Genomic DNA, 43,469 nt, shown 5'->3' on the forward strand with positions numbered 1-43,469 from the left:
TATAATATCATTTTTTGAGCTTTGTAAATTGAATGTATAAATATGCTTTTGATTTTCTTTTCTTTTTGTAATCATTTCCCTGCCCCCTTTGTTTCCATGAACATATTGTTTTCTTTATTATATACAAAAACTTGAGATTTTTTTTGTCGAATAATTGATATATTTTTGACAAATGATTATCTTTCAAGAATAAAATCAATAAAAAGCTTGTTTTTGTTTTTATTTTTCCTTTATAATAAAATAATTCAATAAAAATATATGTAAAATTTAACATGAGAGGTTATTTATGAATATTCAATGGTATCCGGGGCATATGGCAAAAGCTACAAGACTAATAAAGGAAGATTTAAAGAATGTAGATATTGTTGTAAAATTACTGGATTCAAGAGCTGTTATAAGAAGTGAAAATAATGATTTTAATAAAATATTAAATCAGAAAAAATTTATAAGAGTATATAACAAATGTGACTTGGCTGATGAAAAGGAAACTATAGAGTGGCAAAATTATTTTAAAGAAAAGGGTGAGGATGTTTTCTTTATAGATTCTATGAGTAGAAAAGGAATAAATGAAGTTTTATCTTACTTAAATAATATTAAATCAACATTTAGAGCAAATAGAGAAGTAAGAGCCATGGTAGTGGGGATTCCAAATGTGGGTAAGTCGATGTTTATTAATTCAATAACAAAAAAATCCAACGCAAAGACAGGGAATAGACCTGGGGTGACACTTTCAAAACAATGGATAAAGGTAAAAGGAGAAGTTTATCTATTGGATACACCGGGAGTTCTTCCTCCAAAATTTGAAAATTTGGAAGATGGGGTGTGTCTTGCTTCTATTGGTTCTGTAAAAGATACAATTTTGGATAGAGAAGAATTATGTCTTAAACTTATTGAATTTTTAGTTGAAAGATATCCAGATAAATTAAAAGAAAGATACAAACTTGAAAGTGTTGAAAAAATGCCTATAGAAGTTTATGAAGATATAGGTAAAAAAAGAGGCTTCTTATTAAAAGGCGGGGAAATTGATTATTTAAGAACTGCCGTTACGGTTTTAGATGAATTTAAAAACGGTCTTATTGGTAAAATTTCTTTTGACAGGGTTTGTGATTTATAGGAGTAAAAAATGATAGATGTTAAAAATACAAAAGTCAGTGAATTAAGAAAAATCATAAATGAGATAAATGTTGAAGAATATGAAGAATATATTGAATTATTCAAATCTGATGGAAGAAGAGAAGTTGAAAAGTTTGCTTTAAGGCTTCAAAAAAAATTAGATCAATATAATAAAGAGTTACAAAGACTTGAAAATATTAAAGAGTACGAAAATAGTCTTTATGATAAAGGTTATAAGCTTATTGCCGGTATAGACGAAGTTGGTAGAGGCCCTTTAGCTGGACCTGTTGTTACTGCTGCCGTTATTCTTCCAAAAGACAGCAAAATAATGTATATGAATGATTCAAAAGCCTTAAGCTCGCAAAAGAGAGAAGAAATAGCTTTAAAGATAAAAGAAGAAGCAATAAGTTATGCTTATGGAATAGTTGATAATAATGAAATAGATAGAATTAATATTTTAAATGCAACTAAAAAAGCTATGCTTGAAGCTGTAAATAAATTAAGTGAAAAACCGGATATGATTTTAATAGATGCTGTTCATTTAGATACTAATATAAAACAGAAGTCTTTTATAAAAGGGGATGCAAATATTTATTCGATATCAGCTGCAAGCATTATTGCAAAAGTTCATAGGGATCATATGATGGATGAATATGCAAAGGAATATCCGGAATATGGCTTTGAAAAGAATAAAGGTTATGGAACTTTTGACCATGTTGAAGCCATAAGAAATATTGGTCTTTGTCCTATTCATAGAAAAACTTTTACCGAAAATATAATAGACAGCAGGGTAAAACAAGGCAGAAATTATGAAAAAGTTGTTATGAATTATTTGGTTAAACATGGATACAGTATTTTAAATAAAAATTATAAATGTAAATATGGTGAAATTGATATAATAGTTAGAAAAGATAATTTAATTGCTTTTGTAGAAGTAAAAGGACGTCATAAAAATATTATAGCACCTAAAAGTTATGTGGATGAAGAAAAAAGAAAAAGAATAATAGACAGTGCAAAACAATATTTAAAAGAAAAGAGTTTAAATGATAAGTTTAAAATTCGTTTTGATGTAGTAGAAATAACTGATAAATCAAGAGGAACTTTTGATGTTAAAGTTATAGAAGATGCATTTAGAGAAAATAAATAGTATATTATTGTCTGAAAACTTAATACTTTTCAAAATATTTAGAATATTATTGAAAAGTATTTTTTTTTAGTGTAATATGGTAATAGTATATAATTTAGGAGGACATTTTTATGGAATCGATTTTGCTCGATAGAATAAGAAAGTTAAATGAGATATTAAAACTTACAGCCGTTGAAGTAGTATCTTTTGAAGAGTTAACAAATGAGTTGAGTAAAATTTTGAAGGTAAATGTATACATATCCGAAAATGACGGAACAATTCTTGCTTATTCAACAAGTGACAGGTTTAAATGTGACTTGACTTACTATCCTAATGAAGAAGCTCATTTTCCTCAAAATTTTACAGAGAAATTACTTTCTTATACAGACACAGTAGAAAATATATATGAAGAAAGTCCTATTTGTACTTTTGGAAGCCAAGGACCTTGTGTTTATAAAGATAGATATATGACTATAGTACCAATAAACGGTTTAGGAGAAAGAATCGGAACGTTATTATTCAGCAAATATGGCGGAAAGTTTGATGATGATGAGATTATATTATGTGAATATTCTGCTGCCATAGTTGTTATGGAACTTTTAAGATATATTCAAGATCAAAGGAAGAAAAGCAGTGCTGATATAGCGGCTGCGAAAATGGCCCTTTCAACTTTATCATACTCTGAAGTTGAAGCCGTAAAAATGATTTTTAAAGAAGTTGAAAACGAAGGACTCGTTGTTGCAAGCAAAATTGCCACAGAAGCTCAAATTACAAGATCTGTTGTTTCAAATGCACTTAGAAAGCTTGAAAGTGCAGGTATCATAGAAACAAGATCTCTTGGTATGAAAGGAACGTTTATAAAAATAGTTAATCAAGAATTAAGAGCTCAATTAAATCAATAAGACACTCCTTCGAGTGTCTTATTTTATACAAATAATGATGTTATTTTTACTATAACCCATGCTATGAATTCTCCACCTCCGCTTAATGCCGATACTGACTGTGAACCTGTTTCTACCAAACCACTTGCTTGTCCGACAGAAGTAAATAAAGGAGCTAAGTCTGTAGCTATATATAGCATTCCTATAATGACAATTATGCCTATAACCAAAGATCTAAAAGAATTTCTTCTTGCCGCCAATACAGCAGGTGCCATAAAATATGTAAGAGAAGGTAAATCAGTAAAAGGAAGCAATTTGTTTCCCGGTAAAATTACCGCCAATATTAGCGTTATCGGAACCATTACCATTGCAATTGTGATTATTTCTTTGTCTCCTAAAAGTATTGCCATATCCATACCTATATTAACTTTTCTGCCTGGGAATTTTTTGCTCATGAATGACTGTGCAGCATTTGAAAGAGGGCTTAGTCCTTCCATTAAAATTTTTACCATTCTAGGTAATAAGAACATTACAGCTCCCATGCCTACTCCTGACATTAAAGCAGCTTCCCATCCTTGACCGGAAATCAGAGTCAATATAAATCCGAGTATAAAACCTAAGAATATCGGTTCGCCTAGGAAAGAAATTTTAGGGTTTAGTTTAGTCAAACTGAAATGGACTTTATTTATTCCTGGTATTTTTTCTATTAATTTATCAATACCCATGCATATATATAACACTACGGGGAAAGATTGAGTTGTTATGGTTACACCAGGATATCCCAAAAAATCTTTTATCCTTTCTGCATGTTTGTCTGCGAGTAAAAGTACTATTCCTCCATATAAGCCTCCGGCAATACATCCCATTACGAAATTACCTGTAAGAGCATATACTAAAGCTCCTCCCATAATAAAATGCCAGAAATTCCAAAGGTCAACATTTAATGTATCTGTTAATTTAAAAATCATCATTAATATATTTATTGCAATTAAAATTACGAAAAGAGCAACAACTAAACTTCCGTTGCTGAATGCTATGCCTGAAGATACAGGCCATCCCATATCATATGTATCAAGTGCTAAATGCCAATTTTTTTGTAAGCCTTCAATTATAGGTGTTAAATACGTTCCCATTGTCCCCGTAACCAAATTTATACCTATAAATCCTACACCAACCGTAAGCCCGGCTCTTAAAGCTTTAATTGGTTTCATTTTTACTATAATTCCTATTATAAATATTATTATAGGCATCATTACAGATGCGCCTAAATCTAATATTGTTTGAATTATTTCCATGTTTTTTCTCCTTTTTATTTTCTTTGTTTTAAAGTTTCTGCAATTTTTTCATAAAGTTGTTCTGTGTTTAGGTTCATTAAAATCGGTACTGCATCAAAAGTCGGAATTTCTTTTGTTTCTACACTGTCAATCGGAGTTGTATGAATGATTATATCCGGAGGATTGTTTTGTATAAGTCCGCCGGCTTCCGAAACGTTGGCTTCCTGTATGTTTACGTCATTTATTCCGAGCTCTTCAAGACCGTCTTTTAAACGCTGCGCTACTAGTGTTGATGTTGCGATTCCGCTGCCGCAGATAGATAGAATATTGTACATTTCTTTACTCCTTTCTTATAAATATTTTTTTATGGCTGCAAGAATTTCATCTTTTGTTGCTGCCGTTGAAAGCATATTCATTGATTCTTTGTCCTGTGTTATAGAAATTACGTTTGAAAGCAAAGGTAATTGCTTTTTCCCGTCCGTAAAAACAAGTCCGAAAACGTACTTTACCTGTACGGTTTCTTTTGGATTAGCCATTTCTTTAAAAGGGACGGATTCTTTTAATTGAAAAACGATTATACACGGTTTTATTACATGCTTGGGATCTGTATGTGGTATTGCAATTGACCACGGTTTTATAGGAAGACCTGTAGGACTCAATTCTTCTCTTTCTAAAAGGGCTTCTACATAACTTTTTTTTACATATCCTTTTTTATAAAGTATATTACCTATTTGAGTTAAAATATCTTGGTAATTTTTTCCTTTTACATTAAGATAAATATTTTTTTCGTCAATCATTTTTTGTTCCTTTCTTAAATGAATTTTTGTGTACTACATATAAATTCTTTATACGTTTTTGAATTTATAAGAATATCAATATTGTTTTTATCTTTTGTTAAATTATTTATAAATTTGAAAAAGTTTCGTATAAATGTTTTTTCATCTTTTTTTATAGCTAAAACAAATATCATTTTTACTTTAAAATCTCCCCATATAATCGATTGCGGGGTAGTTATAACTCCAATTTTTGTTTCGTTGGAACATGCTCTTATGGGATGGGGGATTGCTATAATTCCGTCTATCACGGTATTGGATAGTTTTTCTCTTTCGATAAGTTTGTTTAAAAAATCATTTTGTACATATCCCTTAAGATACATTGCATTTGAAATTAAAGATAAAGCGTCATTTTTAGTTTTTATATTTAAATTTGGGAAGAACAAATCTTTTTCAAATTTGTTTAAAATATTGCTGTTGTCGTTTGAATTTTGAGATTTTAAATAAATTTTTTCATTTGCCGTTTCTTCAATTAATTCCGCAAGTTTTTGTTGTTCTTCATTTGATAAAACCAAGCCTATTTGCATATACTTTATATTTTTTTTGTCAATTAACTCTTTTTCGACCTTACATGTTGATAAAATCAAATCAGATTCTTCCTGTAAGGCTTCTTGTATTTTATAAACGGGATAATGTCCTATAATTTCTATGTTTGATGAAAATATATTTTTTAGATTTGATATTAATAAATTTGTATAACTTGTTTTTAAATGCGATATTATTATTGTTTTTACTCCGCTTTCACCGTAATGAAGTTTCATTCTTTCGATTGCAGCCGCTATATGAGCGGCTATATAACTTAATTCACTTTCATTTAATGTTATGTTTAAAACTTTTTTAAATATTTCATATATGTGTAAAGAGAGTTCGAATATGAATGTATATTGTTTTTTTATTATTTCCAATATAGGACTTTCCGCTAATTGCTGATATTTTACTCTGTTAATTAAAGCTTGAATATGAAAAGCAAGTCCCGTAAACAATTCATCATCGGTACTTAAATCCAAATTATAGTCATTTTTTATGTTTAGTATTAAAGATTCCACTATTTCTATTATTTGTTTTGAGCATTCTTTTTTTGTTTCACCTGTACTTTTTTCCGTCGGATTAAGTAAATTGACAAATGATAATTTTATTGCTATCTGACATATTTCATTTTGTTTGTATTCGTTTGTTTCGATTTCTTTTCCTATAGTTTTTTCATAAATGTCATTTGATGCTTCATAAAGTTTGTCGTTTTCCTGTTTTTGCTTATCATTTATTGAAATTATTTTTTTGTTTAAATTAAGGCGTATCTGTGCAATAATGATGTATACTGATATATCTGCTATTGCGCTGTCATCTAAATTTAAAGAATACTTTATTGCAATGGATTCTATTATTTTTTTTGTTTCTTCAAAATCGTTGTTTGTGAAAAAATCGTTTGTAATAAATAAGTTTTGTTTTTTTGCATCGTATTTTAGCATTATTATTTCATTTAAAAGAAATCTCAGAGTTGTTTCATTTCCGATAAGTTCTATTCTGCTTTTTTTTCTTCTGATATCGATTGAAGGATAAATGCTTTTTATCATTTTTTTCATGTTTTGAATTTCTGTTTCAAGAGTTGTTCTGCTTATATACAATTTTTCTTCAAGTTCAAATAAATCGACACTGTTTTTTGAGCATAAAAGTATTGTAATTATTTCATAAACTCTTTCATCTTTTTGTTTTTTATATCCTTCATATTGTGAAAGGATGTTATTTAATAATTCTTTATTTTTAGATTCAAGTTTATATCCTTTTCCTCGTTTGGAAATAATCTGACAATTATATTGTTCTAAAATGTAATTTAAAATGCCTATATCATTTCTTACGGTTCTGTCGGAAATTCCCAAGAATGTCGATAACTTTGTTCCCGATACATATTCTTCTGTTATTAAAAGGTATTTAAGCATTTTTCTTTGTCTTGGCGAACAGTAGAAAAGATTCATTAGAAATACCTCCTTTCTCTTATCTTTAATTTGAAAAGTTTTGTTAATTTCTTTTGTTGTAAATTCATTATACAGAATGCTCCTTTTTATTATCAAACTTATAATTTCCGTTTACTTGCGGAAGAAAATAGATTTTTTATTATTTTATTTTTAAATTGGGAAAAACCTTTGTTTAAATTTATATTTTTAATTTATTAATGTGCATTAATAAAAATTATATAAAGATATTGTGAAATATTTTTGTTAATTGCCGTATGTATACGGAAATATTTGGTTTGTATTTTACTTTTATGTTGTTTTATACTTTCTGCAGATTTAATAATACGGAGGTGAATTTTTATGAAAGCAGCAGTACTTAATAAAGCTGAAGATTTGAAAATTATTGATTTGGAAATGCCAAAAGCAAGAGACGGTGAAATTATTATGAAAGTAAAAAGTGCCTTAACTTGCGGTACGGATGTTAAAACATTCAGAAGAGGGCATCCTACAATTCCTTTTGGAGGAAATAAAGTGGCGTTTGGGCATGAAGGAAGCGGGATTGTATATGAAGTAGGAAGTGGGGTGTCAAATTTTAAGGTAGGAGATAGAATAGCTGCACATAACACAGCTCCTTGTCATTCTTGTTATTCATGCAGGGTAGGAGATTATAGTATGTGTGATGATTTAAAACAAATACGAGGAACATGGGCGGAATATGTAAGAATACCTGCCGAAATTGTTAAAGAAAATGTTTTTAAAATTCCAGATGATATGTCACATAAGCAGGCAGCACTGTTAGAACCTCTTTCATGTGCTGTTTATGGTGTTGATTTATCAGATATTAAACTCGGAGATACAGTAGTAGTAAACGGATGTGGTCCGATAGGTTTAATGATGTTAAAATGTGCGAAGTTGAAAGGAGCTACAGTTATAGCCTGTGATTTTACGGATTTAAGACTTGAAACCGCTAAAAAACTCGGAGCCGATATGATTGTAGATTTGAAAAAAGTTGATGATCAAGTCGAAGCGGTAAGAGACCTCACTCCTTATTCAAGAGGCGTTGATGTTGCAATAGAAGCAACCGGAGTTCCCGAAGTATGGGAGAAAAATATGTTAATGGCAAGAAAAGGCGGTATGGTTATGGAGTTTGGCGGATGCAAACCTGGTACAACCATAACAGTAGATACTAAATTACTTCATTATTCTCAGCTTACAATTAAGGGGGTTTATCATACTACACCTAAACATGTAGGAATGGCTTTTGAACTTATTAAAAGAGGAGAATTTCCTGAAGATTTAATGATAAACAAAAGCTTTAAACTAGATAATGCTTTGGAGGCATTATTGTCCCACGCAAACGGAGAAGTCATAAAGAATGAAATTAAAATAGATTAGGAGTTTTTAAATATGATTAAATATAAAGAAATAAGAGAACAAGTTTTAAATGCAGCATTGAGGTCTAATGAGCTTGGTTTGATTCACGGTACATCCGGAAATATTTCCGTTCGTGATAAGGAAGATAATGTTGTGGCAATTACACCGAGTAATATCGCATATGAAACAATGAAAGTTGAAGACATTGCGATTGTGGATATAAATGGCAAGTGGATAGACGGAAATTTTAAACCTTCAAGTGAAACGCCTATGCATACTGCAGTTTTAAGACGTAGAGATGATATAAATGCAGTAGTTCATACACATTCAAAATATGCAACTGTTATGTCTATGAGATGCAAGCAACTTCCTAGAGCAACTGTTCCTTCAAATATGTATTATCCAATAGTTTGCACTACCGAATTTTTTCCTCCTGGAAGTGAAAGGTTGGCCCAAACAGCAGTTGACGCAATAGGTATGGATAATGATGTTACTCTCTTAAAAAATCACGGACTTTTGGCAACTGGATGTGATATTGATTCGGCAATGACTTGTGCAATTTATACTGAAGAATGTGCAGAAATTTCATATTTGGCATCTATTGTCGGATTTGATGATTTTATCAGTGAAGAAGATGCTTTGTATATAAGAAATATTGCAAAAGGAGGAAATGCTGTATAGCATTTATATACTATGAATAATTTTGAATATTATGCCCCTACAAAAGTCGTTTTCGGTAAAAATGAATTTGAAAATTTAGGAAAAGAAGTTGCCATATATGGTAAAAAAGCTTTGCTTGTGGAGCAAAACGGACCTTTGGATGATATGGGTGTATTTAAAAAAGCAATTAAAATAATGAAAGATTCTAATATTGCAGTATTTGAATTAAAGGGTATTGAAAGCAATCCAAAACTTTCTAAGATAGAAGAGGGAATAAAAATTGCAAAGGACAAGCAAATAGACGTTATTGTTGCAGTAGGAGGCGGAAGTACGATTGATACCGCAAAAGCCATAGGTTTTGGGGTAAAAAGTGATGGTGATATATGGGATTATTTTAGTTTGAAAAAGACCATAATCGATACTCTTCCTGTGATTGCGGTTTCTACAATTTCTGCAACGGGAGCAGAAACCTCTATGCATTGTGTGGTTACAAACGATAGAGATTCAGACAATAAAAATTGGTTAAAATGGGCTTTGCATGATGTGCATTTGTTTCCCAAAACAGCCATCATAGATCCTATTCTGTTATCTTCGGTTCCCAAAAGATTGACTGCTGCAGGTATGGCAGATACAATATCTCATATTATTGAAGGGTATTTTGACGGTGCTCCGAACAATCCTATATCAGACAGGATAGGAGAAGGTATTGTATGTACGGTTTTGGAAAATGACAATGTTTTGGATAACTTGTCAGATTTAGATGCAAGAGCAAATATTGCTTGGGCATCTACTTTGGCAATGAGTGGACTTCAGGATTGCGGTCGCTATAATGAGGGATTTCCGGCTCATTGGATTCAACATGCCGTCGGAGCAATGACTGATTCTTCGCACGGTGAGGGGCTTGCTGTTATTAATCCTTCATGGTTGTTTATGCAAAATGAGAAAAATCCTGAAAAGTTTGTTCAATTTACAAAAAGAGTTTTTAACATTGAACAGGGAACAATTTCAGATGAAGAGTATGGTAAAAAAGGTATTGAGCTTTTAAAAGAGCGTTTTGTTTCCTGGGGATTACCTTCGAATTTATCGGAACTTGGAGTAAAAGAAGAAATGATTGATGAAATTGTGGATAAAGTTATGACCAGCAAAGAAACATATGAATTTAATCGAAATGAAGTAAAAAAAGTTTTATTAAATTGTTTATATTAATTTAATATAATATTCTCCTTTAAAATTTTAAGACGCCCAAAGGCGTCTTTTTGATTCGTTCAAAATAAAAACATGTATTATATTATGTTTTAAATTAAATATATTTTGCAATAATAGTATTTATAGCTTTGTTGACTTTTAAATACATATATATTAGTATTAGTTAATAAAGAAAAAGAGGTTTTAAATGTATAATTTAGGAAAAAACGAATGTAAGAAAATTATATTGTTAATAACTTATGCAATACTGTTTTATTATTTTGTAACAAATTTTAGCAGTGTGTTAGGTGTGTTAAGTACAACTTTAGGAATTTTATCGCCTTTTATAATAGGTTTTGCTTTAGCATTTATACTAAATAAACCTTTTGTGTTTTTTAGGGATAAAGTTCTTGGGAAACTAGCAGATAAAAATAAGAAAAAAGAAAGACTGGGGCTTAGAGCCGGAATTGCAATATTATTGGTATATTTATTGGTTATCATATTTTTAGTATTAATATTTTCTTTTGTTCTTCCACAGTTTGTAAAAAGTATTTCAGGGCTTATAAATTATATCCCTCAGTATTCAAAAGAGTTATTTAATACAATTGATAATATGGTAGATAAAGTAATAATAAATGAAACGATGCTAAAGACTATTGAGAAAACAAGTACTTCGATTGCTTCAACTATGAAAACTGTTCTTTCTAATGCGGTACCTGCAATTGTTTCTTTTATTTCAAATTTTGCATCTAACGTTATAAATATTGTTATTGCTGTTATAGTATCTATATATTTATTATTTGATAAAGATCATTTGAAATATCAATATAGAGTTATTGTAAGAGCCTTTTTAAGTGAAAAAAATGCAAATAGAGTATTACGCATTACAGAACTTACATCTAAAACTTTTTCCGATTTTATAGGAGGACAAATTATAGATGCAATTATAATAGGAGTTTTATGCTCAATAGGTCTTGCGATATTAAATATTCCTTATGCATTGTTAATTGGTACTATAGTTGGGTTTACCAATATAATTCCATATTTTGGACCTTGGATAGGTTCGATTCCAAGTGTGTTTATTTTGTTTATGGTAAAACCTATGTATGCGATTATATTTATAATATTTGTTGTTATATTGCAGCAAGTTGATGCAAATATTATATATCCTAATGTTGTAGGAAGTTCTGTTGGTCTCGGAGCGTTATTTGTAACTTTTTCAATTATTGTAGGTGGAGGTTTGTTTGGGCTTGTTGGAATGATTTTAGGGGTTCCTACATTTGCTGTAATATATACATTGGTTAAAGAAAAGGCGTATAAAAATTTAAAGAAAAAGAATATTACAAAAGTATAGTAAACCTTGACAAATACAGGCTAAAAGATATAAAATAATATTTTAGAAAAGATAAAGGAGATGCACGATATGTTTACAATGATAAATCCCCCTATAAATGAACTTTTAGATAAAGTAGATAATAAATATGTTCTTGCAATGCTTGTTGCAAAAAGAGCAAGAGAACTTTATGAAGGAGACGAACAACTTGTCGACGAACATTTTGTAAATCTTATTACAACAGCAGTTGAAGAAGTATATGAAGATAAGATTGGATACTATTTAATTGAAGAAGGAGATAGAAAATATAGAGTACACAAGAGTGTTGATTTAAATGAAATGTTAAACAATTCTTTATAATTAATACAGGACTAACTTATGATAGCAAATGTTTTGATTGATACCTTAGGTGTGGTAGGAGATAAAATATACGATTATAAAATACCAGATAATTTAATAAAAGATATTGAAATAGGCAAGAGGGTTCTTGTCTATTTTGGTAGAGGTAAGAATTTAATTCCTGCTTTGGTTATAGGTATAAATGAAAATAGTGAATATGAAGAAAACAAAATAAAAGACATAGTAGAAGTTTTGGATGAAGAAGTAATTGTTCATCAGTATTTAATTGATTTGATTAAATATATGAGGGACAATTATTTTTGTACCTATATTGATGCATTAAGATGTGTTCTTCCGTCTTTGGAACAAGTTAAAAGAAAAGAAACTTATTCCTTAATTGAAAATGATAAACAAATAGATGAAAAATATGGGTTAATTATAGAGCTAATAAAAAAGAGAAACTCCCTTGCAAGTTTCGATTATTTAAAGTCAAAACTTAATTTATCCAAAAGTGAATTAAAAGAAGAAATATCATATTTGGTTAAAAAGGATATTATTTCAAAACAAGTATCATATTATATTCAAGAAGAAAAGAGACAAGAAGTTGTTTCTTTAAGCGGAAAATATGAAAATATTGAAGATTATTTGAAAAAAATAAGAGCAAACGCCATAAAGCAAATTAGTGTAATAAAAGCTCTTGAAAAAGGAGAGCTTTATTATGAGAAGTTAACTAAGCTTACAGGTGCAAACAGAAGCATTATAACAAAATTATCTGAAATGGAATTAGTTAGGACTTATTTTATAGATAAAGATGATGAATTTGATTTAAGTCTAAAAGAAGAACATAAAGATGTTATTTTAAATGAAGAACAACAAGGAGTATTAGATTCATATTTTAATGAAAAAAATACAAATAAATTTCTTCTTCATGGAGTTACTGGAAGCGGTAAGACTGAAGTATATATAAAAATGTTTAAAGATCAGATAAATAAAGGGAAACAGTGTTTATTTCTTGTTCCTGAAATTGCTCTTACTCCTCAAATGATGAGAAATATATATTATAGATTTAATGGTGAAGTTGCAATTATGCATTCAAAACTTTCCATGTCAAAAAGAATTAAAGAGTGGGACAGGGTACGAAGCGGGAAAGCAAAAATTGTTTTAGGGGCAAGAAGTGCGTTGTTTATGCCTTTTAAAGATCTTGGACTTATGGTTATCGATGAAGAACATGAAAATACTTATAAGTCATCTCACACTCCAAGATACGATACAATAGATCTTGCAAATTTTATTTCTGATAAAACAGGTGCAAAACTTGTTCTTGGAAGTGCTACTCCAAGCATAGAAAGTTACTATAAGGCTTTTAGAGGAGAATATAGACTTCTTGAGATGAAGAAAAGAGCTAACGGAAAAGATTTTCCTAAAGTTCATATTGTAGATATGACTGATGAAATGAGAAACGGAAATAGATCTCCAATCAGCCGTTTGTTGAAAAAAGAAATAGAATTAAGATTGAAAAAAGGAGAACAAAGTATTCTTTTTATGAATAGACGTGGATTTTCTACATATGTATTTTGTAGAAAATGCGGATACATAGAACAGTGTCCAAACTGTGATGTGTCACTTACCTATCATGCAAATACAAATTCTTTAAAATGTCATTATTGTGGATATGAAAAAAGTTCTCCAAATATTTGCCCTGAATGTGGAAGTGATAAAATAAAAAGAGCGGGGACAGGAACGCAGAAAATAGAGTCTCATGTAAGAACTATGTTCCCGGATGTAAAAATTTTAAGAATGGATTTTGATACAACCAGAAAAGCAGGAAGCATGGAAAAAATACTTTCTGATTTTAGAAATAATAAGGCAGATATATTGATAGGAACGCAAATGGTTGTTAAAGGTCATGATTTTGCAAATGTGACTTTGGTTGGTATACTTCTTGCAGATACTGCACTTAATTTCCCTGATATAAATTCACCTCAAAGGACATTTCAGCTTTGCACTCAAGCCTCAGGAAGAGCAGGAAGAGCAAGTAAAGAGGGAAGCGTAGTAATGCAGACTTATTCTCCTAAGAATAAAACATTGGTATATTCTTCAATGCACGATTATAAAAAATTCTATGCATATGATATTGATTATAGAAAAAAGATGAATTACCCTCCTTTTTCTGAAATTCTGGGAATATTTATTGCAAATGAGTCGGAAGCAAAAAGTAATGAAGATATAAATTTCGTATATAATAAAATAAAAGAACTTTTAAAAGAAAAACAAAGAGAAGACGTAAAGCTTTATCAGCCTATGGAAGCTTTTATACATAAATTAAAAAATAAATATATTATGCATATACTTTTAAGGTATAATGTAGATGATGAAATAAAAAAAGATATTAGAAAAATTTTTAGTGAAGTAAATAAGGAAATATCTTCAACAATATTTGCTGAGATAAATCCTGTTGCTTTGTTATAGGAGGAATATATGGCACTTAGAACAATAAGAACAAAAGAAGATGAAATTTTAAGAAAGAAAAGTAAAGAAGTAAAAAAAATTACTCCAAGAACTCTTGAACTTATAGATGATATGCTTGAAACAATGTATGATGCAGAAGGTGTTGGTCTTGCTGCCGTTCAAGTGGGAGTTCTTAGAAGAGTTGTAGTTATAGATATTGGAGAAGGTCCTGTTGTACTTATAAATCCTGAAATTATAGATAAAAGCGAAAAAGAATACCTTGAAATTGAAGGATGTCTAAGTGTTCCGGGAGAACAAGGTTTTGTATTTAGACCAGAAGAAGTTACCGTTAAAGCTTTAGATAGAGATGGAAAAGAACAAATTATTGAAAGCAAAGAAAGATTTTTCTCTAAAGCAATTTGTCATGAACTTGAGCATTTAGATGGAATATTATATACAGATCATCTTGTTGAACCAAGTGAAGAACAAATGAAAGAAATTATAAGACAAAGAAAAATTGAGCAAGAGGACGAAGAATAATGAGAGTAGTATATATGGGAACTCCAGAGGTTGCTGTTAAACCTTTGGAAAAACTTATTGAAAGTAATCATGAAGTTTTACTTACAGTTACACAGCCTGATAAGAAAAATTCAAGAAGAGGAAACAAGGTTATATTTTCTCCTGTTAAACAATGTGCTATTGATAACAATATAGAAGTATTTCAACCTCAAAGAGTAAGTGATGAAGAAAATTATGAATATATAAAATCATTTAATCCTGATGTTATTGTTGTTTGTGCTTATGGACAAATTGTAAAGAAAAATATACTTACACTAGCAAAATATGGAGCAATAAATATTCATGCATCATTGCTTCCTCATTTGAGAGGAGCTGCTCCTCTCCATAGAGCAATTATGCAAGGGGATAAAGTAACAGGTGTTACAATTATGCAAATGGATGAAGGTCTTGATACAGGAGATATGCTTTTAAAAGGTGAAATAGAAATTGATAATAAAATGAATGTAGGAATTTTACATGATAAAGTTGCTTTGCTCGGAAGTGAACTTATAGTTGAAGCTTTAGATAAAATAGAAAAAGGCGAAATTAATCCTGAAAAACAAGATGACAGTAAATCTAGTTATGCAAATAAAATTTTAAAAGAAGATTGTCACATAAATTTTGATAATAATGTAGAAGATATATATAATATGATAAGAGGATTGAATCCTTTCCCTCTTTCATATGTAAACTTAGATGAGAAAAACATTAAAATATATGAAAGTATCATTAAAAAAGAGGAAATAAACGAAAAATGTGGTACAATTCTTTCATATAGTAAAAAAGATAAAGCGATTTTGGTTGCTGCCAAAGATGGTATTGTCGGTATAAAAGAGCTTAAAATGCAAGGTAAAAAGAAAATGGACGCGGCAAGCTTTTATAACGGCAACAGGGATATCATAGGCAAAATTTTTGAATAAAATAAAAAGGAGATAAATATATGTTTTTTAGTTATTATTATGGAGGATATTTTATAATTTTAATTCCTGCTATTATTCTTTCACTTTATGCAAGTATAAAAGTAAATTCAACTTTTAGCAAGTATTCAAAAGTTCGTAATAGCAGTGGGCTTACAGGATATGACTGTGCAAGAAGAATCCTTGATATGAATGGTTTAAGTTATATTCCAATTGAAAGAGTTTCAGGAAATTTAACTGACCATTATGATCCTGGTAAGAAGGTTTTAAGACTGTCTGAAAGTGTTTATGATGTGGCTACAATATCGGCAATAAGTGTTGCTGCTCACGAATGTGGTCATGCAATTCAACATCAACAAGAGTATGCGCCTTTAAGCATGAGAAATGCTATATTCCCTGTTGTTAATATAGCTTCATATGCTTCATGGGTATTTATTTTACTTGGAATAGTGCTTAGTTCATTCTCATTCCTTGTTCCATTGGGTATAGTTTTATTTGCAGCAACTGTTGTATTCCAACTAATTACATTACCGGTTGAATTTGATGCAAGTAACAGAGCTGTAAAAATATTATCTCAAACCGGAATGGTATTTGGTGGAGAAGCTAAGGCTGCAAAAAAAGTTTTAAGTGCTGCTGCTCTTACTTATGTTGCTGCTGCTTTATCTGCAGTTTTACAACTTCTTAGATTAGTTTTAATTTTTGGTGACAACAGATAAAAATAAAATAAAGGAAATAAATTTATGGCGAAGAACATTAAAATCTCACCTTCAAGAGTGAGTGCGTATAAAGTATTAAATGAAGTATTTTTAACCGGTGCATTTAGCAATATTTCTCTAACAAAACATTTAAGAGCAATAAATATTGAAGCTGACAGAAGACTTTGCACAAATATAGTTCATGGTGTAATAAAAAAATTTAATAAACTTGAATATATTTTGTCAAAGTTTTCAAAAATGCCCGTAAATGAACTTGATGAAAGAGTTAAGATAAGTATTTATATAGGTTTATATCAAATAGTATACCTTGATAAAATTCCAGAATATGCCCTTGTAAATGATAGTGTTAATTTAGTTAAAATGTTCGTAGGTAAAAAAGCTTCCGGCTTTGTAAACGGGATTTTAAGAAATGCTTTAAGAAAAAAATATGAATTAAAAGAAATAACTTTTAGTGATTATTATGATATAATGAATTATGAATATGGATTTAAAAGAGCTTTGGTTGAGAAGCTCTTATTGTCATATAGTAAAGAAGAACTTCTTTCGTATGCAAAATTTTCTATGTTACCTCCAAGTCTATCTCTTAGAGTAAATAATTTAAAAACAACAAGAGATGAACTTATTGAAAGATTTAATATAAAAGGTTTTGAAACAAGAAAAACTTTTGTTCCTGAAGGGGTTGAAATTACATCTTCTCTTAATGTTACGTTAACAGAAGAGTATAGAAAAGGACTTTTTTCTATTCAAGATAGTGCAGGAATGCTTGTTTCATATGCATTAGATGCAAAAGAAGGTATGAGTGTTCTTGATATGTGTTCTGCTCCTGGCGGTAAAAGTATGCATACAGCAGAAAAAATGAACAATAAAGGAAGTATTATATCTTGTGACATATATAAAAAGAAACTTGAAATAATGGATTTTAGAGCAAAACAGCTTGGTATAGATATAATAAAAGTAAGAAAACAAGACGGAACAAATTTCTGTGAAGAGTATGTTGATAGCTTTGATAGAATAATTTGTGACGTGCCTTGTTCTGGGCTTGGAGTAATTAGAAGAAAGCCGGAAATTCTAAAATATTATTCAAATGAAAAAATAGATGAATTAAAAAATATACAATATTCAATTTTATCAAATGCGGTAAAATATTTAAAAAAAGACGGAATTTTGGTTTATTCGACTTGTACTATAAATAAAGAAGAAAATGAAGATATATTAAACAAAGTTTTATCTGAAAATGAAAACTTGGTTTTAGATTCCATAAATCTGCCTTTTGAATTTGAATATGATAAAGAAATGGCAAAAAAAGGAATATTAAACGTACAAGGAGATAAAAATAATACAGATAGTTTCTTTATTTCAAAAATAAAAAGAATTTAATGGGGATATGATGAAGAATTTATTTGGACTAACGTTAGAAGATTTGGAAAAAATAGTCATAGATGAATTTAAGGAACCTAAATTTAGAGCAAAGCAAATTTTTAAATGGCTTTATTCTTCTTATGTGAAAAATATCGATGAAATGACAAATTTATCCTTAAGTTTAAGAGATAAGTTAAAAAGTAAATATTATATTTCTCATTTACAACTTGAAAAGAAATTTGTTGAAAAGGGAAGTAATACAACAAAATTTTTATTAAAAACCGAAGATGATATTTTAATTGAAAGTGTACTTTTAACTTATGAGGCAGGCTCGACTCTTTGTGTTTCTACTCAGGCAGGTTGCAGGATGGGATGTGTTTTTTGTGAGTCAGGTAAATGCGGATTACTTAGGAATCTTACAAAAGGTGAGATTTTAAATGAAATTTATCTTGTAAACGAGATTGAAGATATAAAGGTATCAAATATTGTTTTGATGGGAAGCGGAGAACCTCTCGATAATTATGATGAGGTTATTGGTTTTTTAAAACTTGTAATGGATAAAGATACACTAAATATGTCAAAAAGAAGTATTACTTTATCTACTTGTGGTTTAAAAGATAAGATTTATCTTTTGGCAGATAGCGGATTAGATATTAATCTTGCTTTATCTCTTCATGCTCCTTTTCATGAAATGAGAGAAAGTATGATGCCTGTGGAAAAAGCAAATAATATCGATGATGTTTTACAGGCAACTTTTTATTATAGATTTAAAACCGGAAGAAGAATAACATATGAATATTGCTTAATAGAGGGAAAAAATGATACAATAGAGTGTATCAATAGACTTTATGAATTATTTAAAGATACTGATGGACTTATAAATGTAATAGGGGTAAATGATAATTCCAAAGAAACGGTAAATGACAAATATATTCATATATTTGTAAATAAACTTAGAAAAAAGGGAATAAACGTTACGCTTAGAAGAAGACTAGGAAGCAGTATAAATGCTGCTTGTGGACAGCTTAGAAGCAGATATTTAAATAAAGAGGTATAAAGATGAAATTAGTTGGAACCAGTGATGTTGGTATGCTTAGAGAAATTAATCAAGACAGTTTTTTAATGCTTGAAAATAAAGAAAAAGAAATTATTGCATTTGGCGTTGCTGATGGTCTTGGAGGACATAATGCCGGAGAACTTGCAAGTGCTCTTTGTATGGATATTTTAAGAGAGTATTTTAATATTTCTAATAAATTTTATGAAGAAATGAAAAAGGAAGTAAAAGGCATTATTGAATATGCAAATAAAAGAATCTTGGATTTTGCTAATGAAAACAAAGAAGCAGCAGGTATGGGGACTACTCTTACTTTGTGTATATATCATGAGGGAGAATGTTTTATAGTTCATATTGGCGATTCAAGATGCTATAAAATAAATAAAGATGAAATAAAACAAATTACGGTTGATCATTCTTTGGTTTCACATATGGTTGCAAGCGGAGAAATTACAAAAGAAGAAGCAGAGCATCATCCAAACAGGAACATAATTACAAATGCTCTTGGTACACAAGAAGAGTTCTTTATTGATACTTATGTTGAAAAGTTAAAAAAAGGTGATATTATTCTTATTTGTTCCGATGGTCTAAGCGAACATGTTGAAAATGAAGAAATAAAAGAAATAGTAAATAGTAATGATTTGGATACAGCAAAACATTTACTTGTGGATAAAGCAAATGAAAACGGCGGAAGTGACAATATAACTGTAGTATTGTTTGACGGAGGATTAGAATAATGATGATAGGAAGAGTTTTAAACGACAGATATGAAATAGTTCAATTTGTCGGACAAGGGGGAATGGCTAAGGTTTACTTAGGTTTTGATAAAGTTTTAAACAGAGATGTAGCCATAAAGGTTCTTCAAGAGGAGTTTACGGATAATGAACAATTCCTTAATAAATTTAAAAGAGAAGCCCAAGCTGCAGGAAAATTATCTCATCCTCATATCGTAAATATTTACGATACGGGTATTGATAACAATATTTATTATATTGTTATGGAATATGTTGATGGCGGAACTTTAAAAGATTATATTAACGCAAAAGGAAAACTTAGCTATAGAGAAAGTATCAATTATGCATTGGCTATTGCATCTGCACTTAGTCAGGCACATAAAAATAACATTATTCACAGAGATGTAAAACCTCAAAATATATTACTAACCAGAGCAAAAAGACTTCCAAAAGTTGCTGATTTTGGTATAGCACGTGCCATAACATCATCAACAATGACAATGGTAGATGAAACAATGGGAAGTGTTCATTATCTTTCTCCTGAACAGGCAAGGGGAGGATATCTTGATGCAAGATCAGATTTGTATTCTCTTGGAATTTTATTATATGAAATGGTAACAGGTAAATTGCCTTTCGATTCTGATTCTCCTGTTGCTGTTGCTTTAATGCAAATACAAGAAGATATAGTACCTCTTAGAGATATAGATCCCGAAGCTCCAAAAGGTCTTGAAGTTATTATTCAAAATCTTACTGCCAAATCTCCAAATGACAGATATCAAGATGCTGCAAGTTTAATAGAAGATTTGAAAAAAGTAAGAAGTGATTTTAATGCTCATATAAACAGAATAGGAATGGATGATACATCACCTACAGAGAGAATTCCTATTATCAGAGATGAAGAAATAGAGCAAGTTCCTAAAAGGGTTCCTCTTGAAAATACTGATGACTATGATAAATTAAGAGAAGATGAAGTAGAAAAAGATAAAAAAGATAAGAAAAAGAAAAAGGATAAAGAAGGAAAAGCAAATTGGTTTAAAAAACTTCCTTTAAAAATGAAAATTCTTACAGGAGTTTTAGCTGTTATGCTTATTGCTGGTATAGTATTTGCAGGAACAAGAATTTTTGCAAAGGAAATTACAGTTCCGAGTGTTGTAAATATGACACAGGCTGAAGCTATTGCAACTCTTGAAAAGGCAGGGTTAAAAGTAGATACTCCAAAGATGCAAAGTTCTACGGAAGTTGAAGCAGGTATGGTTATTTCTCAGTCTCCTACCGCAAATACTGTAATAAAATCTTATCAAAAAGTTACTATTGTAGTTTCAAGTGGACCAAAAGATGTTGAAATTCCTAATGTTGTAGGTATGCAGCAAGAAGAAGCCGAAGCTGCCATTACGGCCCTTGAACTTGAAGTCAAAGTTGTAAGTAAATATAATGATGATGTTGAAAAAGGTGAAGTTTATAAACAAGAACCAGCTGCAAAAGAAAGCATAAAGCAAGGCGAAACCGTTACTATTTATGTTAGTAAAGGTGTAAGTAAAGTTACAATGGAAGATTTAAGTGGTTTATCTTTAAGTGAAGCTAAAAGTAAAATCACATCTCTTGGTTTAGTTGTTGGGGATATAGAATATGATACAAGTGAAAAATATGGAAAAGATGTAGTAATCAGTTCTTCACCAAGTCAATATGAAGAAGTAACAAAAGGTTCAAGTGTTGATCTTGTTGTAAGTAAAGGTTTAATTCAAACTAAAACAATGGCAATAGATATCGGTGAATTCTGTAATAGTACAGGTAAAAAAGTTAAGGTTGATATTGTTTATGTAGATCCAGATGGAAATACATCAACAGCTTACAGCGGAACAGTAAAAGATACTGATATTATAAGGGTAACTTTTAAAGGATATGGAGTTGGATATTTTAAAGTATATATTAACGGAAGCGAAAAAGGTAATGGAGGAATAGTTACTTTCTAATATGCTAAAAGGAAAAATTTTAAAAGGAGTAGGCAGTTTTTATACTGTCTACTCTTATAACGATAATAAGGAATATACACTTAAAGCCAGAGGGGTATTTAGAAAACAAAAAATAACTCCGGTTGTTGGAGATGAAGTTTTATTTTCTGCCATGAATACCGAGGACGGAAGCATTGAAAAAATAGAAAAAAGAAGAAACGAACTTATTAGACCAAGTATTTCAAATGTAGATAATATTGTTATTGTGTGTGCATTAAAGCAGCCTGACATAAGTTTTTTTTTATTGGATAAAATGCTTATTAATGCTTATAACGAAAATGTTGAAATATATATTTGTTTTAATAAATGTGATCTTTGTACAAAAGAAGAAATAGAAGAAATAAAAAATATATATAAAAATTCAGGTTTTAATTTAATATTTACAAGTAATATTACAAAGGAAGGCATAGAGGAAATTAAACCGATACTTAAAAATAAAACTACTGTTTTTATGGGAGTATCGGGAGCAGGTAAATCTTCTATGATTAATTCCTTATATGATAATTATAAACTTGAAACATCACATGTCAGCAGGAAAATAAAAAGAGGGAGACATACAACAAGACATAGTGAACTTTTCATGGAAAATGAAAATACATTTGTTGCGGATACTCCCGGATTTTCATCTCTTGAAGTTTTTGATGTAAAAAAGGAAGATTTATATCATTATTATAATGAGTTTATTGAATATATAGATTGTAAATTTCCTAATTGTGTTCATATAAACGAACCTGTGTGTGGCGTTAAGGATGCAGTTAAAGATGGAAAAATCAATATTACAAGATATAATACATATAAACAAATTTTTGAAGAAATTAAATCAAAGGAAAATAAATATTAATGAAATTTTTAATGGTCAGCGGCGGAGAAGTCAGCGATTATAATTTTTTGAAAAATGAAATAGATAAGTTTGCACCTGATTATATAGTTGCAATAGATAAAGGTGCAAATCATCTTAGTAAAATAGGAATAAAAGCAGATGTCTTAATAGGGGATCTCGACAGCATAGATATTAATTTAAAAGAAAAATATAAAGATAAAATTTTAAAACTACCTGTTGAAAAAGATGATACCGATACGGCTGTTGCTCTTGATTATGCTATGGATAATGGAGCAAAAGAAATTAAAATATATGCATCGGTTGGTTCTAGATTTGATCATACATATGCTAATGTCTTATTATTAAAAAGAGCCCTTGATAAAAATATAAAATGTACTTTAATAAACGAACAAAATAAGATTAGTTTACATAATAAAAGTTTTAGTATAAAAGAAATGGTTGGAAGTACAGCATCATTTTTTGCATTTGACAAACCTGTTACTTTAACTTTAAATGGATTTTATTATCCTTTAGATAAATATCTTATGAAAAAATATGATCCTTTAGGAGTAAGCAATAAAGTAACAAGTAATAATGCAGAAGTTATATTTGAAGAAGGAGAGCTTCTTAGTATTATTGCAAGGGATAAATAAGGGAAAAAATAAAAAAATATATAAAAATGTTTAAAAAATATACAAATAGGTTTGCATTTAGTTAAAATCTTTGTTATAATACTATGTACTGTGAATAAGTAAGAAATTATGTTTTAGATATAGGAGGAATATATTATGCCTAAAGAATGTTATGTATGCGGTAAAAAGATTACAAGCGGTAACCAAGTAAGTCACTCAAACATTCATACAAAAAGAACTTGGAAACCTAACTTAAAAAAAGTAAGAATCGTAGAAGATAATACAACAAAAAATGTACAAGTTTGTACAAGATGTTTACGTTCAGGTAAAGTAGAAAGAGCGTAAGTTTAATTTAATATACGATAAATAAAGATAGTTTTTAACTATCTTTTTTTATTACCTTCCTATATTATGAAAATTATCTTTGAACATATGGAAAAAACAATAAATTACACCTGCAATTATTAATGCATACCAAATCCATTTAGGGAAAACTAAAATAAGTAAAATAAATATGATACAGGCAAGAAGACAATCGATAATTAATCTGTCGTTGTGGCAATTCATTTTTACTCCTCCTTTGTTTATACTATATAGTATTAAAGGATTTAAAAATATGTGAATAATTAAATAAAAAAAGCCCTGGTGTAAGGGCTTATATTTTAATAGCTATTTTCTATTTCTTTTATTTTGTCATATAGATAGTCGTTAAGAGGTGTTTCTATATTATGTTTTTTACCTAATTTTTTTATAGTTCCAGCAAAAAGCTCGACTTCTGTTTTTCTTTTTGCTTTTGTATCTTGACGAAGGGATGGTGCATTGTCTGGGCTTAATGTATCCATTAAAGCCATCCAATCATTTATTTCTATATCTGTAAGTTCTATTCCTTCCGCTTTTGCGACCTTTTGAACTTCTTTCATAACATTTATAACCATTTCTCTTGGTTTGCCTTGTTTTTGAATTCCTCCGTATGTTGTTTCATATACTGCAACTACTTGGTTTACAGCATCGTTTAACATAAGTTTGCTCCAAAGGTTATGTAAAATGTTATCAGGTATTTCGTATGGAAGATTTGAATTTATAAACAGTTCCTCTACTTTTTTTACATCTTCTGTTATTATATTGTCTTTGTTTCCATAGCATATTGTTCCAACTTTTGAAAAAGAAACATTGTTATTTTCTTTTTGAGCATCCATTCCGTGTACTTCGCAGTATAAAAGATGTTTTTCTCCGTAATGTTCTTTTATAATATTTTCACTTTCTATTCCATTCATTACAGATAAGAAAATGGTATCATCTTTAACAAAATTTTTAACGGATTTTATAGCTTCATCCATTCCGGTAAATTTAACTGCGAATATTATAAGATCCGCTTTTTGCTCATTTTCTTTATCACATACAAAGTTAAAATTATATTTTTCTCCATTAATAATATAATCCATATTCTTATATTTTTTTACCCTGTCTTCATCAGCGATAAAATATACTTCATCTTTAAGATAATCTTGTAAATATGATGCATACATTAACCCTAAAGCACCTGCACCTATTATAAATACATTTTTTATTTGCATATAATTCACTCCTTATCTTTTATATTTTATCATAAAAGATGGATTTGTCTAAGATATATTAAAACTTTACAAGGTATAAAAACACAGGTATAATTAAATTAATTTAAAGTGACGGAGAAAATATGAAAAAAAGAAATTTTAAAAAGAATTTACCATACATTATACCCATATGTATTTTAGTATTATTTGTTGTATTTAAGCTTTTTACAATGGATATTTCCTTTGGAGAAATAAAATGTAATTTAAGTGATAATCCGAATATTGTAAGTTTATTAAAGGAAGCAAAAAGCAAAGAAAAAACGCTTCAAATAAATGGAGCAATAGGGGATACTTCTTACTGTTATGAATATGAAAGCAGTGATATTACAGGATATGAAAACAGTGACTTAAATTTAAAAAGTTTTGATGAATACAATAATAATTTAAAAGAAACTTTGGGATGTGAAAATATTGTATCATTTGAATACAGTGAAAATATAAAATTAAACGGAACTCCTAAGTTAGTATTTTATAATTTAAAAGAAGGCAATTATTCTTTATTTGAAATAAGAGAAGGTAATATTTATTATTTGAGCGATACAGTTACAAATAAAAATGAAGTATCTTTTGATGTATCCAATACTTCTTACGTTTATGTTTTGGCAAGTGGAGTAGATGATGATACTATTTCAAAATTAAAAAATGATAAACTTGAAATAAAAACTTCTTCAGATGAAGAAAAGACAAAACTTATTGCTGCAACAGAAAAAAAAGGCGAAGAAGAAAATAATCAAAATAAGAAAGAATATTACTTTAATTTAACTATTGAATGTAAGGAAGCAGTAGAAAATATTGATTTAATAAAAGAAGAAAAAAGAAAGTATATTCCATCAAACGGATATATATTTGGACCTAAAAAGGTTGTTTTTTATGAAGGAGAAAATCTCTATGAAGTTCTTTTCAGAGAGTTAAAAAAAGCAGGAATTCCTTTTGATGCGAGTGGGTATAGTGAGTATTCTACGGCATATGTAAAGGGAATAAATAATCTATATGAATTTGACCTTGGGGCATCTTCAGGTTGGGTTTATTATGTAAATGGAAAGCAGCCTAATTATGGTTGTTCTGATTATATTCTAAAAAGTGGTGATGAGGTCGTTTGGAAATATATTAAAGGAAGGTAAAATATGAATAACAGGGGGATGTTTGTAAGTTATAGCTCATATGTAAATATTCTATATTTTATAGGTGTAATGGTTATAAATATGTTTTTTATGCACCCTGTTATTTTATTTATTTCTTTTGTTTCTTCATTAACCTATAGCCTTTATTTAAACGGAATGAAAAGCTTAAAATTTGATTTGTTTGTTTTATTTCCTCTTTTATTATTTATCATTCTTGTAAATCCTTTGGTTAATCATCAAGGCACTACGATACTTTTTTATATAAATAATCAAATGATAACAAAAGAATCAATTTTATATGGAATATTTGCCGGAATGATGATAATAAATATGTTTTTGTATTTTTCATCTTTTAACAAAATTATGACAGGGGATAAAATAATGTCTGTCTTAAAGTTTGTTTCAAGAAAGTTATCTTTAATTTTTGTAATGACTTTAAGATTTGTTCCAAGATACAAAAACGAATTTAATAAAATTAAGGTGTCTCAACAGTGTTTAAATGAAGGGCTTAATGATGGTAATTTCTTTGACAGAATAAGACATGGTTCAAATATGATGTCTTCTCTTGTTACTTTTGCCCTTGAGGATGGAATTGATACTGCAGATACGATGATTGCAAGGGGATATGGACTAAAAAATAAAAGTAATTATAAAAGGGAAAAATTTACAAGTGATGATAAAGTATTTTTTACATTGATGATAATACTTTTTTTGATTGTAACAATTGGAATTATTAGAGGACAGTTTTATATTAACTTTTTCCCTGATTTTATTTTTACGGAATTATCTATACATAATGCTTTATATTTTGTAAGTTATTTTATTTTTGCAATGGTTCCTATGATAATTGAAATAAAGGAGGCTTTGGTTTGGAATTTATCAAAATAGATAATCTTAGTTTTTCTTATCCACATAAAAAGAATGTTTTAAAAAATATCTCTTTTAACATTGATAAGGGGGATTTTGTTTTGCTGTTTGGTAAATCAGGAAGCGGAAAGTCTACTTTATTAAAACATTTAAGCATAAGCCTTGCTCCTTACGGAGAGAAAAAAGGAAAAATATATTATAAGGGAATTGAAAGTGAGAATATTTCTTTAAAGGAAAGATGTGAAAAAATAGGGTATGTAATGCAGAATATTGATGCACAAATTGTAACCGATAAAGTATGGCATGAACTGGCTTTTACACTTGAAAACTTAGGATATGATAATGCAAAAATGCACAGCAGAATGGCAGAGATAACAAGTTTCTTTTCTATGTCATCTTGGCTTGATAAAGATACTTCGTCTCTTTCCGGAGGAGAAAAACAAAAATTAAATTTAGCTGTTAGTATGCTTACTTTTCCAGATGTTCTTCTTTTAGATGAACCTACTTCTCAACTTGACCCTGTAATGAGAGATGAGTTTATAAGGCTTTTGAAGAGAATAAATGAAGACTACGGTACGACAATTATTATAACGGAACACTCCTTTGAAGGTATTATTGAAAATGTGGATAAATGTGTACTTATTGATAATGGAAGATTCGTATTTAACTCAGATAAGCTATCCTTAACTGATGAAATAATAGAAAATAAAAAGCAATATTATGAATTTCTTCCAGCTGTTACAAAATTTGGACATGAGATTTTAAATAAAAATAATATTTTAACGGTAAATGAAGCAAAGAAGAATTTAATAAAATCAAATATTAATTTAAAAGAAAAGATTGGAAAAATAAAACATAGAAGCAAAGAAAGCATAATTGAAGTTAAAAACGTTTCTTTTAAATATAGTAAACTTGAAAGAAATATTTTAAAAGATGTATCTTTAAAAATATATAAAGGGGATTTTTTATCTATTATAGGTCCAAATGGTGTTGGTAAAAGTACATTTTTAAATTTGCTTATTGGTTCTTTGAAGCCAAATAAAGGGAAAATTATTAAAAATGGAAAAATAGCGATGCTTCCGCAAAATCCCGTAAGTCTTTTTATTAAATCAAAAGTAAAAGATGATTTATATGATATTGATGAAAATTATATGGAGCTTGTAGATGAGTTTGATGTTTCTTCATTAATCGAATCTCATCCTTATGATTTATCCGGAGGAGAGATTGAACTAATGGCTCTTATTAAGGTGCTTTTGGTTAATCCGGATATAATCATTTTAGATGAACCAACAAAGGGAATGGATGTAATATATAAACAAAAGCTTGGTGGGTTTCTTAATAAGCTTAATGAAAAAGGTATTACGATAGTTATAATAAGCCATGATTTAGAGTTTATTGGAAAATATATTCCGTACTGCTCTATTATGTTTGATATGGATATTATGCCTTTTAAAGAAACCAGAGAGGTTTTTGGGGAAAGTTATTTTTATACTACCGATATAAATAGAATTACAAAGGATAATTTAAAAAATATAATAAATTTACATGAGGTTTTTATAGATGAAAACAAAACAGTATAAATCTTTTATAATTTCCTTTGTTGTACTTTTTATATTGGTTCCTATAATTATTTTTATATCTCAAAGTAACAATTCAAATTACCTTTTACCAAGTTTTATGATAATTTTTGTTTCCTTTTTACCTTTTGTGTATATTTTTGAAAATAAAAAGATAAGAGTGAGGGAAATTGTATTAATATCAAGCATGTCTGCAATTGCAGTACTTGGGAGAATTGTATTTTTCTTTGTTCCTCAAATAAAAGTCACTTCAGCAATTATAATTGTTTCAGCGGCTACTCTTGGGAGTGAAGCAGGATTTTTTATTGGCGTTGTTTCTGCCTTTGTTTCAAATTTCTTTTTTGGACAAGGAAGTTATACAATATGGCAGATGTTTGCTTTTGGTATGGTTGGTTTTTTAAGCGGAATAATTTTTAAGTCTGAAAGGATAAAAAACAATAGAATTTTAGTTTGTATAATAGGTTTTATTTTAACATTTTTAGTTTATGGAGGTGTTGTGAATTTTCATTCACTTGTTTTATATACTTCTAAAATTAACTTTGAAAGTTTTAAGGCGGTATACCTATTATCACTTCCTTTTGACTTTATTCATGCTTTATCAACAAGTGTGTTTTTATGGTTTATACAAAGACCTTTTTTTGAAAAAATTGATAGAATAAAAGAAAAATATGGTATCATATATCATAGATAGAATAAAGTTTTTTGTTTATATAACTTATTAAATGTTAAGGGAAGCAGGTTGGAATCCTGCACAGTCTGTGCTGCTGTATTAGTGTAGTAAATATCAATATGCCACTTAAAGGGAAGGCGGTATTTACGTTGAAACTTAAGTCAGAAGACCTATTTAATAAGACCTATAAACTCTACACAGGAAATAGAGTATGGTAAAAAATTATATGGTATTTTTTACTGCTCTAAGCCTGAAAAAAGGCTTATTTTTATTTAAAATTAGAGGAGGAAAAATATGAAACAATTAAGAAAAAGAATTATTTTTGCACTACTTTCTTTATTGATGGTTCTATCTTTTAGTATGCCTGCTTTTGCATCTAATGCACAAGAAACTTTAACAACTTCACAAAAAGCATTAAATGCCATAAATTCTGCAGCAACTTTTAGACTTTCAACTCTTGAAAATCCATCAACAGGAAACAATAACGAAGGAGATTGGTTTATCTTTGCACTTCAAAGAGGTGATGTAGAAATGGCAAACAAAGAAGAATATACAAATAAGTATATTTCTAATGTAAAAAGCAATATTTCATCTCTTCAATATCCGTCAGATTACGCAAGAGTGATAATAACTCTTACATCTCTTGGTGTTGATTGCAGCAAAGAATTTGAAGGGGTAAATTTACTTGAAAAAATGCTTGCAGATAAAGCAAGTTTTGAAGGTACATTTGCTTCAAATGCAATATATGCTCTTATTGCCCTAAATTGTAATGACTATGATATTCCAAGCACATGCGATATTACACAAGATGATTTGGTATCTGCTTTACTTTCTTATAAAGATGAAAAAACAAATCTTTTCTATTTTAGTACAGATAAAACATATGGAACGGATTTAGATACAACATTTATGGCAAATCAAGCTTTAAGTTTATGTAATGTAAGTGATGATAATTTAAAAACACAAATTCAAAATGCAAAAACAGCTTGTATTGAAACAATAAAATCTTCACAAAGCGCAAGCGGAGCAATTAGTTCTTATGGAATGGATAATGCTTGTACAACAGCTCAAGCAATTGTTGCATTAACACAAATGGGAGAAGATGTTAACAGTTATCAAAAAGACGGTAAAACATTAGTAGACGGCCTTCTTTCTATGCAAGATAGCAATACAAATGGTTTTATAGGATATACAGGTAAGGCGGATATTCAAACGACTGATCAAAGTTTATATGCGTTAGTTGCTTATTCAAGAAGTGAACAAGGCTTAAATACTTTATTTGATATGAACAGTACAGATACATTATCTTTCGATCCTGATTCATTCTCTGCTAAAGTAGATAAATTCTTTGATAATATAAAAGGATTTTTCCAAAGATTATTTTAATATTTAAATAAGAAAACAGAAGTTTTAAGGCTTCTGTTTTTCTTTGAAAATTTTACAAAAAAATAATTGAAAAAATTTTAATATAGATAAAATAATACTTGTATATATAAAAAAATTGTATTATAATATGTGAAAGTTTTGAAATTTCAGACATTTTAAAGCTAAAGGTGTTAAAACATAAAATATCTAATAATAATTAAATATTTTATGTCTTAATTTGCCTTAATATATAAAATATTTAATTTGGAGGAACAAAATGGATTATATTAATAAAGTTTTAGAACAAGTAAAAGCTAAAAATCCAAACGAACCGGAATTTAATCAAGCTGTTATGGAGGTACTTGAAAGTTTAAGACCTGTTATTGAAGCTCATCCTGAATATGAAGATATGGGTATTCTTGAAAGAATGACAGAACCTGAAAGAGCAATTATGTTTAAGGTTCCATGGGTTGATGATAATGGTAAAGTACAAGTAAATAGAGGTTTTAGAGTACAATTTAATGGTGCTATCGGACCTTACAAAGGTGGTTTAAGATTCCATCCAAGTGTTAACTTAAGTGTAATTAAATTCTTAGGTTTTGAACAAGTATTCAAAAACTCACTTACAACACTTCCTATAGGTGGTGGTAAAGGTGGTTCTGATTTTGATCCTCAAGGAAAATCAGATGCTGAAATTATGAGATTTTGTCAAAGTTTCATGAGTGAATTATATCGTCATATCGGACCAGATGTTGACGTTCCTGCAGGGGATATTGGTGTAGGCGGAAGAGAAATCGGATACTTATACGGACAATACAGAAGAATCAGAGGCGCTTTTGAAAACGGAGTGCTTACAGGTAAAGGAATTCCTTATGGCGGAAGTTTAATCAGACCTGAAGCAACAGGTTATGGTGCAATGTACTATGCTGAAGAAGTATTAAAAGTTTTAAATGATTCTTTTGAAGGAAAAACTTTAATCGTAAGTGGTTATGGTAACGTTGCTTGGGGTGTATGTAAAAAAGCTAAAGAATTAGGAGCAAAAGTTGTTTCTATTTCAGGTAGAGATGGATATGTATATGATAAAGACGGAATCAATACAGATGAAAAAATTGATTTCTTACTTCAAATCAGAGAACGTAACGATGTTAAATTAAAAGATTATGCTGAAAAATTTGGTGCTGAATTCCATGCAAAAGAAAAACCATGGGGACTTAAAGGTGATATAGCTATCCCATGTGCAACTCAAAATGAAATCGGTATTGAAGAAGCTAAACAATTAAAAGCAAACGGAGTAAAACTTGTTGTTGAAGGTGCAAACATGCCAACTACTCCAGAAGCAATGGAATATTTTAAAGAAAATGACGTAATTTTAGGACCTGCAAAAGCAGCAAATGCCGGTGGTGTTGCAGTATCAGCTTTAGAAATGGCTCAAAACTCAATGAGATATTCATGGAGTGCAGAAGAAGTAGATGCAAAATTAAAATCTATTATGCAAAGCATTCATGAAAACAGTAAAAATGCAAGTGAAAAATATGGACTTGGCTATGATTTAGTAGCAGGTGCAAACATTGCAGGATTTGAAAAAGTTGTAGAAGCTATGATTGCTCAAGGTATCTATTAATTAAATTATTTAATTATAAATGATATATCATCTATTTAAACTTTAAAGGACCTTTAAAGGTCCTTTTTAATTTTGTATAAAAATAAATTTTATGTAATTTTAAATTAAATTTTTTATAAAATTAATATTAAATTTTAAAGATATAAAAATATGTAAGAGAATATTTATTGACAAAAAAATTTTTAAAGAATATAATGAAATAATTAAGAAAACGAAAAGGTGGTGAAGAAAATGGATGCAGGAAGTAGTATTGGCATTGAATCCGGGGGGCGTATGAAATCGGTATTAAATGTACTGCTTTTTTTGTGCGTTCATTTTCTACCAACATTATAAGCTCTCGTTTGATGTTTTGTATCCAATTTTTACAAAATGAACAAAGGAGAATTAATTTTAGCGTATTTAGAAAATCGTGATTTTAGAAGTATAAAAAATACGATAAAAGACATGAATTTTGCGGATATTGCTCTTCTTTTTGATGAAATATCTTTAGAGGATATACCGCTTATTTTTCGTGTTTTACCAAAAGATACGGCAAGTGATGTTTTTGTTGAACTTGATAATGAAAAAAAAGAATATTTAATAAGAAGTTTTACGGATGAAGAATTAAAAGAAGTTTTAGATTTAATGTTTGTTGACGATACTGTAGATATTATAGAAGAAATGCCGGCAAATGTTGCAAAAAGAATTTTAAAACATACTAAATCCGATACAAGAAAATTAGTTAATGAGATTTTAAAATATCCTGAAGATAGTGCCGGAAGCATTATGACAACTGAGTTTGTTTCTCTTAGAAAAGATATGGATGTTTATGAAGCTTTTTTAAAGATTAAGGCGACCGGTGTTGATAAGGAGACTATATATACTTGTTATGTAACAGATAATACAAAAAAGCTTATAGGTATTGTTTCCACTAAAGATTTACTTCTATCCGACATGGAAGAAAAAATAGAAGATATAATGGAAACAAATATAATATATGTAAATACCGTGGATGATAGAGAAGAAGTTGTAAAAGTATTCGATAAATATGACTTTTTGGCAGTTCCGGTAGTTGATAATGAAAGAAGACTTATAGGTATTGTAACAGTTGATGATGCTATTGATGTAATCGTACAGGAAGATACAGAAGACTTTCAAAAAATGGCTGCTATGGCTCCAAATGAAGATACTTATTTTAAAACTTCTGTCTTTACACATGCAAAAAAGAGATTTGGATGGCTATTATTTTTGATGCTATCTGCAACTTTTACTCAAACTATAATAACCCATTATGAAGCCGCTTTTGCAACTATACCTCTTCTTGCTGCGTTTATTCCTATGATAAGTGATACAGGCGGAAATTGTGGTTCTCAAAGCGCTACAATGATAATAAGAGGTATGTCTTTAGATGAAATAAGACCAAGAGATATTTTAAAAGTAATATTAAAGGAAAGTGAAATATCTTTAATGGTCGGTATTGTCTTAAGTGTTGTAAATGGAATAAGAATAATTATTACATATCATAGTTTTGTTTTGGCATTGGTTCTTGGACTAACTTTAATGTGTACTGTATTTATGTCGAAACTTTTAGGCGGTATTCTGCCAATGATAGCAAAACAGGTTCATTTAGACCCTGCTGTTATGGCATCTCCGCTTATTACAACCATAGTTGATGCATGTTCTTTGATAATATATTTTAATATAGCAATGCATATACTAAAAATTTAAAGGAGAGTTATATGGAAGAGAAAATATTAGAATTACTTAAACAAAGAAATTTTTTTGAGTTAAAAAAATTATTGGAAACATTGAATCCAGCCGATATAGCTTCTCTTTTTGATGAAATATCCACAGAAGATGTATTGCTTGTTTTTAGATTATTACCAAAAGAAACAGCTGCGGATACTTTTGTTGAATTGGATAATGATAATCAAGAATATCTTATAAAAGCATTTAGTGACGAAGAACTTAAAGAAGTATTAGACTTATTATTTGTGGACGATACTGCGGATTTGGTTGAAGAAATGCCTGCAAACGTAGCAAAGAGAGTACTTAAACATACAGATATTGCTACAAGAAAAATGATTAATGAGATACTTAAATATCCTGAAGATAGTGCCGGAAGCATTATGACAACTGAGTTTGTGTCTTTAAAAAAAGATATGACTGTTTTAGATGCTTTAAATAAAATAAAAGCAACAGGGGTAGATAAGGAAACGATATATACCTGTTATGTAACAGATAATACAAAAAAACTAATTGGTTTGGTTTCCACAAAAGATATTTTATTATCCGATATGGATAAATATATTGAAGATATAATGGAAACGAACATAATCTATACTCATACTCTTGCAGACCAAGAAGATGTAGTTAAAATGTTTGATAAGTATGACTTACTTGCAATTCCTGTTGTTGATAAAGAAGACAGGCTTATCGGTATTATCACGGTTGATGATGCTATCGACGTAATCAGAGAAGAAAATACCGAAGACTTTGAAAAAATGGCAGCTATGATGCCAAGTGAAGAAAGTTATTTTAAGACTTCTGCATTTAAACATGCAAAAAACAGGATAATGTGGCTTTTATTTTTGATGTTATCAGCAACAATGACTCAAGCTGTTATAACTCACTATGAGGCTGCTTTTGCAACTGTTCCTTTACTTGTAGCTTTTATTCCAATGATTACAGGAACAGGAGGAAACTGCGGTTCTCAAAGTTCTACAATGATAATCCGTGGGCTTGCTTTGGATGAAATAGAACCTAAAGATATATTTAAAGCTATGTTAAAAGAAGGAGAAATAGGTCTTTTGGTAGGTGTTGCTCTTGCTGTAGTAAACGGAATAAGAATAATGATTTTTTATCATGATTCCGTATTGGCTTTAGTGCTTGGAATAACACTTGTTGCAACCATTATTATGGCAAAATTAATGGGGTGTGTTCTTCCTATATGTGCAAAGAAATTAAAACTTGACCCTGCTATTATGGCTTCACCATTAATTACGACTCTTGTTGACACTTGTTCTATTTTAATTTATTTTAACGTTGCACTTCAAATTATGAATTTATAAAATAACCGGATAATCCGGTTATTTTTTTAATGCTTTTTTATACATATATTTTAATTCTTTTGTGATATTATCTTTTTTCCCATAATATTTTTCTCTTTCTTTTAAAGCTATATAAATGCTTAAGCTTTCGTAATATTTTTCGTTGATCTTTAACACTTGGTGCATAGATGTTATTTTTTCATTAAAATGACAATGATGGTTTTTTCTTTGTAAATCATAATAATTTCTTATATGGTTTGTAATGTTATATTTAAAGTGTTTAAAAATGTTTGTATTATATTTGTCTAGATTTTTTTTATTTGTTATTTCCCTTATTCCATTGTTTAGATAATTAAAAAAAAATTCTTTTTCTATTGATTTATTACAAAGAAGTTGTGCGTTTATCTTTATTTCTTTTATGTTCATTTTCTGTCTCCTTTAAGATAAATATACCATGTTTTAAAGAAGAAAAATTAACGACTAATTGTAAGTTTTTTATTATTAAATTAAGATTAAATTAAAGTATATTTGTTAAAAATAAAAAAATAATGTGATAAAATATAAAATAAAACTTTTATGGAGTGTAGACATGAAATTTGATATAAATAAAGAATATGCTCTTGCTTTAAGCGGAGGTGGAGTAAGGGGTGCATACCAAATAGGAGTATGGCGTGCTTTAATTGAAGAAGGAATAAAAATAAAAGCCGTTTGCGGAACCAGTATTGGTGCTATAAACGGAGCATTGATTGCACAAGATGATTTTGATATGGCTTTGAAACTTTGGAGTGAACTTACTCCTGATATTGTTTATAACAAAGAAAGTAATGTAATAGACAGAATCAGGGATATTTCAAAGCTTGAAACTCTTTTAAAAGATAATCTTGATGAAGAGAAAATTAGAAACAGTGATATTGATTTTGGACTTGTAACTTTTAATTTAACAACAAAAGAACCGGTTATAATTTTTAAAGATGAAATACCAGAAGGTAAAATGGCGGATTATATTTTGGCAAGTGCAAATTATCCTGTTTTTTATCGTAAAGAAATTGATGAAGAAATTTACGTTGACGGAGGAATATATGATAATCTTCCTAGAAAACCTCTTGCGGATAAAGGATATAAAGATATTATAGAAGTTGATATTAATCCTCCTTTAAGTGATATAACAAAGAAAAATGTATGTGATGATGTAAATATTTATAATATTACCAGTAAGCATAGTCTTCACGGACAATTTATATTTAACCAAAAACAATTAAATGATAATTTAAGTAAAGGCTATCTTGATGTAAAACTATATAACGATGAGTTTTTATCTTCACATTTTTATGTTAAAAAACCAACAAATAATTATGACATATCTTTGAAACCAAAGGATATAGCAAGGCTTATTTTAGATGATAGATTTATCGGTATATTTTTAAATAATAAAATAGTTAGAAACTGCATAATATACATTAATGATTATTATAAGTCAAAGAATGGTTATGACGATGGAGATTTATCCATTAGAGATGAAAGGTTCTTTATGGCTGCAATGGAAATAACAGCAGAGGTTTTAGATGTTGAACCAATAATGCTTTATTCATATGAAGAGTTTAGAGTCTGTGTTGTAAGAGAAATATATAAATTGATTTCTAAAGAAGAAGTAATAACTGATTTAATTAAAAATGGACCTTTTAATTCTAAAAATGATTTAAAAGATTATTTTGATAAGAAAACTATCTTGGCATTACTTATCTTTTTAAGCTATAAAAATCAAACTTTGGAAAAAATCATATATAAAATTTCACCTAAAATATTGATATCATTTATTACATCTTTTATTGTTATGAACAGACTAAATTTTGATTTAGTTATAGAAGATTAGTCAATTATCAACAAATAAACACTGCATAATTAAGGGAAAAACGTGAATTTTACTAAAAGTTATCCACATACAAACAAGTTATCCACAGTTTTCCACAATAAAACATATAATTTTAAAAGAAAATGTTTTAATAAGAATTTTATTACATTTTAAAAATTATGTGAAATATTTGTGTAATATGACTATATATTTGTCATTTTGTTTAAAGAAATAAAAAAAACTTCAAATTTTTGTTAAATTGTATTATAATTATTAAGATATTTTGTTTAAGGAGTAAGTAACGTGGGGGATGTAAAAACAAATTTTATAACCAATGAAATAGATAAAGATATAGAAAACGGAGTTTATGCAAAAGACGAAATTTATACACGTTTTCCGCCTGAGCCTAACGGATTTTTGCATATTGGTCATGCAAAAGCAATATGTATAAATTTCCTAACAGCAAAGAAATACAACGGTAAGACAAATCTTCGTTTTGATGATACAAATCCTGCAAAGGAAGATACTTTATATGTTAATGCAATAAAGGAAGATATAAGCTGGCTTGGTTTTGAGTGGGCAAAAGAACTTCATGCATCTAATTATTTTGATAAGATGTATGATTACGCCGTTGAACTTATTAAAAAAGGGCTTGCTTATGTTGATGATCAAAGTTATGAAGAAATGAAAAAGAACAGGGGAAATTTAAATACTCCCGGAGTTGATTCACCATATAGAAACAGAAGTATAGACGAAAACTTAAAGCTTTTTGAGGAAATGAAAGAAGGAAAATATGAAACAGGTTCAAAAGTTTTAAGAGCAAAAATAGATATGGCAAGTCCAAATATGAACATGAGGGATCCTGCTTTATATAGAGTTGTTCATGAAGAGCATCATAATACTAAAGGTAAGTGGTGCGTTTATCCTATGTATGACTTTGCCCATCCTATTGAAGATGCAATTGAAGGAATAACACATTCTTTATGTTCTCTTGAATTTGAAGACCATAGACCGCTATATGACTGGGTACTTGATAATCTTGATGATTACAAAGAAAAAAGACCAAGACAGATTGAATTTGCAAGACTTAATTTAACAAATCAAGTTATGAGTAAAAGATATCTTAGACAGCTTGTTGATGAAGGATATGTTGATGGATGGGATGATCCAAGAATGCCTACGATTTCAGGTTTTAGAAGAAGAGGGGTAACACCTGAAGCTATAGTTAATTTCTGTGAGGAAATTGGTGTCAGCAAGTCTAACTCAACTGTAGACAGCGGAATGTTAGAACATTTTATAAGAGATGATTTAAAACTTAAAGCTGACAGAGTAAATGCTGTTTTAAATCCTTTAAAACTTACAATTACAAATTATCCTGAAGGCGAAATTGAAATGCTTGAAATGGAAAATAATCAAGATATAGAAAATGGAGAAAAAAGAGAAGTTCCTTTTGGCAGAGAGCTTTATATTGAAAGAGAAGACTTTATGGAAAATCCTCCTAAAAAATATTTTAGATTATTCCCAGGTAATGAAGTAAGACTTAGAGGAGCATATTTTGTAAAATGCAATGAAGTTGTTAAAGACGAAAATGGAGAAGTTGTTGAAATAAAATGTACTTATGACCCTGAAACAAAATCAGGAAGTGGATTTACAGGAAGGAAAGTAAAAGGTACGATTCACTGGGTAGAAAGAAGCACAGCGATTAAAGCAAAAGCAAGGTTACTTGAACCTTTATTCAATACAGAAGTTTCAAGTGATAATTTCCTCGATATGGTAAATAAAGATTCGCTAAACGAAAAAGAAATTTATGTTGAACCATTCCTTAAAAATGCAAAAGCAGGGGATAGATTCCAATTCGTGAGAAATGGATATTTTAGTGTAGATCCTAAATTATCTAAAGATGAATTAGTGTTTAACAGAATAGTATCTCTAAAATCAAGCTGGAGACCACCTAAAAAATAAAAAGAGCCTTTAGGCTCTTTTTTTATGCTGCACCGCTTCCGAAAAGTACCTGCTCCATTTTTCTTATTGCTGCGGTTTTTATTCTTGAAGTATATTCTCTTGTAAGTTGTATTTCTCTTGATATTTGAAGCATATTTTTATTATTTATAAAAAACTCGGTTATAATTTTTCTTTCAAGATTTGTTAAGCAGTCCATTGCTTTATTAATTTTTTCTACTTTGTCTTCAATTTCTTTTTCTTCTCTAAGTTCTAAAATTTTATTATAGATAATATATTCTTTTAAAAGATGTTCTGTCTTTTTATAATTTTTGCTCTTCATTTTTTTACTCCTTAATTTTCAATTCTTCTTTATTTTCAGTTTTTTCTTTGTTTAATATGAATTATATTCATATTTTAATATGTATAACAATGAATGTCAATATTTTTATGAATAATATTCAATATTAATCAAAAATATCTTTACAATATGAATGAAATTCAATATAATATAAATATATTTTAAATATTAATAACAAAAATGACAATAAACGGAGAAATAAAAATGTTTGGTGAAAAACTTAGAGCGTTAAGGAAAAAAAATAATATGACTCAGGTTGATTTGGCAAAGGCACTTGACCTTGATAAATCTTCCATTGCAAAGTATGAGAGTGCGGGGATAATACCTTCAGTTGACACTTTACAAAAAATTGCTTCTTTGTTTAAAGTTTCCATAGATTATCTATTAAATGCACAGCTATATGATATAAACAATATAGTGAATGTTGAGATAATAGGAACTGTTGTTGCAGGAAGAGACGGTATAGCAACTTATGAATTTCTTGGTGTTTCTCAGGCTATAAACATAAATGACAAAGAAGAATATAAATATCTTAAGGTAAGAGGGGAGAGTATGTCTCCTCAAATTATGGAAGGAGATTTGGCTCTTGTAAGGCTTCAATCTGATGTGGACAGTGGAGACCTTGCTGTTGTAATAATCGACGGTGAAGAAGGCGTAATAAAAAAAGTGCAAAAGACGGAAAACTCTATTTCTCTTATTTCTTTTAATCCAATGTATGAAACAAGAGTCTTTGTAGGAAAAGATATGGAAAAAATTATGATATTTGGTAAAGTCGTTAAAGTTGAAAGATGTTATTAACATGTGGTTAATAAAAATTTGATTTGGTTAAATTTCATTCAATAGTATTTCTTTAATATTTTATGTAAAATATTATTAAGAAAATGTTTTAGAGGTATTAATTAAATGAAAATAGGAAATATTATCAAAGAAAAAAGAATTGAAAAAGGACTTACTCAGGAAAAAGTTGCAAAGTATTTAAATGTTAGTGCTCCTGCCGTAAACAAATGGGAGAAAGGATACACTTACCCTGATATAACCCTTATACCACCTCTTGCCAGACTTTTAGGTACAGATGCAAATACTCTGCTTTCTTTTAAGGACGATTTAAGTAAAAATGAAATAGCTTTTATCTTAAATGACATAACATCAAAAATGGAGAATGAGTCTTTTGTTGATGCTTATAATACTGCAATGGAAAGAATAAAAGAATATCCAAACAGTGAGGAATTGATATTTTATTCTGCGTTGGTTTTATCAGGTGGTATAGAGCTTTATTATACTTCAAATAAGGATTATTATAAAGAAGAGCTTGATAATCTTTTTAAAAGGGTAATAGATGGGGATAATGACGAAATAAGAGAACAAGCATTAAAAATAGTTTGCTCAAAATATATACAAAATAATGAGTTTAATAAAGCTGAAGAAATTATTTTGAAGTTAGATGATAAAAGTTTTGATAATAAAATGTTAAAAAATTCTTTTTATCTTAAAAAAGGAGAGTTTGATAAATCTTTAAAACTGCTTCAAGAAGAACTGTTTATAAAAATTACCGAAATACAAAATTTATTACTTTATATGATAAATAATATGCTTGAAACAAATAATGTTGAAGATAGTGAATATATAGCTGGGAAGATGGAAGAAGTTGCAGATGTTTTTAGTATGTGGGAATATAATAAATACATAGGCAAATGGCAGATTTTTGTGCATGAACAAAATGTAGATAAAACTATTGAGTTTATGGAAAAGCTTATATCCGCTATGAAATTTGAATTAAAACATGACAGTATTTTATTTTCAAAAATTAACTATAAAAATAATATGGATATATCCAAACAATTATTAAGAGGTCTTATTCAAGAAGTTAAAACCTCTGAAGAATTAAGTTATCTAAATAAAAGCGAAAAGTTTTGGAATTTTATAGAAAAGTATTATAATGATATAAAGAAATAAAAGGAGATAAATATCATGAAAGACGAAAGACCTTGCAGTAACCAATATAAGGACGAATGCCCTTGTACATACCCTTGTGATAACCACGGAAGATGTTGCGATTGTGTTGCTCATCACAGAGAATGCGGAGGAATTGTAGCTTGTTTGAAACAAAATAAATAACACACTTTGGGGTGTGTTATTTTTTTACTCAATTTGTTCAGGTACTAAAATCAAATGCAAACATTGGTAACTCGTTTAGTGTTTTACAATAACTCAATTTGTTCAGGTACTAAAATATCTGTTCATATTTGTATCAAATGTGCATTGTTTTACAATAACTCAATTTGTTCAGGTACTAAAATGATATGTATAACAAGGAGGAGTAATAATGTGTTTTACAATAACTCAATTTGTTCAGGTACTAAAATACCGTTCCTGTTGCCTCAATCCTTAATTTTGTTTTACAATAACTCAATTTGTTCAGGTACTAAAATTTATTTGGCATTATTAATTTAGCTACTTCAGTTTTACAATAACTCAATTTGTTCAGGTACTAAAATAAATTGTGCATTTGAGAATTATGATGATGAGTTTTACAATAACTCAATTTGTTCAGGTACTAAAATTTTATCAGGAATGTCCGAAGCAAAACTTTTGTTTTACAATAACTCAATTTGTTCAGGTACTAAAATAAACTGTTGAGCAAGCAATAGACGGAACTTGTTTTACAATAACTCAATTTGTTCAGGTACTAAAATGATAAATGATTTGCATTTATAATGTATTTAGTTTTACAATAACTCAATTTGTTCAGGTACTAAAATTTGTTCTAATGAATTATCTATATTATTTTGGTTTTACAATAACTCAATTTGTTCAGGTACTAAAATACTTGATGAGAATTATTTTAATATAGCAGAGTTTTACAATAACTCAATTTGTTCAGGTACTAAAATAAATATCGGGAATAAGTTAGGTTTAGAATTGTTTTACAATAACTCAATTTGTTCAGGTACTAAAATACATAGTAAAAAAAATGTGCAAGGAAAATAAGTTTTACAATAACTCAATTTGTTCAGGTACTAAAATCGTTGAAGCGTATTTAGTTCTAGGTATGGCGTTTTACAATAACTCAATTTGTTCAGGTACTAAAATAATCAAATATTGGGTCTCTTTCTTCTTTTTGTTTTACAATAACTCAATTTGTTCAGGTACTAAAATATATAATTTTCAATTTACTTTTCATCTTTTGTTTTACAATAACTCAATTTGTTCAGGTACTAAAATTTAACCGAGGATAAAGATGAACAATATATTGTTTTACAATAACTCAATTTGTTCAGGTACTAAAATTAGGCTCACAAGAAAAAGCGGTTGAAAGGGGTTTTACAATAACTCAATTTGTTCAGGTACTAAAATATTACTCAACCTCGTTATTTTTCTCATATTGTTTTACAATAACTCAATTTGTTCAGGTACTAAAATGGGAAACTTTGTATTTTTATTAAATCTTTAGTTTTACAATAACTCAATTTGTTCAGGTACTAAAATAATAATAGATAAAGACGGAACTATTATAGGTTTTACAATAACTCAATTTGTTCAGGTACTAAAATTAGCTTCCTCTGTTAAACAAACCTACATTTGTTTTACAATAACTCAATTTGTTCAGGTACTAAAATAGTGCTAATAAATTTTTAATTATAGCTTCAGTTTTACAATAACTCAATTTGTTCAGGTACTAAAATCTACAATTCCGGTAAACGAGTTTTTGGAAAGTTTTACAATAACTCAATTTGTTCAGGTACTAAAATAGGCATAATCACCTTATTGAAAATAAAAAAGTTTTACAATAACTCAATTTGTTCAGGTACTAAAATTAAAGGAGAACAATAATGAAGATATCTTATGTTTTACAATAACTCAATTTGTTCAGGTACTAAAATGTCAAATTGCAGAATTTATAAAAATTTTCATAAATTTATAAATTCTCATATTCATAAAAGCACCCTCCTTTTACAATAACTCATATATATTATACCATAATTTATGATAAAAGGAAATTGTTTTCTAGGGTATTTAATGTTTCTAAATGCTTTGAATGAATAAACAGATTATCATTAAATATTTTTAATATAACATCACTTTTTATATTATAAATTTCTTCTTTTCCTATTTTATTTATTATCAATTTTAAGATTGTTATTAA

The 43,469-nt window shown here is 28.9% G+C and carries 40 protein-coding genes, 1 CRISPR repeat array and 1 riboswitch; of the genes, 32 read left to right on the plus strand and 8 right to left on the minus strand.

What is annotated here, in order from left to right:
- Positions 1–286: 286 nt before the first annotated feature.
- The 3 genes from ylqF to codY all read left to right on the plus strand — a co-directional run bounded on the left by ylqF (position 287) and on the right by codY (position 3,141).
- Entirely contained in the window at positions 287–1,114 is an 828-nt protein-coding gene (gene ylqF, locus FGQ49_RS05415; RefSeq protein ID WP_138268856.1) for a ribosome biogenesis GTPase YlqF, read from the plus strand.
- 9 nt (positions 1,115–1,123) lie between these two features.
- Positions 1,124–2,260 (plus strand): ribonuclease HII, encoded by a 1,137-nt coding sequence (locus FGQ49_RS05420; RefSeq protein ID WP_138268857.1) that lies wholly within the window; start codon positions 1,124–1,126, stop codon positions 2,258–2,260.
- A gap of 110 nt (positions 2,261–2,370) precedes the next feature.
- Entirely contained in the window at positions 2,371–3,141 is a 771-nt protein-coding gene (gene codY / locus FGQ49_RS05425) for a GTP-sensing pleiotropic transcriptional regulator CodY (protein ID WP_138268858.1), read from the plus strand.
- A 23-nt stretch (positions 3,142–3,164) separates the two neighbouring features.
- Here the strand turns inward: codY and FGQ49_RS05430 are convergent, their stop codons facing one another.
- The 4 genes from FGQ49_RS05430 to FGQ49_RS05445 are packed head-to-tail and all read right to left on the minus strand — an operon-like array spanning position 3,165 to position 7,197.
- The gene (locus FGQ49_RS05430; protein ID WP_138268859.1) at positions 3,165–4,415 is read right to left on the minus strand and encodes a PTS galactitol transporter subunit IIC; all 1,251 of its coding nucleotides are present in this window, start codon (positions 4,413–4,415) and stop codon (positions 3,165–3,167) included.
- 14 nt (positions 4,416–4,429) lie between these two features.
- The gene (locus tag FGQ49_RS05435; RefSeq protein ID WP_138268860.1) at positions 4,430–4,729 is read right to left on the minus strand and encodes a PTS sugar transporter subunit IIB; all 300 of its coding nucleotides are present in this window, start codon (positions 4,727–4,729) and stop codon (positions 4,430–4,432) included.
- Between the two features lie 15 nt (positions 4,730–4,744).
- The gene (locus tag FGQ49_RS05440; protein ID WP_138268861.1) at positions 4,745–5,191 is read right to left on the minus strand and encodes a PTS sugar transporter subunit IIA; all 447 of its coding nucleotides are present in this window, start codon (positions 5,189–5,191) and stop codon (positions 4,745–4,747) included.
- Between the two features lie 14 nt (positions 5,192–5,205).
- Complete coding sequence (locus FGQ49_RS05445; protein ID WP_138268862.1) at positions 5,206–7,197, minus strand: BglG family transcription antiterminator; 1,992 nt, start codon at positions 7,195–7,197, stop codon at positions 5,206–5,208.
- Between the two features lie 339 nt (positions 7,198–7,536).
- Between FGQ49_RS05445 and FGQ49_RS05450 the strand changes: the two genes are divergently transcribed.
- The 16 genes from FGQ49_RS05450 to rpmB all read left to right on the plus strand — a co-directional run bounded on the left by FGQ49_RS05450 (position 7,537) and on the right by rpmB (position 23,659).
- A complete protein-coding gene (locus FGQ49_RS05450; RefSeq protein WP_138268863.1) occupies positions 7,537–8,571 on the plus strand; it encodes a zinc-dependent alcohol dehydrogenase in 1,035 nt (344 codons plus the stop codon).
- Between the two features lie 12 nt (positions 8,572–8,583).
- Positions 8,584–9,231, plus strand: a complete 648-nt coding sequence (locus tag FGQ49_RS05455; RefSeq protein ID WP_207734411.1) for a class II aldolase/adducin family protein — start codon at positions 8,584–8,586, stop codon at positions 9,229–9,231.
- A 12-nt stretch (positions 9,232–9,243) separates the two neighbouring features.
- Entirely contained in the window at positions 9,244–10,416 is a 1,173-nt protein-coding gene (locus FGQ49_RS05460; protein WP_138268864.1) for an iron-containing alcohol dehydrogenase, read from the plus strand.
- Between the two features lie 187 nt (positions 10,417–10,603).
- Positions 10,604–11,749, plus strand: a complete 1,146-nt coding sequence (locus FGQ49_RS05465) for an AI-2E family transporter (protein WP_138268865.1) — start codon at positions 10,604–10,606, stop codon at positions 11,747–11,749.
- Positions 11,750–11,818: 69 nt separating this feature from the next.
- Positions 11,819–12,088, plus strand: a complete 270-nt coding sequence (gene rpoZ / locus FGQ49_RS05470; RefSeq protein WP_243112222.1) for a DNA-directed RNA polymerase subunit omega — start codon at positions 11,819–11,821, stop codon at positions 12,086–12,088.
- Between the two features lie 18 nt (positions 12,089–12,106).
- Entirely contained in the window at positions 12,107–14,536 is a 2,430-nt protein-coding gene (gene priA / locus FGQ49_RS05475) for a replication restart helicase PriA (protein WP_138268866.1), read from the plus strand.
- A gap of 9 nt (positions 14,537–14,545) precedes the next feature.
- Positions 14,546–15,055: a peptide deformylase gene (gene def, locus FGQ49_RS05480; RefSeq protein WP_138268867.1), complete on the plus strand. Its 510-nt coding sequence runs from the start codon at positions 14,546–14,548 to the stop codon at positions 15,053–15,055.
- Positions 15,055–15,993: a methionyl-tRNA formyltransferase gene (gene fmt, locus FGQ49_RS05485; protein WP_138268868.1), complete on the plus strand. Its 939-nt coding sequence runs from the start codon at positions 15,055–15,057 to the stop codon at positions 15,991–15,993. Before def ends, fmt begins: the two co-directional genes overlap by 1 nt.
- 20 nt (positions 15,994–16,013) lie before the next feature.
- Complete coding sequence (locus FGQ49_RS05490; RefSeq protein ID WP_138268869.1) at positions 16,014–16,706, plus strand: zinc metallopeptidase; 693 nt, start codon at positions 16,014–16,016, stop codon at positions 16,704–16,706.
- A gap of 24 nt (positions 16,707–16,730) precedes the next feature.
- Positions 16,731–18,083 (plus strand): 16S rRNA (cytosine(967)-C(5))-methyltransferase RsmB, encoded by a 1,353-nt coding sequence (gene rsmB / locus FGQ49_RS05495; RefSeq protein WP_138268870.1) that lies wholly within the window; start codon positions 16,731–16,733, stop codon positions 18,081–18,083.
- A gap of 10 nt (positions 18,084–18,093) precedes the next feature.
- A complete protein-coding gene (gene rlmN / locus FGQ49_RS05500) occupies positions 18,094–19,122 on the plus strand; it encodes a 23S rRNA (adenine(2503)-C(2))-methyltransferase RlmN (RefSeq protein ID WP_171020602.1) in 1,029 nt (342 codons plus the stop codon).
- A 2-nt stretch (positions 19,123–19,124) separates the two neighbouring features.
- Positions 19,125–19,856: a Stp1/IreP family PP2C-type Ser/Thr phosphatase gene (locus FGQ49_RS05505; RefSeq protein ID WP_138268872.1), complete on the plus strand. Its 732-nt coding sequence runs from the start codon at positions 19,125–19,127 to the stop codon at positions 19,854–19,856.
- Positions 19,856–21,823 carry a Stk1 family PASTA domain-containing Ser/Thr kinase gene (gene pknB, locus FGQ49_RS05510; protein WP_138268873.1) on the plus strand — a complete coding sequence of 656 codons (1,968 nt, stop codon included), beginning with the start codon at positions 19,856–19,858 and terminating at the stop codon, positions 21,821–21,823. The genes FGQ49_RS05505 and pknB overlap by 1 nt, the downstream gene beginning before the upstream one ends.
- Position 21,824: 1 nt before the next feature.
- Positions 21,825–22,703: a ribosome small subunit-dependent GTPase A gene (gene rsgA, locus FGQ49_RS05515; protein WP_138268874.1), complete on the plus strand. Its 879-nt coding sequence runs from the start codon at positions 21,825–21,827 to the stop codon at positions 22,701–22,703.
- Complete coding sequence (locus FGQ49_RS05520) at positions 22,703–23,335, plus strand: thiamine diphosphokinase (RefSeq protein WP_138268875.1); 633 nt, start codon at positions 22,703–22,705, stop codon at positions 23,333–23,335. The genes rsgA and FGQ49_RS05520 overlap by 1 nt, the downstream gene beginning before the upstream one ends.
- Before the next feature lie 135 nt (positions 23,336–23,470).
- Positions 23,471–23,659: a 50S ribosomal protein L28 gene (gene rpmB / locus FGQ49_RS05525; RefSeq protein WP_138268876.1), complete on the plus strand. Its 189-nt coding sequence runs from the start codon at positions 23,471–23,473 to the stop codon at positions 23,657–23,659.
- Between the two features lie 51 nt (positions 23,660–23,710).
- Here the strand turns inward: rpmB and FGQ49_RS10345 are convergent, their stop codons facing one another.
- A complete protein-coding gene (locus FGQ49_RS10345; RefSeq protein ID WP_171020603.1) occupies positions 23,711–23,881 on the minus strand; it encodes a hypothetical protein in 171 nt (56 codons plus the stop codon).
- Between the two features lie 95 nt (positions 23,882–23,976).
- Positions 23,977–24,888, minus strand: coding sequence for a ketopantoate reductase family protein (locus FGQ49_RS05530; protein ID WP_138268877.1), 912 nt, complete (start codon positions 24,886–24,888; stop codon positions 23,977–23,979).
- A 122-nt stretch (positions 24,889–25,010) separates the two neighbouring features.
- Here FGQ49_RS05530 and FGQ49_RS05535 point away from each other — a divergent pair, with 122 nt between their 5' ends.
- The 8 genes from FGQ49_RS05535 to mgtE (FGQ49_RS05570) all read left to right on the plus strand — a co-directional run bounded on the left by FGQ49_RS05535 (position 25,011) and on the right by mgtE (FGQ49_RS05570) (position 35,198).
- A complete protein-coding gene (locus tag FGQ49_RS05535) occupies positions 25,011–26,048 on the plus strand; it encodes a DUF4430 domain-containing protein (RefSeq protein ID WP_138268878.1) in 1,038 nt (345 codons plus the stop codon).
- A 3-nt stretch (positions 26,049–26,051) separates the two neighbouring features.
- Positions 26,052–26,936: an energy-coupling factor transporter transmembrane component T gene (locus FGQ49_RS05540; protein ID WP_138268879.1), complete on the plus strand. Its 885-nt coding sequence runs from the start codon at positions 26,052–26,054 to the stop codon at positions 26,934–26,936.
- Positions 26,918–28,495, plus strand: coding sequence for an ABC transporter ATP-binding protein (locus tag FGQ49_RS05545; protein ID WP_138268880.1), 1,578 nt, complete (start codon positions 26,918–26,920; stop codon positions 28,493–28,495). Before FGQ49_RS05540 ends, FGQ49_RS05545 begins: the two co-directional genes overlap by 19 nt.
- A gap of 157 nt (positions 28,496–28,652) precedes the next feature.
- Entirely contained in the window at positions 28,653–29,183 is a 531-nt protein-coding gene (locus FGQ49_RS05550) for an ECF transporter S component (RefSeq protein WP_171020604.1), read from the plus strand.
- Positions 29,184–29,195: 12 nt separating this feature from the next.
- A riboswitch (cobalamin riboswitch) is annotated at positions 29,196–29,354 on the plus strand.
- Between the two features lie 102 nt (positions 29,355–29,456).
- Positions 29,457–30,548, plus strand: a complete 1,092-nt coding sequence (locus FGQ49_RS05555; RefSeq protein ID WP_138268882.1) for a hypothetical protein — start codon at positions 29,457–29,459, stop codon at positions 30,546–30,548.
- 256 nt (positions 30,549–30,804) lie between these two features.
- Positions 30,805–32,148: an NADP-specific glutamate dehydrogenase gene (gene gdhA / locus FGQ49_RS05560; protein ID WP_138268883.1), complete on the plus strand. Its 1,344-nt coding sequence runs from the start codon at positions 30,805–30,807 to the stop codon at positions 32,146–32,148.
- A gap of 369 nt (positions 32,149–32,517) precedes the next feature.
- Positions 32,518–33,855 carry a magnesium transporter gene (gene mgtE, locus FGQ49_RS05565; RefSeq protein WP_138268884.1) on the plus strand — a complete coding sequence of 446 codons (1,338 nt, stop codon included), beginning with the start codon at positions 32,518–32,520 and terminating at the stop codon, positions 33,853–33,855.
- A gap of 11 nt (positions 33,856–33,866) precedes the next feature.
- Positions 33,867–35,198, plus strand: a complete 1,332-nt coding sequence (mgtE, locus tag FGQ49_RS05570; protein WP_138268885.1) for a magnesium transporter — start codon at positions 33,867–33,869, stop codon at positions 35,196–35,198.
- A gap of 18 nt (positions 35,199–35,216) precedes the next feature.
- Here mgtE (FGQ49_RS05570) and FGQ49_RS05575 read toward each other — a convergent pair whose 3' ends face one another.
- Entirely contained in the window at positions 35,217–35,603 is a 387-nt protein-coding gene (locus FGQ49_RS05575; RefSeq protein WP_138268886.1) for a hypothetical protein, read from the minus strand.
- A gap of 163 nt (positions 35,604–35,766) precedes the next feature.
- Here FGQ49_RS05575 and FGQ49_RS05580 point away from each other — a divergent pair, with 163 nt between their 5' ends.
- Together FGQ49_RS05580 and FGQ49_RS05585 are read left to right on the plus strand one after the other, a co-directional pair.
- Positions 35,767–37,047 carry a patatin-like phospholipase family protein gene (locus FGQ49_RS05580; RefSeq protein ID WP_138268887.1) on the plus strand — a complete coding sequence of 427 codons (1,281 nt, stop codon included), beginning with the start codon at positions 35,767–35,769 and terminating at the stop codon, positions 37,045–37,047.
- 282 nt (positions 37,048–37,329) lie between these two features.
- Positions 37,330–38,988: a glutamine--tRNA ligase/YqeY domain fusion protein gene (locus FGQ49_RS05585; RefSeq protein ID WP_138268888.1), complete on the plus strand. Its 1,659-nt coding sequence runs from the start codon at positions 37,330–37,332 to the stop codon at positions 38,986–38,988.
- A gap of 22 nt (positions 38,989–39,010) precedes the next feature.
- Here the strand turns inward: FGQ49_RS05585 and FGQ49_RS05590 are convergent, their stop codons facing one another.
- A complete protein-coding gene (locus FGQ49_RS05590) occupies positions 39,011–39,307 on the minus strand; it encodes a sigma factor-like helix-turn-helix DNA-binding protein (RefSeq protein WP_138268889.1) in 297 nt (98 codons plus the stop codon).
- Between the two features lie 222 nt (positions 39,308–39,529).
- On the opposite strand from FGQ49_RS05590, the gene FGQ49_RS05595 reads away from it, so the two are divergent.
- From FGQ49_RS05595 to FGQ49_RS10350, 3 genes are all read left to right on the plus strand, one after another.
- Positions 39,530–40,123, plus strand: a complete 594-nt coding sequence (locus FGQ49_RS05595) for a LexA family protein (RefSeq protein WP_171020605.1) — start codon at positions 39,530–39,532, stop codon at positions 40,121–40,123.
- Positions 40,124–40,228: 105 nt separating this feature from the next.
- Entirely contained in the window at positions 40,229–41,278 is a 1,050-nt protein-coding gene (locus tag FGQ49_RS05600) for a helix-turn-helix domain-containing protein (protein ID WP_138268891.1), read from the plus strand.
- A gap of 15 nt (positions 41,279–41,293) precedes the next feature.
- Positions 41,294–41,440 carry a hypothetical protein gene (locus FGQ49_RS10350; protein ID WP_171020606.1) on the plus strand — a complete coding sequence of 49 codons (147 nt, stop codon included), beginning with the start codon at positions 41,294–41,296 and terminating at the stop codon, positions 41,438–41,440.
- A gap of 15 nt (positions 41,441–41,455) precedes the next feature.
- Positions 41,456–43,206: direct repeats of the CRISPR family, unit length 36 nt; unit sequence GTTTTACAATAACTCAATTTGTTCAGGTACTAAAAT.
- Positions 43,207–43,469: the final 263 nt, after the last annotated feature.

This window comes from Anaerofustis stercorihominis (genome assembly GCF_005844425.1).
Taxonomy (GTDB): Bacteria; Bacillota; Clostridia; order Eubacteriales; family Anaerofustaceae; genus Anaerofustis; species Anaerofustis butyriciformans.

Bases quoted from the DNA above. Each gene is read 5' to 3' on its own strand.
- ylqF (WP_138268856.1), top strand. From the start codon at position 287: ATGAATATTCAATGGTATCCGGGGCATATGGCAAAAGCTACAAGACTA.
- FGQ49_RS05420 (WP_138268857.1), top strand. From the start codon at position 1,124: ATGATAGATGTTAAAAATACAAAAGTCAGTGAATTAAGAAAAATCATA.
- codY (WP_138268858.1), top strand. From the start codon at position 2,371: ATGGAATCGATTTTGCTCGATAGAATAAGAAAGTTAAATGAGATATTA.
- FGQ49_RS05430 (WP_138268859.1), bottom strand. From the start codon at position 4,415: ATGGAAATAATTCAAACAATATTAGATTTAGGCGCATCTGTAATGATG.
- FGQ49_RS05435 (WP_138268860.1), bottom strand. From the start codon at position 4,729: ATGTACAATATTCTATCTATCTGCGGCAGCGGAATCGCAACATCAACA.
- FGQ49_RS05440 (WP_138268861.1), bottom strand. From the start codon at position 5,191: ATGATTGACGAAAAAAATATTTATCTTAATGTAAAAGGAAAAAATTAC.
- FGQ49_RS05445 (WP_138268862.1), bottom strand. From the start codon at position 7,197: ATGAATCTTTTCTACTGTTCGCCAAGACAAAGAAAAATGCTTAAATAC.
- FGQ49_RS05450 (WP_138268863.1), top strand. From the start codon at position 7,537: ATGAAAGCAGCAGTACTTAATAAAGCTGAAGATTTGAAAATTATTGAT.
- FGQ49_RS05455 (WP_207734411.1), top strand. From the start codon at position 8,584: ATGATTAAATATAAAGAAATAAGAGAACAAGTTTTAAATGCAGCATTG.
- FGQ49_RS05460 (WP_138268864.1), top strand. From the start codon at position 9,244: ATGAATAATTTTGAATATTATGCCCCTACAAAAGTCGTTTTCGGTAAA.
- FGQ49_RS05465 (WP_138268865.1), top strand. From the start codon at position 10,604: ATGTATAATTTAGGAAAAAACGAATGTAAGAAAATTATATTGTTAATA.
- rpoZ (WP_243112222.1), top strand. From the start codon at position 11,819: ATGTTTACAATGATAAATCCCCCTATAAATGAACTTTTAGATAAAGTA.
- priA (WP_138268866.1), top strand. From the start codon at position 12,107: ATGATAGCAAATGTTTTGATTGATACCTTAGGTGTGGTAGGAGATAAA.
- def (WP_138268867.1), top strand. From the start codon at position 14,546: ATGGCACTTAGAACAATAAGAACAAAAGAAGATGAAATTTTAAGAAAG.
- fmt (WP_138268868.1), top strand. From the start codon at position 15,055: ATGAGAGTAGTATATATGGGAACTCCAGAGGTTGCTGTTAAACCTTTG.
- FGQ49_RS05490 (WP_138268869.1), top strand. From the start codon at position 16,014: ATGTTTTTTAGTTATTATTATGGAGGATATTTTATAATTTTAATTCCT.
- rsmB (WP_138268870.1), top strand. From the start codon at position 16,731: ATGGCGAAGAACATTAAAATCTCACCTTCAAGAGTGAGTGCGTATAAA.
- rlmN (WP_171020602.1), top strand. From the start codon at position 18,094: ATGAAGAATTTATTTGGACTAACGTTAGAAGATTTGGAAAAAATAGTC.
- FGQ49_RS05505 (WP_138268872.1), top strand. From the start codon at position 19,125: ATGAAATTAGTTGGAACCAGTGATGTTGGTATGCTTAGAGAAATTAAT.
- pknB (WP_138268873.1), top strand. From the start codon at position 19,856: ATGATGATAGGAAGAGTTTTAAACGACAGATATGAAATAGTTCAATTT.
- rsgA (WP_138268874.1), top strand. From the start codon at position 21,825: ATGCTAAAAGGAAAAATTTTAAAAGGAGTAGGCAGTTTTTATACTGTC.
- FGQ49_RS05520 (WP_138268875.1), top strand. From the start codon at position 22,703: ATGAAATTTTTAATGGTCAGCGGCGGAGAAGTCAGCGATTATAATTTT.
- rpmB (WP_138268876.1), top strand. From the start codon at position 23,471: ATGCCTAAAGAATGTTATGTATGCGGTAAAAAGATTACAAGCGGTAAC.
- FGQ49_RS10345 (WP_171020603.1), bottom strand. From the start codon at position 23,881: ATGAATTGCCACAACGACAGATTAATTATCGATTGTCTTCTTGCCTGT.
- FGQ49_RS05530 (WP_138268877.1), bottom strand. From the start codon at position 24,888: ATGCAAATAAAAAATGTATTTATAATAGGTGCAGGTGCTTTAGGGTTA.
- FGQ49_RS05535 (WP_138268878.1), top strand. From the start codon at position 25,011: ATGAAAAAAAGAAATTTTAAAAAGAATTTACCATACATTATACCCATA.
- FGQ49_RS05540 (WP_138268879.1), top strand. From the start codon at position 26,052: ATGAATAACAGGGGGATGTTTGTAAGTTATAGCTCATATGTAAATATT.
- FGQ49_RS05555 (WP_138268882.1), top strand. From the start codon at position 29,457: ATGAAACAATTAAGAAAAAGAATTATTTTTGCACTACTTTCTTTATTG.
- gdhA (WP_138268883.1), top strand. From the start codon at position 30,805: ATGGATTATATTAATAAAGTTTTAGAACAAGTAAAAGCTAAAAATCCA.
- mgtE (WP_138268884.1), top strand. From the start codon at position 32,518: ATGAACAAAGGAGAATTAATTTTAGCGTATTTAGAAAATCGTGATTTT.
- mgtE (WP_138268885.1), top strand. From the start codon at position 33,867: ATGGAAGAGAAAATATTAGAATTACTTAAACAAAGAAATTTTTTTGAG.
- FGQ49_RS05575 (WP_138268886.1), bottom strand. From the start codon at position 35,603: ATGAACATAAAAGAAATAAAGATAAACGCACAACTTCTTTGTAATAAA.
- FGQ49_RS05580 (WP_138268887.1), top strand. From the start codon at position 35,767: ATGAAATTTGATATAAATAAAGAATATGCTCTTGCTTTAAGCGGAGGT.
- FGQ49_RS05590 (WP_138268889.1), bottom strand. From the start codon at position 39,307: ATGAAGAGCAAAAATTATAAAAAGACAGAACATCTTTTAAAAGAATAT.
- FGQ49_RS05595 (WP_171020605.1), top strand. From the start codon at position 39,530: ATGTTTGGTGAAAAACTTAGAGCGTTAAGGAAAAAAAATAATATGACT.
- FGQ49_RS05600 (WP_138268891.1), top strand. From the start codon at position 40,229: ATGAAAATAGGAAATATTATCAAAGAAAAAAGAATTGAAAAAGGACTT.
- FGQ49_RS10350 (WP_171020606.1), top strand. From the start codon at position 41,294: ATGAAAGACGAAAGACCTTGCAGTAACCAATATAAGGACGAATGCCCT.